General features: G+C 66.3%; 59 protein-coding genes, 4 tRNA genes, 1 pseudogene and 1 riboswitch (2 of these 65 cut by a window edge). Of the genes and pseudogenes, 19 read left to right on the forward strand and 45 right to left on the reverse strand.

The features are described from left to right. The 14 genes from rpoB to rplJ all read right to left on the reverse strand — a co-directional run. Positions 1–590: the 5' portion of a DNA-directed RNA polymerase subunit beta gene (rpoB, locus tag IDF66_RS05050; RefSeq protein WP_190265912.1), read on the reverse strand. 2899 nt of this gene lie to the left of the window's left edge; only the first 590 of its 3489 coding nucleotides appear in the window; its start codon is at positions 588–590; its stop codon lies off the left edge, out of view. Between the two features lie 354 nt (positions 591–944). Continuing rightward, positions 945–1874, reverse strand: a complete 930-nt coding sequence (locus IDF66_RS05055) for a hypothetical protein (RefSeq protein WP_190265913.1) — start codon at positions 1872–1874, stop codon at positions 945–947. Next, positions 1874–2536 (reverse strand): hypothetical protein, encoded by a 663-nt coding sequence (locus IDF66_RS05060; protein WP_190265914.1) that lies wholly within the window; start codon positions 2534–2536, stop codon positions 1874–1876. Before IDF66_RS05060 ends, IDF66_RS05055 begins: the two co-directional genes overlap by 1 nt. A gap of 76 nt (positions 2537–2612) precedes the next feature. Then, complete coding sequence (locus IDF66_RS05065; RefSeq protein WP_190265915.1) at positions 2613–3854, reverse strand: MCE family protein; 1242 nt, start codon at positions 3852–3854, stop codon at positions 2613–2615. 70 nt (positions 3855–3924) lie between these two features. Next, positions 3925–5310 carry an MCE family protein gene (locus IDF66_RS05070; RefSeq protein WP_190266320.1) on the reverse strand — a complete coding sequence of 462 codons (1386 nt, stop codon included), beginning with the start codon at positions 5308–5310 and terminating at the stop codon, positions 3925–3927. A gap of 2 nt (positions 5311–5312) precedes the next feature. Further along, the gene (locus tag IDF66_RS05075; RefSeq protein ID WP_190265916.1) at positions 5313–6650 is read right to left on the reverse strand and encodes an MCE family protein; all 1338 of its coding nucleotides are present in this window, start codon (positions 6648–6650) and stop codon (positions 5313–5315) included. Further along, complete coding sequence (locus tag IDF66_RS05080; protein WP_190266321.1) at positions 6650–7753, reverse strand: MCE family protein; 1104 nt, start codon at positions 7751–7753, stop codon at positions 6650–6652. Before IDF66_RS05080 ends, IDF66_RS05075 begins: the two co-directional genes overlap by 1 nt. 78 nt (positions 7754–7831) lie before the next feature. Then, complete coding sequence (locus tag IDF66_RS05085; RefSeq protein ID WP_164310992.1) at positions 7832–8914, reverse strand: MCE family protein; 1083 nt, start codon at positions 8912–8914, stop codon at positions 7832–7834. Continuing rightward, entirely contained in the window at positions 8911–10272 is a 1362-nt protein-coding gene (locus IDF66_RS05090; RefSeq protein WP_190265917.1) for an MCE family protein, read from the reverse strand. Before IDF66_RS05090 ends, IDF66_RS05085 begins: the two co-directional genes overlap by 4 nt. 3 nt (positions 10273–10275) lie before the next feature. Next, entirely contained in the window at positions 10276–11148 is an 873-nt protein-coding gene (locus IDF66_RS05095; RefSeq protein ID WP_164310990.1) for an MlaE family ABC transporter permease, read from the reverse strand. A 2-nt stretch (positions 11149–11150) separates the two neighbouring features. Beyond that, positions 11151–11957 (reverse strand): MlaE family ABC transporter permease, encoded by an 807-nt coding sequence (locus IDF66_RS05100; RefSeq protein ID WP_161061927.1) that lies wholly within the window; start codon positions 11955–11957, stop codon positions 11151–11153. A gap of 2 nt (positions 11958–11959) precedes the next feature. Beyond that, entirely contained in the window at positions 11960–13189 is a 1230-nt protein-coding gene (locus IDF66_RS05105; RefSeq protein WP_164310989.1) for an ABC transporter ATP-binding protein, read from the reverse strand. A 348-nt stretch (positions 13190–13537) separates the two neighbouring features. Then, the gene (gene rplL, locus IDF66_RS05110; protein ID WP_164310988.1) at positions 13538–13927 is read right to left on the reverse strand and encodes a 50S ribosomal protein L7/L12; all 390 of its coding nucleotides are present in this window, start codon (positions 13925–13927) and stop codon (positions 13538–13540) included. Positions 13928–14017: 90 nt separating this feature from the next. After that, a complete protein-coding gene (rplJ, locus tag IDF66_RS05115) occupies positions 14018–14542 on the reverse strand; it encodes a 50S ribosomal protein L10 (RefSeq protein ID WP_164310987.1) in 525 nt (174 codons plus the stop codon). Between the two features lie 304 nt (positions 14543–14846). Between rplJ and IDF66_RS05120 the strand changes: the two genes are divergently transcribed. Together IDF66_RS05120 and IDF66_RS05125 are read left to right on the forward strand one after the other, a co-directional pair. Continuing rightward, positions 14847–16031 (forward strand): glycoside hydrolase family 76 protein, encoded by a 1185-nt coding sequence (locus IDF66_RS05120; protein ID WP_317628592.1) that lies wholly within the window; start codon positions 14847–14849, stop codon positions 16029–16031. 172 nt (positions 16032–16203) lie between these two features. Next, complete coding sequence (locus IDF66_RS05125; RefSeq protein WP_190265919.1) at positions 16204–18228, forward strand: CocE/NonD family hydrolase; 2025 nt, start codon at positions 16204–16206, stop codon at positions 18226–18228. A 32-nt stretch (positions 18229–18260) separates the two neighbouring features. Here the strand turns inward: IDF66_RS05125 and IDF66_RS05130 are convergent, their stop codons facing one another. Beyond that, a complete protein-coding gene (locus IDF66_RS05130; RefSeq protein WP_164310984.1) occupies positions 18261–18767 on the reverse strand; it encodes a TIGR04338 family metallohydrolase in 507 nt (168 codons plus the stop codon). 98 nt (positions 18768–18865) lie between these two features. On the opposite strand from IDF66_RS05130, the gene IDF66_RS05135 reads away from it, so the two are divergent. Then, entirely contained in the window at positions 18866–19816 is a 951-nt protein-coding gene (locus IDF66_RS05135) for a YhjD/YihY/BrkB family envelope integrity protein (protein ID WP_190265920.1), read from the forward strand. 4 nt (positions 19817–19820) lie between these two features. Here the strand turns inward: IDF66_RS05135 and IDF66_RS05140 are convergent, their stop codons facing one another. The 5 genes from IDF66_RS05140 to IDF66_RS05160 all read right to left on the reverse strand — a co-directional run bounded on the left by IDF66_RS05140 (position 19821) and on the right by IDF66_RS05160 (position 22984). After that, positions 19821–20651 (reverse strand): DUF2786 domain-containing protein, encoded by an 831-nt coding sequence (locus IDF66_RS05140; protein ID WP_190265921.1) that lies wholly within the window; start codon positions 20649–20651, stop codon positions 19821–19823. A gap of 52 nt (positions 20652–20703) precedes the next feature. Continuing rightward, entirely contained in the window at positions 20704–21159 is a 456-nt protein-coding gene (locus tag IDF66_RS05145) for a VOC family protein (RefSeq protein ID WP_190265922.1), read from the reverse strand. Continuing rightward, positions 21156–21620 carry a helix-turn-helix domain-containing protein gene (locus IDF66_RS05150; RefSeq protein ID WP_190265923.1) on the reverse strand — a complete coding sequence of 155 codons (465 nt, stop codon included), beginning with the start codon at positions 21618–21620 and terminating at the stop codon, positions 21156–21158. Before IDF66_RS05150 ends, IDF66_RS05145 begins: the two co-directional genes overlap by 4 nt. A 38-nt stretch (positions 21621–21658) precedes the next feature. Beyond that, on the reverse strand, positions 21659–21928 hold the full coding sequence (locus IDF66_RS05155) for an excalibur calcium-binding domain-containing protein (protein ID WP_164311173.1): 270 nt from the start codon (positions 21926–21928) through the stop codon (positions 21659–21661). 102 nt (positions 21929–22030) lie between these two features. Next, on the reverse strand, positions 22031–22984 hold the full coding sequence (locus tag IDF66_RS05160; RefSeq protein ID WP_164310981.1) for an L-lactate dehydrogenase: 954 nt from the start codon (positions 22982–22984) through the stop codon (positions 22031–22033). Between the two features lie 153 nt (positions 22985–23137). On the opposite strand from IDF66_RS05160, the gene IDF66_RS05165 reads away from it, so the two are divergent. Then, a complete protein-coding gene (locus IDF66_RS05165; protein WP_190265924.1) occupies positions 23138–23602 on the forward strand; it encodes a hypothetical protein in 465 nt (154 codons plus the stop codon). After that, positions 23599–23907: a transcriptional regulator gene (locus IDF66_RS05170; protein WP_190265925.1), complete on the forward strand. Its 309-nt coding sequence runs from the start codon at positions 23599–23601 to the stop codon at positions 23905–23907. The genes IDF66_RS05165 and IDF66_RS05170 overlap by 4 nt, the downstream gene beginning before the upstream one ends. A 109-nt stretch (positions 23908–24016) precedes the next feature. Here the strand turns inward: IDF66_RS05170 and rplA are convergent, their stop codons facing one another. The 5 genes from rplA to IDF66_RS05195 all read right to left on the reverse strand — a co-directional run bounded on the left by rplA (position 24017) and on the right by IDF66_RS05195 (position 26882). Next, a complete protein-coding gene (gene rplA / locus IDF66_RS05175; RefSeq protein ID WP_164310978.1) occupies positions 24017–24733 on the reverse strand; it encodes a 50S ribosomal protein L1 in 717 nt (238 codons plus the stop codon). A 130-nt stretch (positions 24734–24863) separates the two neighbouring features. Continuing rightward, on the reverse strand, positions 24864–25298 hold the full coding sequence (gene rplK, locus IDF66_RS05180) for a 50S ribosomal protein L11 (protein ID WP_164310977.1): 435 nt from the start codon (positions 25296–25298) through the stop codon (positions 24864–24866). An 87-nt stretch (positions 25299–25385) separates the two neighbouring features. Next, positions 25386–26255 carry a transcription termination/antitermination protein NusG gene (gene nusG, locus IDF66_RS05185; RefSeq protein WP_164310976.1) on the reverse strand — a complete coding sequence of 290 codons (870 nt, stop codon included), beginning with the start codon at positions 26253–26255 and terminating at the stop codon, positions 25386–25388. 69 nt (positions 26256–26324) lie between these two features. Beyond that, positions 26325–26771: a preprotein translocase subunit SecE gene (gene secE, locus IDF66_RS24010; RefSeq protein WP_164310975.1), complete on the reverse strand. Its 447-nt coding sequence runs from the start codon at positions 26769–26771 to the stop codon at positions 26325–26327. A 38-nt stretch (positions 26772–26809) separates the two neighbouring features. Then, a tRNA-Trp gene (locus IDF66_RS05195) sits at positions 26810–26882 on the reverse strand. Positions 26883–27151: 269 nt separating this feature from the next. Between IDF66_RS05195 and IDF66_RS05200 the strand changes: the two genes are divergently transcribed. Then, positions 27152–28138, forward strand: coding sequence for a type IV toxin-antitoxin system AbiEi family antitoxin domain-containing protein (locus IDF66_RS05200; protein WP_190265926.1), 987 nt, complete (start codon positions 27152–27154; stop codon positions 28136–28138). On the opposite strand, the gene IDF66_RS05205 is transcribed toward IDF66_RS05200, so the two are convergent. After that, positions 28071–29471: an aminotransferase-like domain-containing protein gene (locus tag IDF66_RS05205; RefSeq protein WP_190265927.1), complete on the reverse strand. Its 1401-nt coding sequence runs from the start codon at positions 29469–29471 to the stop codon at positions 28071–28073. The two genes, IDF66_RS05200 and IDF66_RS05205, sit on opposite strands and share 68 nt — an antisense overlap. Here IDF66_RS05205 and IDF66_RS05210 point away from each other — a divergent pair. Further along, a complete protein-coding gene (locus IDF66_RS05210; protein WP_190265928.1) occupies positions 29470–30441 on the forward strand; it encodes a DMT family transporter in 972 nt (323 codons plus the stop codon). The two genes, IDF66_RS05205 and IDF66_RS05210, sit on opposite strands and share 2 nt — an antisense overlap. Positions 30442–30458: 17 nt before the next feature. Here IDF66_RS05210 and IDF66_RS05215 read toward each other — a convergent pair whose 3' ends face one another. The 5 genes from IDF66_RS05215 to IDF66_RS05235 all read right to left on the reverse strand — a co-directional run bounded on the left by IDF66_RS05215 (position 30459) and on the right by IDF66_RS05235 (position 32413). Continuing rightward, positions 30459–31541, reverse strand: a complete 1083-nt coding sequence (locus tag IDF66_RS05215; protein ID WP_164310971.1) for a fused (3R)-hydroxyacyl-ACP dehydratase subunits HadA/HadB — start codon at positions 31539–31541, stop codon at positions 30459–30461. Positions 31542–31789: 248 nt separating this feature from the next. Then, the gene (gene rpmG / locus IDF66_RS05220) at positions 31790–31957 is read right to left on the reverse strand and encodes a 50S ribosomal protein L33 (RefSeq protein WP_003929651.1); all 168 of its coding nucleotides are present in this window, start codon (positions 31955–31957) and stop codon (positions 31790–31792) included. Between the two features lie 82 nt (positions 31958–32039). Continuing rightward, a tRNA-Met gene (locus tag IDF66_RS05225) sits at positions 32040–32113 on the reverse strand. 21 nt (positions 32114–32134) lie between these two features. Beyond that, positions 32135–32207, reverse strand: a tRNA-Thr gene (locus IDF66_RS05230). A 125-nt stretch (positions 32208–32332) separates the two neighbouring features. After that, a tRNA-Tyr gene (locus IDF66_RS05235) sits at positions 32333–32413 on the reverse strand. A gap of 236 nt (positions 32414–32649) precedes the next feature. On the opposite strand from IDF66_RS05235, the gene IDF66_RS05240 reads away from it, so the two are divergent. Continuing rightward, a complete protein-coding gene (locus IDF66_RS05240; RefSeq protein ID WP_164310969.1) occupies positions 32650–33141 on the forward strand; it encodes a YajQ family cyclic di-GMP-binding protein in 492 nt (163 codons plus the stop codon). 261 nt (positions 33142–33402) lie between these two features. On the opposite strand, the gene IDF66_RS05245 is transcribed toward IDF66_RS05240, so the two are convergent. Continuing rightward, positions 33403–34062, reverse strand: a complete 660-nt coding sequence (locus tag IDF66_RS05245) for a response regulator transcription factor (protein WP_190265929.1) — start codon at positions 34060–34062, stop codon at positions 33403–33405. A gap of 97 nt (positions 34063–34159) precedes the next feature. On the opposite strand from IDF66_RS05245, the gene IDF66_RS05250 reads away from it, so the two are divergent. After that, complete coding sequence (locus IDF66_RS05250; RefSeq protein WP_190265930.1) at positions 34160–35089, forward strand: oxidoreductase; 930 nt, start codon at positions 34160–34162, stop codon at positions 35087–35089. 275 nt (positions 35090–35364) lie between these two features. Beyond that, positions 35365–36783: a stealth family protein gene (locus tag IDF66_RS05255; protein ID WP_190266322.1), complete on the forward strand. Its 1419-nt coding sequence runs from the start codon at positions 35365–35367 to the stop codon at positions 36781–36783. Here IDF66_RS05255 and IDF66_RS05260 read toward each other — a convergent pair. Further along, the gene (locus IDF66_RS05260; RefSeq protein ID WP_190265931.1) at positions 36747–37664 is read right to left on the reverse strand and encodes a phosphodiesterase; all 918 of its coding nucleotides are present in this window, start codon (positions 37662–37664) and stop codon (positions 36747–36749) included. The genes IDF66_RS05255 and IDF66_RS05260 overlap by 37 nt on opposite strands. 141 nt (positions 37665–37805) lie before the next feature. Further along, positions 37806–37898, forward strand: a riboswitch (TPP riboswitch). Here IDF66_RS05260 and IDF66_RS05265 point away from each other — a divergent pair. Further along, the gene (locus tag IDF66_RS05265) at positions 37889–38671 is read left to right on the forward strand and encodes a 3-oxoacyl-ACP reductase (protein WP_190265932.1); all 783 of its coding nucleotides are present in this window, start codon (positions 37889–37891) and stop codon (positions 38669–38671) included. It overlaps the preceding riboswitch by 10 nt. 39 nt (positions 38672–38710) lie before the next feature. On the opposite strand, the gene htpX is transcribed toward IDF66_RS05265, so the two are convergent. Further along, entirely contained in the window at positions 38711–39571 is an 861-nt protein-coding gene (htpX, locus tag IDF66_RS05270) for a zinc metalloprotease HtpX (protein WP_164310965.1), read from the reverse strand. An 89-nt stretch (positions 39572–39660) separates the two neighbouring features. Next, positions 39661–40680, reverse strand: a complete 1020-nt coding sequence (locus tag IDF66_RS05275) for a polyprenyl synthetase family protein (RefSeq protein WP_190265933.1) — start codon at positions 40678–40680, stop codon at positions 39661–39663. Between the two features lie 102 nt (positions 40681–40782). On the opposite strand from IDF66_RS05275, the gene IDF66_RS05280 reads away from it, so the two are divergent. After that, entirely contained in the window at positions 40783–42057 is a 1275-nt protein-coding gene (locus IDF66_RS05280) for a geranylgeranyl reductase family protein (protein ID WP_317628593.1), read from the forward strand. A 41-nt stretch (positions 42058–42098) separates the two neighbouring features. Continuing rightward, positions 42099–42317: pseudogene (locus IDF66_RS05285) on the forward strand (oxygenase MpaB family protein); the annotation flags it as partial. A 71-nt stretch (positions 42318–42388) separates the two neighbouring features. Here the strand turns inward: IDF66_RS05285 and IDF66_RS05290 are convergent. The 8 genes from IDF66_RS05290 to IDF66_RS05325 form a co-directional block, all read right to left on the reverse strand. Continuing rightward, complete coding sequence (locus tag IDF66_RS05290) at positions 42389–43087, reverse strand: demethylmenaquinone methyltransferase (protein WP_190265934.1); 699 nt, start codon at positions 43085–43087, stop codon at positions 42389–42391. Between the two features lie 129 nt (positions 43088–43216). Beyond that, a complete protein-coding gene (locus IDF66_RS05295) occupies positions 43217–44359 on the reverse strand; it encodes a glycosyltransferase family 4 protein (RefSeq protein ID WP_190265935.1) in 1143 nt (380 codons plus the stop codon). Between the two features lie 96 nt (positions 44360–44455). After that, complete coding sequence (locus IDF66_RS05300) at positions 44456–45613, reverse strand: phosphotransferase family protein (protein ID WP_190265936.1); 1158 nt, start codon at positions 45611–45613, stop codon at positions 44456–44458. 11 nt (positions 45614–45624) lie between these two features. Next, positions 45625–46116 (reverse strand): hypothetical protein, encoded by a 492-nt coding sequence (locus tag IDF66_RS05305; RefSeq protein ID WP_190265937.1) that lies wholly within the window; start codon positions 46114–46116, stop codon positions 45625–45627. A 40-nt stretch (positions 46117–46156) separates the two neighbouring features. Beyond that, positions 46157–46894 carry a hypothetical protein gene (locus tag IDF66_RS05310; protein WP_203588553.1) on the reverse strand — a complete coding sequence of 246 codons (738 nt, stop codon included), beginning with the start codon at positions 46892–46894 and terminating at the stop codon, positions 46157–46159. Between the two features lie 122 nt (positions 46895–47016). Next, positions 47017–47823, reverse strand: coding sequence for a CbbQ/NirQ/NorQ/GpvN family protein (locus tag IDF66_RS05315; protein ID WP_190265938.1), 807 nt, complete (start codon positions 47821–47823; stop codon positions 47017–47019). Further along, a complete protein-coding gene (locus IDF66_RS05320) occupies positions 47820–49352 on the reverse strand; it encodes a nitric oxide reductase activation protein NorD (protein ID WP_190265939.1) in 1533 nt (510 codons plus the stop codon). The genes IDF66_RS05315 and IDF66_RS05320 overlap by 4 nt, the downstream gene beginning before the upstream one ends. Positions 49353–49527: 175 nt before the next feature. Next, complete coding sequence (locus IDF66_RS05325) at positions 49528–50136, reverse strand: TetR family transcriptional regulator (RefSeq protein ID WP_223309114.1); 609 nt, start codon at positions 50134–50136, stop codon at positions 49528–49530. 159 nt (positions 50137–50295) lie between these two features. Between IDF66_RS05325 and IDF66_RS05330 the strand changes: the two genes are divergently transcribed. Further along, positions 50296–50913, forward strand: a complete 618-nt coding sequence (locus tag IDF66_RS05330; RefSeq protein ID WP_190265940.1) for a Type 1 glutamine amidotransferase-like domain-containing protein — start codon at positions 50296–50298, stop codon at positions 50911–50913. Here the strand turns inward: IDF66_RS05330 and IDF66_RS05335 are convergent. Continuing rightward, entirely contained in the window at positions 50865–51383 is a 519-nt protein-coding gene (locus IDF66_RS05335) for a DUF3592 domain-containing protein (RefSeq protein ID WP_190265941.1), read from the reverse strand. The two genes, IDF66_RS05330 and IDF66_RS05335, sit on opposite strands and share 49 nt — an antisense overlap. Before the next feature lie 64 nt (positions 51384–51447). Here IDF66_RS05335 and IDF66_RS05340 point away from each other — a divergent pair, with 64 nt between their 5' ends. Genes IDF66_RS05340 through IDF66_RS05350 form a run of 3 tightly spaced genes read left to right on the forward strand, consistent with a single transcriptional unit; the run spans position 51448 to position 52494 of the window. Further along, complete coding sequence (locus IDF66_RS05340) at positions 51448–51873, forward strand: hypothetical protein (protein ID WP_190265942.1); 426 nt, start codon at positions 51448–51450, stop codon at positions 51871–51873. After that, complete coding sequence (locus tag IDF66_RS05345; protein WP_190265943.1) at positions 51867–52280, forward strand: hypothetical protein; 414 nt, start codon at positions 51867–51869, stop codon at positions 52278–52280. The genes IDF66_RS05340 and IDF66_RS05345 overlap by 7 nt, the downstream gene beginning before the upstream one ends. Positions 52281–52308: 28 nt before the next feature. Then, positions 52309–52494 (forward strand): hypothetical protein, encoded by a 186-nt coding sequence (locus tag IDF66_RS05350; RefSeq protein WP_190265944.1) that lies wholly within the window; start codon positions 52309–52311, stop codon positions 52492–52494. Between the two features lie 31 nt (positions 52495–52525). Here the strand turns inward: IDF66_RS05350 and menD are convergent, their stop codons facing one another. Further along, positions 52526–54202: a 2-succinyl-5-enolpyruvyl-6-hydroxy-3-cyclohexene-1-carboxylic-acid synthase gene (menD, locus tag IDF66_RS05355; protein WP_190265945.1), complete on the reverse strand. Its 1677-nt coding sequence runs from the start codon at positions 54200–54202 to the stop codon at positions 52526–52528. An 86-nt stretch (positions 54203–54288) separates the two neighbouring features. Between menD and IDF66_RS05360 the strand changes: the two genes are divergently transcribed. Together IDF66_RS05360 and IDF66_RS05365 are read left to right on the forward strand one after the other, a co-directional pair. After that, the gene (locus IDF66_RS05360) at positions 54289–54906 is read left to right on the forward strand and encodes a class I SAM-dependent methyltransferase (protein ID WP_190265946.1); all 618 of its coding nucleotides are present in this window, start codon (positions 54289–54291) and stop codon (positions 54904–54906) included. 149 nt (positions 54907–55055) lie between these two features. Continuing rightward, positions 55056–55293 carry the start of an AbrB family transcriptional regulator gene (locus tag IDF66_RS05365; RefSeq protein ID WP_190265947.1) on the forward strand. It continues 860 nt past the right edge of the window, so only the first 238 of its 1098 coding nucleotides appear in the window; it begins with the start codon at positions 55056–55058; the stop codon falls past the right edge of the window.

The raw sequence follows: 55293 nt of genomic DNA on the forward strand, positions 1-55293 counted from the left end.
TTGTCGACGTCGAACTCGAGCCACGCGCCGCGGCCCGGGATGACCTTCACGGTGTGGAGGGTCTTCTCGGTGGTCTTGTCGATGTTGGAGTCGAAGTAGACGCCGGGGCTACGGACGAGCTGGCTCACCACGACACGCTCGGTGCCGTTGATGATGAAGCTGCCCTTGTCGGTCATGATCGGGAAGTCGCCCATGAAGACGGTCTGCGACTTGATCTCGCCGGTGTTGTTGTTGATGAACTCCGCGGTGACGAACAACGGCGCCGCGTAGGTCATGTCCTTGTCCTTGCACTCCTCGACCGAGGCCTTGACCTCGTCGAAGTGCGGATCGGTGAAGGACAGCGACATCGAACCGGAGAAGTCCTCGATCGGGGACAGTTCGTGAAGGATGTCCTCGAGGCCGCCGGTGGGGTTGTCGTCGCCGCGGGCGATCGCCTTGGCGCGCCACTCCGGCGAACCGACGAGCCACTCGAAGGAATCGAGCTGGAGGTCGAGGAGGCCGGGGACCTCCAGTGGCTCACTGATCTTTGCAAAGGATGCGCGCTTGGGCGCGCCCGGGATGGTTGAGGTGGACTGGCGGTCGAGTGCCAAGATCTGTCCTTCCAACACGAAGTGTTCTACCTAGCTCGGTGCTTGGCTTGATGGGCCGTTCGCTGGTGACACCCTGATTTCGGCGATCACCACGAGCACACACAGCAAAGGTGGCTTGAGGAAGGATCGAGAGGTGGACAGGAGGCAGCCAGCGCAACGTCCAACTGTAGCAGAAAATAGACGTACTTTGTCAAGCCACGCCTGGAAGCGAGTACGCGCTGATGGCTGCCTGCACGTCATTCACTGGTGACAGCCTGGCCCGACAACGCAATTTCGTCAAGCGCTACGCGCATCTTTTTGCCGAAGATTTGCCGACCGGGTGCACACGCACGCGAGACAGGCGGATGCCGCAGGTCAGAAGGCTTCCACTTGACTGATGAGCCAGTCGTCGCCGTGCTTGACCATGGAGAACTGATACCTCGGCGCGGCGCTCTGACCCGCGATGCCTGCTTGTTTCTGGCTGACGATCAGGTTCGCCACCACACGTGCGGTGGCTCCGTCGCCCCCGCCGGAGAGGTCCGCGACACCGACCGACTCGACCCGGCAATCCGCGACCTGCTTGGTCTGGTTGAGGATGTCGCGCTGCTGGGGCAGGTACTTGTCGAACTCGGTGCGGGCGCTGCCGGTGAGCACCGATCGCGCCTTGCCGGCCCATGCGTCGACGTCGAGCGTGTCGACGGTCAGCAAGCAGGCCTTGCTCTGCACCTGAGATGTCAGCTCGGTGGTGGCGGGCTGATCGACGAAGGCCTTGTTGGAACTGATCGACGCCCCCGGATGGAGTCCCGCGATCAGTGCGAAGATCCCGAGCACCACGGCGACACCGATCAGGATGCCGATGGCGCGGCGACCGAACGGGAACAGTCCCGACGACGTCGAGGACTTGGCCGCCGTCGTCGCGTTCTTGTCCGTCGTTGCGGCCCGGGTCGTCGAGGATGCGGAATCGCCGGTCCGCAGCGTGGAGACGCGCGCGACCGGTCGGGTCTTGCCGGCCGGCTTGGGCTTCTCGGCGGGATCCGTGGTGCCGTCGGCGGGATCGGTGGCGCTGTCAGCGGGATCGGTGGTGCCGTCGGCGGGATCGGTGGTGCCGTCGACGGGGTCGGTGGTGCCGTCGACGGGGTCCGAGGTGCTGTCGACCGGAATGGGGTTGCTGTCGACGGGATCGACTGCCTTCGAGTCGGTCTCCGGGACCGCATCGGTGGGACGCTGACCACTGCCTGCGACGCGCGGGGTGTAGGGCTTGCGTGCGGTCTTCTTACGCGGCGGACGCGGGTTCTGCGGCGCCATCAGTTACCTCCCCCTGGTGTGCCCGCTGGAGCCGTTCCCTGCCCGCCCGGGGCAGCGCCACCGGCCGAAGCGCCCGGATCCTGGTAGGCCAGCGACTCGAGTGGGGCGATGTCGTCCGCCTTCCACGTGCCGCCCTCCTCGGTCATCGAGACCGAGAAGCCCATCGTCTGGGTGACACCGGCTTCGTTCTCGCGCTTCGACGTCGCCGCGACGTAGACGAGCACCTTGGCCTTTCCGTCGTCCGCGTCGACCTCGGTCGGCGCGCTCCGGAGCAACCGTGAGGAGAGCGCCGCGGCCTGCGGACCCGCCTGCGTGATCATCGAGTTGAGGTTGCTGACGTCCTGGCTCGTGATCTGCTCACGCGCCTTGCCGGTCAGCGAACCGTCGACGCGCCGCTTCCATCCCGCGGTGTCCTTCGGATCCACGGTGGTCACGTTGATGATCGCCTGCTCGGCCCCATCGATGGCGCCGTCACGTGCATCCTGGATCGGCTTCTGCACGAAGTACGCCTGGTACCCCTGGTAGCCGAACCATGCCGCACATGCCGCCGCCGCGACCACGAGGAGCAGGGCCAGCACGCTGGCCACCGTCCGTCCGCGGTCACGGCCGCCGGTCGAGGCTGCGGAGCTGTCGCGGCTGGCTTGGGGTGTGTCGCTAGTCATCGGCCGTCACTGTAGTGGTTGGCACCTGAGAGGAGGCAAAGCGAGCTGCACCCGCCGGCCCCCTGACGTGGTGAGATCACTTCGGGTGGACCCCCATCAACGCCGCCAGCTGCTGCGCCAGCGGGTTGAGGTTCAACCGGTCCGGATCCTTCTTCGGGGTGTTGTCCCAGGGTTGCTTGTAGGCGGGATTCGCGAGCGCCGCACGACCGGCACTGCGCACCCCTGTCGGGTTGCCCACCGGCACCGAACACTTCGCATTCGTGTTGAACGGGAAATCGTCGTAATGGATGTCGAACGACGGATCCTTGCGCTTCATCTCCCGGATCATCGCGTCGGTGCCCTCATAACCCCGCGTACACGCGGCAGGGTTGTTCGTCTCCAACACCACTCCGAAATGGATCTGACCATCACCCGGCGCGGGCGAATGGCTGCCGGCCGAGAGCGCAGACAACATCGCGAAGGTGGTCGACGTCGCGAAACTGGTCGGCTCGATGGTCCGCAAGGTGCTCGACAGCTGCTTGACAACCGTCGAGATGTCACCGCCACTCTTCTGCAGCAACGCCGAGATCTGCGTCGCCGACGCCGTACCCGTCGTCAACAACCGCCGCAGATCCGGATCCGACGACGCCAACGTCGCCGTGATCAGATCCAGATTGTGCGACCACGACAAGATCGCATCCGACTGATCGGCCTGCGTCGCCAGCACCACATTCGAATTCTGGATCAACGAGATCGTCTGATCCAACGAGTCATAACCCGACCGCGACAACTTCGACAACGAATCCACCAACCGCGTCAGATTCTCACCCTGACCGTTGAACGCCTTACCCAACTCCGTGATCACCGTATGCAGATCATCCACCGGAATCGACGACGTGAAATCAATCGCCGACGACACCACATCCTCCAACGGCGGCGGCACCGACGACTTCGTGATCACCGACCCATCCGACAAAAACGGACCCGCCGACGACGTCGGCTGCAAATCCACGAACTGCTCACCGATCGCCGACCGATTCGCCACCACCGCCGTCGCCGACGCCGGAATCTCCGGACCCCCCGAATTCAACTCCAACGCCACATCCACACCCGACTTGGTCAACGTCAACTCCCCGACCCGACCCACCGGAACACCCTGATACGTCACCTCGGCATTGGTGAAAATCCCACCCGAATCCTTCATCGACGCCGTCACCGTGTACTGGCCGATGCCGGCGAGGCGGTCCAGCCGGGCGTACTTGGCGCCGACGTAGACGAGCGCCACCAGTCCGACGACGACGAACACGATCAGCTGAATCCGCGCAACCTTCGACAACATCACTGGGCTCCGATCCGGGACACCGAGGTGATCGGGAGCCCGGTTCCGACGAAACGTGCGGTGTGGTTCATCACTGGGCTCCGATCATGCTGAGCGGACCGTCGATGAACCGCTGTCCCGGCTGTGCCGGCGGCATCAACGTGTACTGCTGATCGTCGTCATGCTTCTTCTGCGTCTTCGCCGATGCCGGCGCCTTGGCGGAGCCGGATGCGGGATTCATCGGATAGGTGCCACCCGACGGTGGGGTGTTCGGCCCCGGCCGTGAGTTCGCCGACGGCGGGAGCAGGGTGATGGTCGGCCAGCCGTAGCGCGGGCCGTTGCCCCCGACATACGGGTTGCTCGGGTTGACCGGCACGCTGACGCGCTCCGGCGGCGAGTACTTCGGCGTCCCCTGACCGACGCCCAGAGCCTCGAGCTGATTGAGCGTCCGCAGGTCCAGCGTCATGAACAGGTTGGTCGCGTCGCCCTTCACACCCGGCAAGAGCCAGTCCGGGAACGGGACGGTCAGCATCAGCGGCGCAGCCGTGATGAGTTCCGGGGCGGCCTTGGAGAGCTGTGTGAGCACCGGACGCAACGCCTTGAGATCGGTGATCAACGCCGTCCGCGACTTGCCGAGGACGTCGGTCCCGACCTTGCCGAGACCGTCGAGCTTCTTGAGCAGGTCCACCAGTTGCGGACGCTGTTCCTCCAGGACCGCGACACCGGCAGGCAACTCCTTGAGGATCCGATCGATCTGCGTCTTCTGATTCGAGGCCCGTGTCGACAGGCGTGCGAGTCCGTCGATGGCGTTGACGATGTCGTCGCGCTGCCGGTTGAGACCGGTGATCAACGTCTGGCTCTGTTCGAGCAGGCTCCGGAACACCGGGCAGCTCTGTCCCTTGGGGGCCACGTCACACGGCTGGCTCGTCGATCCCGCCAACGCCTTGTTGAGTTCCGTCACGATCGGTTCGAGCTGGTTGATCCCGCCACCGTTGAGCAACATCGACAGCGCGCCGAGGACCTGCTCGATGTCGGTGGCCGTGCGGGTGCGATCCAGCGGGATCGGCTGCGCCGGGTTCTGTCGCGGCAACGACTCGCTGTCCTTCGGCTCGCTGAGCGCGACGAACTTCTCGCCGAGCAGCGACGTCTGCTGCACCGCCGCGATCGACTTGTCCGACAGGTCGATGTCGTTCTTCACCTTGATCTTGACCTGTGCGTACCACTCGTTGTCGGGCACCTCGACCGACTCGACGCGTCCGACCGGGATGCCGTCCTTCTTGACCATCGACTGCGGGACGAGGTCCAGGATGTCGGCGAACTGGATCTGGTAGGTCCGTGCGTTGTCGCCGGTGTCCACGCCGCCGGGCAACGGGATCGACTGGATCCCGTTCCCGCACCCGGACACCGCGAGCACGGCAGCCACCATCGCTGCGCCGAACACGGCGCGAATCGACTTACGCGACAGAAGTTCTCGCATCATCAATTCCCACCTGTCCCGGAACGTGCGGACGGTCGCGTCGTGGTCGGCGCGCTCGACGGCCTCTTCGGCGTCGACCCGGGGCCGGTCTCCAGATTCGGATCCGGGTTACCTGGATTGGTGCCCGGCGACGGATAGCGCTGCAGCTTGTTGTTGCTCATGATCCCGAAGGGCAACACGGGCAGCAGCGGATCGAGCACGCCCTTGGTGATCTGCTGGCCCAGGTTCTCGCACTGGCTGATCAGCGGACTCAGCGTGGTGCTGAACTGCTTCGCCGACGGGTTGCCGGGAAGCAGCTTGCCGAGGTCCAGCAAGCGACACTGCGCGCCGATCAGATCCTGCAGGTCCGGGATGGTCAGGCGCATGGCCAGGGTTCCCGACTCGGCGTCGTAGGCGTTGATCAGGTTGTTGATGGTCACCGGCAGGACCGTGAGGACCTCTTTCAGATGATCCTTGGTGTCCAGCAGCGCCTTGGTGGTCGGTTGCAGATCCTTCACCGTCTGCCCGAGTTTGTCCCGGTTGTCCTCGACGAAGGTCGCGACATCCCCCAGAGCGACGGACAGCTTGTTCAGCGAAGCGGACAGCTGGGTCCGCTCCCCCGCCAGGAACTTGTTGAACGACGCCATCTGCGTGTTGAACTGTCGGACCTGGGAGTCGTTCTCGCGCAACGCACCCACGAACACGTTGAGGTTCTTGACCGTGTCCACGATGTTGCCGCGCGAGTTGCTCAGCGTGGTCGACGCCTTGGAGAGTTGCTCGATGGCGTCGCCGAGCTTGGCGCCGTTGCCCTTCAGGTTGTCCGCGCCGGTCGCGATCACGTCGCTGACCGCGCCGTTCTTGTTCGCACCCTGGGGCCCGAGAGCCTCGGACAGCTTCTGCACGCTCGAGTAGATCTGGTCGACCTCCACCGGGACCATCGTCTGGTCCTGGGAGAGGGTGATGTCGTGAGGCGCCTTCTCGCCGCCCGTGTAGGCCGGTGTCAGCTGCACATACCGGTCCGCCACGACCGACGGGATGATCTGGACGGCGCGGACGTCGGCGGGCAGGTCGATCCCGCGATCAACCGTCATGGTCACCTTGACGGTCTTGCCCTCGGGGGTCACCGAGTCGACCTTGCCGACGGGCACGCCCAGCACGCGGACATCAGAACCCGAGTAGATGCCGACGCTGCGCGTGAAGGTGGCGGTGATCTTGGTGGTCCCCATGAGCGAGAACGCCCACCACAGGACTCCAGCGGCGATCAACGCGAGGATCAGACCGATCACCAGCATCACGATGTGACGCGGGGTGAACCACCGGCCGGGACCGGAGGTGCGACTGAGGTCGGGAGCTGTGGTCATCAGCCGGCCTCCGTTCCACCGTTGTTCTGGAGCTTCTGCTTGTTGGGCGGACGGGTGGTGTTCTGCTGCGGCAGACCAGGCGGCAGCAGGTTGGTCACCACGGACTCGAACCAGCGTCCGTTGCCCAGGACGTTGGCGTAGAGCCGATAGAAGGGCGCCATGTAGGTGATGGTCTTCCGCAGATTGTCGTTCTGGGAGATCAACAGCTTGTTGACGTCCTGGAGCGAGTCGAGGGCAGGACCGATCTGTGCCTGGTTGTCGCGCACGATCCCCGACAGCGAATCCGACAGGGTCGTGGTGGTGGACAGCAGCGTCGAGATCGCCTTCTGCCGATTGTTCAGCTCGTCGAGCAGCTGACCTGCGCCGGCGATGAGCCGGACGAACTCCTGGTTCCGGTCGGCCAGGATCTTCGACGTGTCCTTCGTCGCCTCGAGGAGATGCTGGACCTCCTGGTCGCGGCTGGCGATGGTCTGCGACAACCGCGACAAACCGTCCAGCGACGGACCGATGTCGCCCGCGGTACCGGAGAAGGCCTCCGACAACGTCTCCATCGAGTGGGCGAGCTGGTCGGTGTTGAGGTCATCGATCTGATCGGCCGCGTCGGAGAACGCCTCGATGACGTCGTAGGGCGAGACCGTGTCGATCAACGGGACGTCGGGGTCGGCGGGTTCGCTGCCGCGCGGGTTCAGGGCCAGGTACTTCTGCCCGAGGATCGTCTTGATCTGGATCGATGCCTGCGTCTGGTTTCCGATCCAGGTGTTGGTCACCCGGAACTTCACGTTCACGCGGTCGCCGTCGAGGGTCACACCGTCGACCTCGCCGACCTTGACGCCCGCCACGCGGACCTCGGCACCCGACTTGAGTCCGGCCGCCTCGGTGAACTTCGCCGTGTAGCGCGCGCCGGCACCGACCAGCGGCAGCTGATTGAGGTAGAACGCCGAGATCGCCATCATCAACAGCACCAGGATGCCGATGGCACCGATACTCACCGGGCTGCGGCGCCCACCGAATCGTCGATGGGAACTCTGCGGCGGCGGTGCGCCGCCGTCGTCGGTGCCGGCTTTGCCGTCCGCCGCGTCGGCCTGCGCGGCCGCGTGACGCACCTCGTCACTCGAGAACTGCTCGGTCCGGGCATCGTCGCCCTCGGGCTGAGCGTGCCGGTTCTGTTCGTCAGCCACAGATCAGCCCCCCGGCCTTTCGTCTTTCCAGCAACGGGTGGCCGCACTGGTGTACAGCACATGGTTGATGTCGGGCAGCGGGACCACCGGCTGCGTCAGCAACGGCGACTTGCCGTTGCCTGCGACGACATCGATACCGCAGAGATAGAACTGGAACCAGGAGCCGAAGGTCGCCGCCCGGCCGATCTTCTGCAACTTGACCGGCAGGTTGGTCAGAATCTGTTTCACATCCTCGTCGCGCGCGTTGATCTGGTCCGACAGCGACTTCAACCCGGCGATGTCACCTTGGATGGCGGGTCGGGTCGGCTGCAGGATCGACGCGGTCACCGCGGTCAGGTTCGACACCGAGCTGATCGCCGAACCAACCGAACCGCGTTGCGCGGCAAGGCCGGTGACAAGCTTCTCGGTGTTGTCCAGCAACGCCGTGAACTGCTCGTCGTTGCGATTGACCGTGTCCAGCACCGTGCTCAGGTTGGTGATCAGCTGCCCGATCACCTTGTCCTTGTCGGCGATCGCGTTGGTCAGGTCGGCGGTGCTGCTGATCAGCTGCGAGATCGTGCCGCTCTCCCCCTGGAAGACCTTGATGATCTGCTCCGACAGCTTGTTCACGTCGTCGGCGGACAGCTCCCGGAACAGCGGCTTGAAACCGTTGAAGAGTTCGGTGAGGTTCACCGCGGGATGGGTGTCCTGGTGCGTCGGATCGGTACCGAACGTGTGCCCGGTGTCGACGGTCTGGTCGGGATCGCCCGCGCCTTTCTCGAGCGCCAGATACCGCAGCCCGGTCAGGTTCCGGTAGCGGATGTAGATCTGCGTGCCCTCGGGCAGACGATCGCGGTTGACGTTGAACGAGACCAGCGCCTGGTTGCGGTCATGCACCTCGACGTCGGTGACCTGCCCGACGCGCACGCCCGCGATACGGACGTCGTCGCCCTTGTTGAGCAGGGCGGCGTCGGAGAACACGGCCTTGAAATCGCTGTCTCCGTCGCCACCTGCGTTGGCGATCGTCAACGCCAGCAAGCTGGTGGCGACCACGGTCACCACCGCGAAGACGATGAGTTTGATCAGTGGTCCGGTGATGGATTTCATCGGATGGTGACCTGCGCTCCCTGTAGCGATACGCCGCCGATCGTGGTGACCCAGGTCGGAACCTTCTCAGGGTCGGTGCCGTTGGCTCCGCCGTAGATGACCTTCAGTTGCTTCACGTAGTCGGGATCGTCGAACGGGTTCGCAGGGCGATTCCCCGTCGCTCCGCTCGCCCGGATGGTCCCCGCCGGAGTGGCGGAGAACTGCGGCTGCGGCAGCGTCGGCATCGTGCGCGGGCCCGGATTGCGCGACGGTGGCTGGTACGAGCCGTCGGCTAGACCCCCACCGGGGTACTGCGGGAACGGACGTCCGTTTGTCGGCGGGTCGTAGCAGACCGCAGGCGGATCGGTGTCGAGGAGACGCGGCTCGTCCTGATTGGGCAGGTAACGACCGCGCGGGTTGACGAACTGGAGGTTCACCCGCACGCCCGGATTCGCGGTGCCCTGGCCGACGATCTTGCGCGATTCGGGAATGAGGGTCGCGAAGTTGTGGGCAGTGCAGACGAATGTCGGCGACTGCTTGGCCAGGCCCACGAGGAACGGTTCCGAATCCACTGCGAGGTCGATCAGGTCGGCCCGGTTCTGCTGCAGGAACTTGGTGGTGTCCGTCGCCGCCACACCCAGAGTCGAGATGAGGGTGCGCAGATCGCCTTGACGCTCGACGATGGTCTTGTTCGTGGTCCGGAAGTTGTCGAGGGCGTCGATGACGTCCGGCAGCGCATCGGAATAGGTCTTGGAGAAGCTGGCGAGCCCACGCAGCGTGCCCTGGAGTTCGGGCATGTTGTCGTTGACGCGCGTGAAGATCTTGTTGAGCTCGTCGAACGTGACGCCGAGCTGTTGTCCCCGTCCGGCCAGCGCCTGCGACAGAGATGTCAGCGTGACGTTCAGGTCCTGCGGTGGGATCGCCTTGAGAACCGGGAGCAGCTTGTCGAAGAGGTCCTGGACCTCGCGTGCGTTGCCGCTCTGGTCGGTGTAGATGGTGTCGCCGTTGGCCAGAGTCGCGGCCGACGGATCGTCGGTCGGGACCTGCAGCGCCACATAGCGTTCACCGAACAATGTCTTCGGGAGGATGCGCGCGGTGGTGTTCTGCGGCAGTTGCGACGCCATGTCAGGCGTCAGTCCCAGGGTGACCGCGACGCTGCCGTCGGCGGCGGGTTCCACGTCGCGCACCTCGCCGACCACCACGCCGCGCGCCTTGACGTCGGCGTTGGTCGGCAGTGCATTACCGGTGGAGTCGGTCTTCAGGGTCACGTCGGTGAACGTCGTGAAGCCGTCGTTGAACTTCGTGACCGTGACGACGAAGAACAGCGCCACCACGACAAAGAACACCAGCCCGAGCAGCCGGCGACGTAGCGTCGACATCGGTCAGCCTCCCACTCGCACAGTCGTCGTGGTGCCCCAGATGGCGAGCCCCAGGAAGAAGTCCAACACCGCGATCAGCACGAGCGCAGCACGTACGGCATGTCCGACGGCCACACCGACGCCCGCCGGGCCGCCGGTCGCGTAGTAGCCGTAATAGCAGTGCACGAGAATGATCACGAAGGCGAAGACCAGCACCTTGCCGAACGACCACAACACGTCGCCGGGTGGCAGGAACAGATTGAAGTAATGGTCGTACGACCCGCCCGACTGCCCGTTGAAGACAGTGGTGATGACCCGCGACGCCAGATATGCCGAGAGCAGGCCGAGCACATAGAGCGGGATGACCGCGACGAAACCGGCGATCACGCGCGTGGAGACCAGGAACGGGATCGACGGCACCGCCATGGATTCGAGCGCGTCGATCTCCTCGGAGATGCGCATGGCACCGAGCTGCGCGGTGAATCCACATCCGACCGTGGCCGAGAGCGCGAGACCCGCCACCAGCGGCGCGACCTCACGGGTGTTCACATATGCCGAGAGGAAGCCGGTCAGCGCCTGCGAACCGATCTGGTCGAGCGCCGCATATCCCTGCAGCCCGACGACGACGCCGGTGAAGCCCGACATCAGCACCATCACGCCGATCGTGCCGCCGATGACCGCCAGCCCACCGGACCCGAAGGCGACCTCGGCCAGCAGCCGCAGCACCTCGCGGGTGTAGTGGACCAGCGTCTTGGGGATCCACCCGAGCGTGCGCCCATAGAACGACATCTGCTCGCCCGCGCCGTCGAGCAATTTGAGCGGCTTGCGCAGCTGCTTTCGGGCTTCGTACAGGTAGTACTCGGGCCGCGACTTGGAGATCGTCACACCACCGGCCATCGCTAGCTTCCCTTCGGCGGAACGATCTGCAGGTAGACCGCAGTGATGATCAGATTGGCGAGGAACAACAGGAGGAAGGTGATGACCACGCTCTGGTTGACCGCGTCACCGACACCCTTGGGCCCGCCCTTCGGGTTGAGTCCCTTGTAGGCGGCGACGACACCTGCGAGCACACCGAAGATGGCGGCCTTGAGCGTGGACACATAGAGGTCCGGGAGTTGCGCCAGCGCACCGAACGAGGCGAGGTAGGCGCCCGGAGTGCCGCCCTGGACGACGACGTTGAAGAAGTAGCCACCACCGATACCGACGACCGCGACCAATCCATTGAGCAACATCGCCACCAGCACCATCGCGATGACGCGCGGAACAACGAGGCGCTGGATCGGATTGATGCCGAGCACCTCCATCGCGTCGATCTCCTCGCGGATGGTGCGGGACCCGAGGTCGGCGGCCACCGCAGATCCCGCGGCGCCTGCGATCAACAGCGACGTCACCAATGGCGATCCCTGCTGGATCACCACGAGCACGCTGGCCGCACCCGTGTACGACTCGGCACCGAGCTGCTTGATCAGCGAACCGGTCTGCAGCGAGACGATCGCGCCGAACGGGATCGCGATCAGAGCGGTCGGCAGGATCGTCACACTCGCGATGAACCAGGCCTGCTGGATGAACTCACGCCACTGGAACGGACGCACGAAGGATTGACGCGCGACGTCGACGAAAAGCTGCACGATGTTGCCGGTCTGGGCGAGCGCGCCCGTTCCGGCCTGAGCTATCCGATCAACGCCACGCGTGGTGGCACTGGTCATCCTTACGAACTCCGACCGTCGTTGGGCTGCCGGAACTGGCCGGTTTCGATGGGCTGGGTGACGGTGTTGTCGTTGGCGTTCTGGCCAACCGGAGGTGTCGCCCAGCTCTGGGTGGGCGCGTCACTGCCCGCGTAGTCGCTGCCTGCGGCATGGGCCGGTGTCCACTCGCCCGCCGCGTGCGCGGCCCCGACCGGCACGTTCTCGGTGTCCTGATCGGCGGCATGCGCGTCGGCCTCCGAACGCATCCGGTCTTCCTCCTCCATGCTGCGACGAATGGCCTCCTGCGCATTCGGCGGCATCGTGTGCAGCATCTCGTGCACTCGCTGGCGGTGGCGAGCGACCGCCTTACGTTCGGGCATCCCCGGATTCGGCTGCACCTGCGGGATGATCTCGGAGAAGTCGTCCTTGGTACCACCACCACCGATACCGGCAGCCTGCATGGCCTCCTCGGCCTTCTGCACGCCCTCGTCCTTCTCCTCCGACATACCGATCGGCCCGAACCGATCACCGGAGAGGAACTGCTTGACCACCGGCTGCTCAGAGGTCAGCAACTGCTCACGCGGACCGAACATCACCAACTCCTTGCGGAACAACATCCCGATGTTGTCCGGAATCGTCCGCGCGATGTTGATGTTGTGGGTCACGATCAGGATCGTCGCATCGATCTGGGCGTTGATGTCGATCAGCAACTGGCTGATGTAGGCCGTACGCACCGGATCCAGACCGGAGTCCGGCTCATCACACAGAATGATCTGCGGATCCAACACCAACGCACGCGCCAGACCGGCACGCTTACGCATACCACCGGAGATCTCGCCGGGCAGCTTGTCCTCGGCACCGGTCAGACCGACCAGGTCGATCTTCTCCATCACGATGTCGCGGACCTCGTTCTCCTTCTTCTTCGTGTGCTCACGAAGCGGGAACGCCACATTGTCGAACAGACTCATCGAGCCGAACAGTGCGCCATCCTGGAACAACACCCCGAACAACTTGCGGATCTCATACAGTTCCTTGGCCGAACACTGGGTGATATCGGTGCCATCGATGACCACCGACCCCTGCTCGGGATGCAACAAGCCGATCAACGTCTTCAGGAACACCGACTTACCGGTACCCGACGGCCCCAACAACGCAGACACCTCACCGGACGGCAACGTCAACGTCACATCACGCCAGATGTTCTGCGATCCGAATGACTTGGTGAGCCCCTCAACACTGACCTCTACACCCACTGCATCCTCCCAGACATTCGCTGCCCCCTGCGGCGGTCAGGGCGACCACTCACGATCCGGTGGCATTGTGGTTGGGGTCACTGTAGCGGACGCCCGCTGATCCCCACACCCGCCCGCACCCCTCGATCCCCCAATCGAGACCAGGCGCGTGTCGGTTCCTTACCCACCGGTAACTTCCCTGCCGAATGAGCGTAGCCCATGCCACGCGGTTCGCAAAGTGCGCCGACCATCACAATCCAGGGACAACAGTGGCCCGTGGGGTATCTCACCCACGGGCCACTGTTTGCGTGCTCGCCGATCCCGACGGATCGGCACAACACGGCCGTACTTGCTCGGCCGGAGACCGTCTTACTTGACGGACACCGAAGCGCCGGCCTCTTCGAGCTTGGCCTTGGCAGCGTCGGCGGCTTCCTTGTCGACCTTCTCCAGGATCGGCTTCGGAGCACCCTCGACGAGGTCCTTGGCTTCCTTCAGGCCCAGGCCCGAGACGATCTCACGGACCACCTTGATGACCTGGATCTTCTTGTCGCCAGCGCCCTCGAGCACGACGTCGAACTCGTCCTGCTCGGCAGCGGCCTCGGCGCCACCGGCAGCCGGAGCACCGGCAGCGGCAACGGCGACCGGAGCGGCCGCGGTGACCTCGAAGACCTCTTCGAACTTCTTCACGAAATCGCTGAGCTCCAGCAGGGTCAGTTCCTTGAACTGATCGATGAGCTCGTCAGCGGTGAGCTTCGCCATGGTGGCGTCCTTCCTGTCAGTCCCCAGACGGGGCTTGGTTCATCCCGGCACGGATTCGCCCGCCCAAGGATTGGTGTGTTGCGGCGAGAATTACTCGCCGGCTTCGTTCTTCTTCTCCTGCAGGGCCGCGGCGAGGCGCGCCACCTGCGAAGCCGGCTGGTTGAACAGGCCGGCAGCCTTTGCCAAGTTGCCCTTCATGGCACCGGCGAGCTTGGCCAACAGAACCTCACGGGTCTCCAGGTCGGCGATCTGTTCGATCTCCGCCACGGACAGCGCACGGCCGTCCATGGTGCCGCCCTTGATGACCAGAGCCTTGTTGTCCTTGGCGAACGTCTTGATCGCCTTCGCGGCCACAACCGGCTCGCCTTCGATGAAGGCGATCGCGGTCGGACCGGTGAACAGCTCGTCGAGCCCTTCCACGCCCGCCTCGGCGGCGGCACGCTTCACCAGGGTGTTCTTGGCGACGGAGTAGGTTGCACCCTCACCGAGGGAACGACGCAGCTCGGAGATCTGCTTGACGGACAGGCCACGGTATTCCGTGACGACCGTTGCCGTGGATCCCTTGAACTGCTCGACGATCTCCGCGACTGCGGCGACCTTTTCGGACTTGGCCATACTTCGCCTCCTCTCTCATCACTAGAGTTGGGTCGGGCCCAACCTGAGCCGAGAGGGGCGAGGTGACGTCGAGAACGACTGCCATCCATACAAAAACGCCCCGGCACGCAGAAGGTCCGGGGCGTGAACAGGCGCACGAGCGCTCTGCCAATCCTCGTTCTCCCTGCGTGGGCCGCCGACCTCGTCATCGTCGATGACATCGATCGGACCTTCGGTCGGGATCTCTCCCGACGACCGACGGTCTCTGGTTGAACCGATACGGCACACGGTTGTGTGCCACACCAATCCGAAAGGTTACCCGACCGTGGCGGATGCAACCAAATCAGCGGCCGGCGGACCTGCACCGACGACGGCGAACGAGCGCGCCGCGGCGGCCGCCGCGGCGATCACCGACCGCCATCTGAGGCGGATGTTGTGGACGCCCGGCACCCGGCTTGCCGCGGTAGCGTGGCCGATCGGGGCGGTCGCGGGACATTTCGGCATGTGGCACTACTGGTGGCATGCCCACTTGGTGGACCTGCTGGTCGACGCGGCCATCCATCGCCCGGGCGATGGCACCGCCGACGTCGTCGGCCTGCTGCTGCGCGGTATCAACCTGCGCAACCTCGGCAAATGGACGAACAACTATTTCGACGACATGGCCTGGCTCGGCCTCGCCATCGAGCGCGCCGACCGTCATCTCGGGCTGAGCCACGACCGGGCGGTCCGCACGCTCTCCGGTCGCATGGTCGACGCCTGGGTACCCCATCTCGGTGGCGGAATCCCGTGGCGCACGATGGACCTCTTCTTCAACGCACCTGCGAACGGCCCCGCGGCAGTCCTGGTGGCGCGGACCGGTCACGTGGAGCGGGCGGCGGCCATGGCGGACTGGATCGACGCACACCTCGTCGACGCCGACTCGCACCTGATCATCGACGGCATCAAACCCGCCATCGCGCCTGGCGAGATGGAACGGGTCACCGCGATCTATACCTACTGCCAGGGCGTGGTGCTCGGTGCCGAGCTCGAACTCCTCAGGCTCACCCGGCGCGAGGTGCATGCCGAACGCATCGACCGGCTCCTGCATGCGGTGCAGACACGGATGTGTCACGACGGGGTGATCCCGGGAGCCGGCGGCGGAGACGGCGGACTGTTCGCTGGCATTCTCGCGCGCTACCTCGCGCTGGTCGCGACCGATCTGCCGCCGATCATTCAGGGGGCCGACGACATGTGCCGGCGAGCAGCGCACATCGTGACCACGAGCGCCGAGGCCGCCTGGCTCAATCGCACCGAGACCGAGGACGGCCCGGTCTTCGGTGCCGACTGGCGCAGACCTGCGGACAACCCGTCCGGTGGGGGCGCAAAAGCCCAGTTCGTCGAGGGTGCGGTGCAGTCGTCGCAGGTCCCGGAACGCGACCTCTCTGTCCAGCTCTCGGCGTGGATGGTGCTCGAGGCGGCAGCCGCCGTCGATCTGCGGTTACCGGAGCATGTCCAAAAAGAGGCTACCTAGTTAGCAATCCGATATCGGGCCTGAGATACCCTCGTCCGGCGAGGTGAGGAACGCCACATGTGTAACGTCCGTCACCTGGTGGCCGACACGAATGGTGTCGGGGAATCGAGTTTGGCGACGATGCCCTCGTGCATGACCTGAGCGGCACCGAGCCTGGGCAGGGTGATGCACCATGACGTACCAGTTGGACCAACCCGCGCAACCACGCCGCGGACGCACCACCGCACGACCGGTCGGAACCGGCAGCGCACCGCATTTCGGCTCGCTCCCGCTCGGCGACCCCACCGGCGGATCCGACGGCATCCGCTGGCGTGAGCAGGTCGACGGCAAGCAGCTGTATCCGCGGGTGGCGATCGACCGGGACGTCGTCCTCACGATGAGCGACGGTGTGCGATTGCGCGCGACCGTGGTCCGCCCGGCCAACCGATTCGGCCAGACCGTCCTCACCCCCTACCCCGCAATCCTCAACATCAACCCGTACAACCGGGTCGCGATCGACGCGCTCGACCACGCCCTGCACGCACCTGGGCTGGGCAAGGCGCTGCACACCGCCTCGGCGACCATGGACGGGACGGGTACGGGACTCGAAGGCCTGACCACTCTCACCAAGACCCTGTCCGGCGGTGTGTTCGACGTCTTCGGGATCAACCGGAACCTCGTCCGCAGCGGTTATGTGCAGATCATCGTCGACGTCCGGGGAACCGGCGCGAGCCAGGGCAAGTGGCAGATCCTCGGCGCCCGCGAGCAACAGGACTCGGTGGAGATCATCGATTGGGTTGCCGAGCAGGAGTGGTGCAACGGCGCCGTCGGCCTGGCCGGGTGGTCGTACTCGGCGATCAATTCGCTGCAGGCGGCCGACAAGCGTCTGCCCGCGGTCAAGGCCGTCTTCGCGGTCGAGGGCTGCGACGACATCGTCCGCGACATCTACATCACCGGTGGCATGCCGTCGGCGTTCATCCCGACCTGGCTGTCGGTGGTGAATCTGCTGAAATGGCTGCCGAATCCGTCGAGCCCGGTCCGCGACGTCTTCCGCGGGGACACCGCGCGCTGGCTGCGCGACCGATTGAAGTCGCCCGCCACCGAGATCACGTCGCTGCTGTGGGGATTCCTCACCGCCCGCGACGACCGCATCTTCGATGACCCCTACTTCGACGAGCGCGATCCCGTGGTCGACCGGATCACCGCCCCCACCTTCACCGTCGGCGCCTGGCACGACCTCTTCGGGCGCAGCGCGACCGGCGTTTACGAACGACTGCAGATGGAACCGGGCCGCAAGCAGATGGTGGTGGGCGACGGCTATCACGTCGACGTCGGTTCCGGATACGGCGGCAAGTTCGCGCCGCCCCGTCTCGACGTGCTCGAACGGGCCTGGTTCGACCGCTGGCTGAAAGGCCACCGCAACGGCGTCGAGTACTACGGCCCGGTCACCATGCTCCAGCAGGGCGGAGCGTGGACCTCCGGCCCGAGCTTCCCGCGACCCGGTGTGGTCCCGCAGCGGCTCTACCTGACCGACACCCCGTCGGGCACCGCCGATCACGCCACGCACGACGGCTCGCTGGCCATCACGCCCGTCGACGACCTGTCGTCACTCACCGTGCACCCGGATGCGCGGGGCGCCGTCTCCCGCGACATGACGCAGGTGACCGCGGGCGCCGCGATGATCTTCGGACGCTCGTTCACCGCCGACGCCCGCTTCCAGGAGCGAGGTGGGCTGTCGTTCACCACTGAACCGGTCACCGAGTCGACCACCATCAGCGGTCCGATGAACCTGCGGCTCAACGTGGCCACCACGGGTCACGAGGCGATCTGGGCGGTCACCGTCAACGACGTCGCGCCGGACGGGACGTCGACCGTGCTGACCAACGGCGCCCTGTCGGCGTCGAACCGGGCCCTCGATCCGTCCCAGTCGACCTATGCCTCCGACGGCAACCTGATCTCGGCCCACCACTACTTGTCGCGCAAGCGGAAGCTGCCGGTACCGGCGGACGAGCCGGTCCGCATCGACGTGGACCTGGTCCCCACCGACGCCGTACTCGAACCGGGACACCGGCTGCGCGTCGACGTCTATGCGGCCAGCTTCCCGCGCTACCTGACCGTCGTGCCCGATCTGATCAAGGCGCGCGGTCGTCGTCAGCGCCTGGTGCTCGATCCGCGTCATCCGAGTCATTTGACGTTCTGCTCGAGCGGGACCTGGTAGCGACGACGGCACACGTCGTCGTCGATCGGCGATCACACCACCCCGCTGTCGCCGAACACCACGCGATAGACGAAACCCGCCTCGGGCCCCAGCACCAGACCGACCAGATCGGTGAGCCCGACGGCGAATTCGCGGCCGTGCGCCGGGCCCGACGAGTCGTCGAGGTGATGGGCGATCTCATGGAGCACCACCAGTTCGCGCAGCGCCCACCGACCGTCCGCCGACGACGGGATCGCGATCTGCGGATCGGCATCACCGGAGCGCAGATACTCGGCCGACCGGTGACCACGACGCTCCCGAACCCGCACCGGCCGCGCGGCGCGGCGGAATCGGGCGCGGACCGACGGCATCGCGAGCACGCGGTCGACGTAGTCGCGTACGGAGGCCACCGACCCGAAGTGGGCCTCGACCGGCAGGGTGAGCTCGGTACCGGCGATCTGCACCGTGCGATTCGACGCGGCACGATCGAACATGTGGTGCACCAGGCGTTCTGCCTCGTAGAGCCGGGCGCGGCCGGAGTCCCGCGGACGCGTCGTCACACACCCACCCGCCAGACCACTCTCGACAACGGCACACGCATTACGATCTGACCGTCGGTCACCTGCCCCGGCAGGCCACCGGAAAGGAGACGTCGACTGTGAGTTCTCCGTCCCTGGGCGCTCGGGCCAAGGCCCGCGGCCTGGCGATCGCCGATCGTGCTCGACAGGTCCCCGGTGCGAGCCTGGTGCTGCGCATCCTGCGGGACCTCGCGGTCAACGATCTGACCGATCGTGCCATGACCCTCGCAGCCCAGGCCTTCACGTCGGTGCTGCCGATCGTCATCCTCCTCACTGCTCTCCCGAATCACACCTACCTCACCAAGGCCCTCGACGGCCTCGGCATCGATCCGAGCCGGGTCGACGTCGCGTCCACCAGCACCCCGGAATCGTTCACCGCCTTCGGCATCCTGGGCGCCCTGATGACCATCGGCGGTGCGACCTCGCTCTCGCGCGCCCTCGGACGCATGTACGTGTCGGTGTGGGAGGTGAATAAGCTCCCCATCTCCGGATGGTGGCGTTGGGTGGTGGTGATCTTCGCGATCCCGCTCGGCGTGGTCGCGCAGGGGCTGACCGCGTCGCTGCACGACGTGTCGGTCACCGGCATCACGATCGGCGGATACGGGGCGCTGGGTGTGGTGCTCGAGGTGGTGGCCACCTTCCTCATCTGGTCTGTCATGTGGACGACGTTGCCGCGCCTGCTGGTGAGTTCGCAGGTGCCGATGCGCCTGCTGGCGCTCAATGGCGCCGTGACCGGCATCTTCATCACCGTCCTGCTGGTGGGCAGTCGGCTCGCCCTGCCGACGATCATGGGTGAGACGACCCACCACTACGGCACGCTCGGCATGGTGTTCGTGGCGATCAGCTGGCTGTTCTTCTTCGCCGGCATCGTGGTGGTCTGTGCTGTCGTCATCCATTCGCTGATCTCTGACGAGGGGATCGTCGGGACGTGGATGCGTACTCATGTCGGGGCTCCCCGGCCCTCCCAGCGCGTCCAGCGCACGGACTTCTTCACCCTCGAATCGGCCGCCGACCAGTCGGCCGGCGGGTAGCTCGTCACCCCTCCAATTCGCCGCGGGCACCGCCGAATTCGCGATCCGCCCCGATTCGCGCCCGGCGTCCCGCGCGATCGCCGGCTCGCCGAGCCGCCTCGGAGTAACCCGCCGAGGCACTCGCCGGACGCCACGTCCCCCGCGCCTTCGACTCCGACCGATAGAAGTCGCTCACCTCGATCTCCTTGTCCCGCAACGCCAGCGCCGTCGACGACGGCTTCCGGTCGCCGTCCGGGTCGGCGCGCAGCGCCTCGGCGCGGGCCTCCTCACGGGCCTCGCTCAGTCGTTTGCCGATCCGCTCGGCGAACGCCGACTGGAAGTTGAGTCGTGCGGTGATCGGCGACAACGGTTTCGTCTCGACGACCCGTCGTGCCCGCCACCCGGTCCCCTGCGTGACGACCCGGGAGAACTCCTCACCCTTGTAGGCGCCCGACCTCAGGTAGGCATCGCTCGCCGCGACCATCTGCACCACCAGCGACGTGTAGAGCGTCTCGCAGGTGTCGATGTCGGAGCCGAATCCGTAGGCCATCACGAACGTCGAGTTGCCGGCCACGTCGACGGTCACGTCGTTGGCCTGTGCGATGGCAACGAACAGCTGGACATACGTGCGCAGACCCCGTTTGCCTGCGGTGCCGATGGAGATCTGCCTGGTGACCGGTGCGGTGTCGCGGCGGCCCGCCGGGTCGTGGGAGCGGGCCACCGCCAGATCGATCGATGCCGCGGTCGCCAACCGCTGTGCCGCCTGCATGAACGTCTCCGCCTCGTGCGGATTGTCGGTGCCCTCGGCCTGTCGTAGCAAGGCCGAGATGCGGGTGAGCAGCTTGTCGTCACGCATATGTATCAGACTATCGAGCGGCCCGATCGGTTCCACTCGACGCGAAATCGCTTCAGCTCCCGGGCGCCCATCGTGCGATGTCGTCGTCGGAGATCTCGCGGTCGTCGGTGCGCTGGGTCATCCGGATGTGGTTGCCGAAGGGGTCGCGGAACGCACAATCGATGCCGTACGGCTGGTCTTCGGGTTCCTGGGTGAACTCGACTCCCTTGGCCAGCAACTCGGCGTAGGTGCCGCGACAGTCGTCGGTGGCCAGGATCGTCGTCCCCAGCGCACCCTGGGTCAGCAGATCACGGACGGTCGCGGCCGCGTCGTCGGAGATCGCAGGCGGCCCGGGCAGCGACAGCAGGATCTCACGGTCGGGCTGATCGGGCGCGGCGATCGTCAGCCACCGCATGAATCCCATGTCGACGTCGGTGGTCACCACGAATCCGAGTCTGCCGACATAGAACTCGAGTGCGGCGTCCTGGTCGAGGACGTAGATGGAGTGGATGCTGATTCCGTTGATCATGCGCCCGACGATACGACGATCGGGCGTGGCCCGGCTTCTCCGAAACTGCTCGGATCCGGTCGGTTCGAATCCTGTCGGGGTCGGGTCCAGTCCTTCACGAAACACGACGGCACCGGCGCAGGCTCGGCGGTCCGACGGTACTCGGTGGGACTGCGCCCGATGATCGCAGAGAACGTGCGTCCGAACGTGCCGAGACTCGTGTATCCGACCGCGCAGGCCACCCCGGTCACCGGGAGTTCGGTGTTGCGTAGCAGCGCGCAGGCCCGTTCGATGCGTCTGCGCTGCAGGTAGCGATGCGGTGTCTCACCGAACACATCCCGGAATCGTCGGGTGAAATGCGCCGGGGAGATCAGCGCGATACGCGCGAGGGTCGCGACATCGAGCGGTTCGGCGAATGCGCGGTCGATGGCATCGCGCGCACGCAGTAGTCGCCGGTTCTCGTCCTCACGTGGGGTGAACACACCACTCAGTGTCGCTCACAGGTCAGTGAGCTCCCAGGTCAGTGTCGTTCGCAGGCGATGCCGTCCTTGTCCCGGTCGTGCGACGATTCCTGGCGGTAGACGTTGTCGTTCACCGTGAAGTTCGTGACCGGTGTCCCCGACGTCGAGTCCACGGCCCCGGACTGTCCGACGCCGTGCGGGTAGTCGGCGTTGAGGGCTTTGCAGTTGGCATATGCCGTTGCCTCCGCCGGCGCTGCCACTGCCAATGGCGCGACGACGAGTGTCGCCGCCGCCAGCATTCCGACGACGATCTTCCGTGAGCACTGCATGGCTGCCTCTTCCCACATTCTTCGATGAATGCGGTGACGGTAGCCCCGCCTGCGGTGTCCCGGATCCCGAATCGGACCGGGTTACTCCGAATGACTGAACGGCTAGAGACCGAACTTCGCCTGCATCCCCCGCAGGGTCTCCGCCGAACGCATCAGGCCGGACAGCTCGTCATCGGACATGGGCATCTCCAGACGGGTCTGGGCTCCCGCGCGGTCGACGATCGTCGGCAGCGAGAGGCAGACGTCGTCGAGGCCCTCGTAGCCCGTGGCGACCGTTGACACCGGCAGCACCCGATGCTCGTTGTTCAGCACCGCCTCGACGATTCGGGTCGCCGCCAGACCGATCGCGTAGTTGGTCGCGCCCTTGCCCTCGATGATCTTGTACGCGGCATGGACCACCTCGTGGTGGATTCGCTCGCGAGCCGCAGCATCGATGGCCTCGCCCGAGCCCAACGGCTTCCAATGCAGCAGTGGCACACCGCCGATGCTCGCCGAACTCCACAGCGGGATCTCACTGTCACCATGTTCGCCGACGATGTAGGCGTGCACGTTCTGCACCGCGACGTCGCAGTGCTGCGCGATCAGGAACCGCAGTCGCGACGAGTCGAGCACCGTTCCCGAACCGAACAGCTGATTGTTCGGCAGGCCACTGTATTTCAGCGCCGCATAGGTGACGATGTCGACCGGGTTGGTGACCATGATGTACACGGCGTTGGGGGCAACCTCGAGCACCCCGGGCATGATCTTCTTGGTCAAACCGATGGTGGCCTCGGCCAGTTCGAGTCGCGACTGCCCTGGCCGCTGCTTGGCCCCTGCGGTGAACACCACCACGTCAGCGTCGGCGCATACCGACACGTCGTCGTCGCCGATGATGTCGGCCCGCGGGACGAACTCCAGCCCATGCGACATGTCGAGGACCTCGGCGGTCACCTTCGCGGTGTTGATGTCCATCAGCGCGATCGTCCGTGCCACGCCCCGGATCAGCGACGCATACGCGACGGCGGTGCCGACCGCTCCCGCTCCGATGATCGCCAGCTTCGTCGGTCGTACGTCCATCAAGTCACCGCCTGGTCTCGTCGGCCCGCCCCTGTCGGCGATTATTCCTGCCTCGCCGGGTGGCCGCAGCGTTCTGCGTCGACGATTGACTTTCCCAGTGGGAAAGTGGACGATTACTTTCCAAGTAGGAAAGTCAAGCAGGAGGAGGACCTGATGACCGACATGACGCCCGAACAGGCGCGCGCCGCACTCGCCGCGGCCGATCGTGCCCGGCGCGACGTCGCCGAGGAGATCGGTCTGCCGCGGGGTTACTGGTGGGCCATGGCCGGCGGCTGGCTGGTGCTGGGTCTGCTGGGGCAGTTCGCCCCGTGGTGGGTTGTGACCGTGGCGACGGCGTTGTTCGGCGCAGGCCACGCCGCGGTGGCCTCTCGGCTGCTGGACGGCCGTCGTCGCAGTTCTCGACTCCAGGTCAGCCGCACGGTCGCCGATCGTCGTATCCCGTTGATCGTCGTCGGGATTCTGCTGACCGCGGTGGCGTTCACCATCGCACTCGCGTTCGCGCTGCAGGCCGACGGCGCCGGCCACCCGTCGTTGTGGGCGGCGGTGATCACCGCCCTCGTCGTCGGGTTCGGCGGTCCCGCAGTGTTCACGGTTGCGCGACGATGGATCGGTGCATGACCGCCGAAGCCGACGGCGCAGCCCGTTTCGACGAGCTGATCCACCCCAGCACCAGGCTCGCGCTGGTGGCCACGCTCGCCGCCGCAGATTGGGCGGAGTTCGCCTTTCTGAAGGAGCACCTGGCGCTCTCGGACTCGGCGTTGTCGAAACAGCTGTCCACGCTGGAGGAGGCCGGATACCTCAGCACCGAGCGCCGTCTCACCGGCAGGCGACGAACCGTCCGGGCCCGGCTCACCGCCGCCGGGCGCTCCGCATACACGGGCCACATCGCCGCGCTGCGCGCCATCATCGGCGACACGACCTGACCTACGACCGAACCGGGAAATGACGAAGCCCCCGACCACAATGTGGTCGGGGGCTTCGGGCTTGCGAGCGCTGCGCTCCGAGGAGTGAGCAGACGAGCGTCTCGAAAGGTCAGGCCTGCGGGGCCTCGGCGAAGTTACGGGTCACCAGCGGGTCGACCGGGATGCCCGGGCCCGTCGTGGTGGAGACGGTGACCTTCTTGACGTAACGTCCCTTGGCCGCCGACGGCTTCGCACGCATGATCTCGTCGTAGGCGGCGCCGTAGTTCTCCGCCAGCTTCTCGACGTCGAACGATGCCTTGCCGATGACGAAGTGCAGGTTGGCGGCCTTGTCGACGCGGAAGTTGATCTTGCCGCCCTTGATGTCGTTGACGGCCTTGGTGACGTCGGTGGTCACGGTGCCCGTCTTCGGGTTCGGCATCAGACCACGCGGGCCGAGCACACGCGCGATGCGTCCGACCTTGGCCATCTGGTCCGGGGTGGCGATCGCGGCGTCGAACTCCAGCCAGCCGCCCTGGATCTTTTCGATCAGGTCCTCGGCGCCGACCTCGTCGGCTCCGGCTGCGACGGCCTCGGCGGCCTTGTCGCCTGCGGCGAACACGATCACGCGGGCGGTCTTACCGGTGCCGTGCGGCAGGTTGACGGTGCCGCGGACCATCTGGTCGGCCTTGCGCGGGTCGACGCCCAGGCGGATGGCGACCTCGACGGTCGAGTCGGTGTTCTTCGACGACGTGTCCTTGGCGAGCTGCGCAGCTTCCAGCGGGCTGTACAGCTTGCTCTTGTCGACCTGCTCCGCGGCTGCGCGGTAGGCCTTGCTCTTCTGTGCCATTGCTCTGTTCTTTCTCCGTGAATGATGTTCGGGTTAGTGGTTGCTGGGCCGAGCCGGCCCTCCCACGCGGGTGATCTCGATACGCCCCGGTCTCGCTTTCGCTCGATCGTGGCTACTCGATCAACGAAAATCAGCCCTCGACGTTGATCCCCATCGACCGTGCAGTACCGGCGATGATCTTCGCGGCCTGGTCGATGTCGTTCGCGTTGAGGTCTTCCTGCTTGGTCTTCGCGATCTCACGGACCTGGTCCATGCTGACCTTGCCGACCTTGTTGGTGTGCGGCTCGCCGGAGCCCTTCTGCACACCGGCAGCCTTGAGCAGGAGCTTCGCGGCCGGCGGGGTCTTCAACTTGAAGTCGAACGAGCGATCTTCGTACACGAAGATCTCCACCGGGATGACGTTGCCGCGCTGCGACTCGGTCGCCGCGTTGTACGCCTTGCAGAACTCCATGATGTTCACGCCGTGCTGACCGAGCGCCGGACCCACGGGCGGAGCCGGGTTGGCCTGGCCTGCCTGGATCTGGAGCTTGATGATCCCGGCGAGCTTCTTCTTCTTGGGAGGCATCTAATGTTCCTTGTTTGTTTTCTTGCAGATCCACGTCCGCTGGAGACGTGAAAGTCCTTTGTCTGTGCGCCCTCGCGGACGCACTGGTCAGATCTTCTCGACCTGATTGAAGCCGAGTTCGACCGGGGTCTCGCGACCGAAGATCGACACCAGCACCTTGACCTTGCGCTGTTCCGCATTGACCTCGCTGATCGACGCGGGCAGGGTCGCGAACGGGCCGTCCATGACGGTGACCGACTCGCCGACCTCGAAGTCCACCTCGATGACCGCGGTCGCCGCAGCGGCAGCAGCCTCGACACCCTCGGCGCCGGCCTTGGTGGCAGCGGGCTTCTTGGCCTCGACGCGCGGCATCAGGAACTGCAGCACCTCGTCGAGCGACAACGGCGACGGCTTGGACGTCATCCCGACGAAACCGGTCACGCCGGGTGTGTTGCGCACCGCGCCCCACGAGTCGTCGTTGAGGTCCATGCGCACCAGGATGTAGCCCGGCAGCACCTTGCGGTTGACCTTCTTCGGCTGACCGTTCTTGATCTCGGTGACCTCTTCGGTCGGCACTTCGACCTGGAAGATGTAGTCGCCGACATCGAGGTTCTGCACACGGGTCTCGAGGTTGGCCTTCACCTTGTTCTCGTAACCGGCGTAGCTGTGGATCACGTACCAGTCACCGGGTGCACGGCGAAGCTGCTTGCGCAGTTCCTCGACCGGATCGGCGTCCTCTGCGGGCGCCTCTTCGGCAGCGACCTCGTCGGCCACGTCCACTTCGTCGGCGACGGCGTCCTCGATGGCTTCCTCGACGACGGCCTCGCCGCCCTCGACGGCTGCTGCGTCATCCTCGGCGGCCTCGACCTGTGCCTCGACACCGGGATCGTCGGTCTCGTCAGCGGTGTCCACCGCCGACGTGTCGACCTCACCGATCGACTCTGGGGTCGGTTCGATCTCGTTCTCCGGGGTGCTCACTGCAGCCCACGCTCCTCTATCGGTTCCGGTCGTCCTGGCCTGGCCTCTGCCCCACTGATGTGGTCGGCATCAGCCGAACAGCCAGAGAACTCCCTTGGCGAAGGCGAGGTCGAGGCCGGAGATGAAGGCGGTCATCACGATCACGAAAATCAGCACGACAATCGTGTAGGTGATCATCTCACGGCGGGTCGGCCAGATGACCTTCTTCAGTTCGGCGACGACCTGCTGCAGGAAAACCCAGATCCGAACGAACGGATTGCGGCTCTCGCCGGCAGGTGCCTTCTTCTTGCGTTCTTTGACCGCGACCGCGGATCCGGTGTCGGAGTCCGCGCCGCCGTCGGTGCTGGAGGCACTTGTCGATGAACGACGACCCCTCGACGAGCGCTTGCCCGACGGACGCAGTTCACCTGACTCCGCGCCGTCGACGTCTTCGCGACCTTCGAGCTCCTCCACCGACTCGGCGGAGGTGTCCTCCGCGGCGTCTTTGGCGCGGGCAGCTCGATCTCGCTTGCTCACCTTCGAGGTCCTCTCGTCTACGTGTGCCCTCACCAGGGCAGGGGCGACAGGACTTGAACCTGCAACCTGCGGTTTTGGAGACCGCTGCTCTGCCAGTTGAGCTACGCCCCTTTGCGACTGTGCGTGGCTGATAGCCACGGTACAGCTGCCTTCTCGACTTCCTCAGATCGGAGAACTCCCGACAAAACCAACGCGCCACCCTATGGGCAGCGCGCAAGTCTGAGTCAATCCAGACACTTCAGTGTAGATCACTGCCCAGGACAAACCCAAAACGGGTTCCCGCCACCACCGCAGATGTTGCCCATGGACGCGGTGGGCGCACCCATCGGCAACCTTCACCTGGTCGGAACCGTAGGCCGGAGAACACCGTCCAATTCTGCATGGGTGTCAACGATGCGATCTGGCAGCACCTGGCGAATCACGACGGCGTGATCACCATGGCAGAGGCGTGTTCGCGCGGATCGAGCAGGCACAGCGTCGCGCGACGCGTCACCTCCGACGAATGGGTCCGGGAGGCCAAGGGCGTGTATCGAGGGGCGGATCACCCGAAGACGCTGCGTGCGCGGGTCAGGATCGCGGTTGCATCGGTGGGCCCCACGGCCGTCCTGAGCGGGCCGGCAGCTGCCTGGTGGCTCGACCTCGCCTCCGCCTTCCCGCCGACGATCACCGTGATCGCGCGGGCGAAGGGACGCCATCGCAACGCCCGGCCCGGCGTGGCGGTCACGCATCGAAGACTCGCCGACACCGATGTCGAGGCATCGGACGAACTCGAGGTCACGTCCGTCGCCCTGACGGTCCTGGATACCGCCGCCGAGATGGGTCCGCAGGTCGTCGACAATGCACTGCTCCTCGATCGCGTGACCGTCGAACAACTGGCCGAGGCCCATGCTCGCTATCCGTCCCGCACCGGCGCAGGTCGGACGCGATTGATCCTCGGCTCCCTGGCGTCCGGCGCCCGATCCGAGGCGGAGCGCGTCACGGTCGGCATCTATCGCGATCACGGGATCACCGGCTGGTCCGCGAACCGAATGGTGGAAGGCCATCTGGTCGATTTCGTCTTCGCAGAATCGATGGTCATCATCGAGATCGACGGATTTGCCTTTCATCGCGACGCGGCCACCTTCCAGCGCGATCGGACCAAGCGCAACAAGCTGATCGCATCCGGCTGGACCGTGCTCAACTTCACCTGGGACGACATCACCCGACGACCCGGCGACGTCGCCGCCCAGGTCCGCAGCGCCACCACAGATGTTGCCGATGGACGCGGTGGGCGCACCCATCGGCAACCTTCACCTGCGACTACAGCGCTCCCGCCAGGATCTCCACCGCTTCCGCGTATCGGTCCGGTGATGCGGCGGCGAAGTTGAGTCGGATGAACGGACCGGTCGGCTCGGTCGGAAACCATTCCCCGCCTGCCGAGATGGACAGCCCGCGGGCGAGCGTGCGGGCTGCGACGAGCTCCGCGTCGGTCGGTGTCCCATCGGAGCCCGCCGCGGGCAGAGCGGCCCACAGATTCAGTCCGCCGCGCGGCACGCGTTCCACCTCGATCATCGGCGCGCCGGCAGCGAGTGCCCCGACCAGCGCGTCGCGACGTGCCTGCAGCGCTAGACGTAGACGCAGCAGATGAGTGCGCCACGCGGGCCTCGACACCACATCGAGCGCAACAGACTGCAGGACGGGCGCGACATACAGATCCGACACGGTCAACGCGTTCTCGATCCGTGTCCGGGCGGGCCCGCGCGCAAGCAGCGCGGCGACCCGAACCGTCAGCGACAGACTCTTGGTCAGCGATCGGATGTAGACGACGTGCCCTTCGGTGTCGGAGCAGACCAGTGGCCTGGGCGTGGTCTCCATCGCGAAGTCGTGCGCCCAGTCGTCCTCGACGACGAATGCGCGGTGCGCACGGACCACGGCCAGGACATCGTCGCGCTGGGCCGCCGTCCACACGTCACCGGTCGGGTTGGCAAACGTCGGCTGCACATACCCGAGGCGCGCTCCCGATGTCGCGAACGCCTCGTCGAGATCGGCGGCCGCCGGCGCCCCGTCGGTGCGTGGCACGGGGACGATGATCAGCCCGGCCTGACGTGCCGCTGCTATCGCGCCCCAGTAGGTCGGCGACTCCATCACGATGGGATCGCCCGGTACGGCCAGAGCGCGGAACGTCGCCGCGAGCGCTGCCTGACCGCCGGAAGCGATGACCGCATCCGTGTCCCGCCAGCCCTCCGCATCGAGCTCGTCGACGAACCAGCGACGCAGGTCGGGCAGCCCGGCCGTCGGTGGGCGATGAAAGCTCTCCTCGCGCCGCGCGACGCGAGCGAAAGCACTGCGGACCTCACGGACGGGCAGGAGGTCGATGTCGGGGTAGCCGCTGTGCATCGCAATGGTGTCGTGCGGGATCTGGCGCATCGTCGAACCGATCGGCGACGAACCCGCACGTTCCGGTCCGAGCGCCGCGGTCTGCCACGTGACGTCCGCCCGGTCCGGGACGACGGATCGTGACCGCACGAATGTCCCGGAGCCGGATCGGGTTTCGACGACACCTTCGGCCACGAGCTGCGCGAGGGCGCGCTGCACCGTCACCGGCCCCGCGCCGAAACGCGATGCCAGCTCACGCGTCGAGGGCAGTCGGGCACCTGCCTCGGCGGTCGCGGCGACAGAACGGAGATGTTGCGCGATCCGATGACTGCTATCGTCAGACATGAAACTGGATAGTAGCGCTATCGCACTGGCCGTGCCGGTGCTATCGCGGCCGGGGACGGCGTGGGGTCTCCTCGGCGTCGTCGCCTTCTCCTTCACCGTGCCGTTCACCCGGGTCGCCGTTGCCGGCCTCGACCCGCTGTTCATCGGGTGTGGTCGGGCCGTGGTCGCCGCCGGGCTGGCAGCAGTCGCCCTGTCGATGGGACGCGCCCGAATCCCGACGACCCGGCAGCTCATGAGGCTCGTGCCGGTGTCGATCGGCGTGGTGGCAGGCTTCCCCATCCTCACGTCGCTCGCGCTCCGCGATGCGGGGGCCGGGCACTCGGCGGTGGTCATCGGTGTGCTTCCGGCCGCCACCGCGGTCGTCGTGGTGATGCGCACCCGGGAACGACCCAGCCGTCGGTTCTGGGTGGGCGCCACGCTGGGCGTGGCGACCACCGCCGTGTTCACCCTCGTCGGGCACGGCGATCTCGGCGCCGCAGGCATCAGCGATCTGTATCTGTTCGGTGCAGTCGTGCTCGCGGCGATCGGCTATGCCCAGGGCGGCCTGATGTCGCGCGAACTCGGGGCGTGGCAGACGATCTGCTGGGCGCTGCTGCTGGCGTTGCCGGTCGTGCTGGTCGCCGCGCTCATCGTGACCGAGGGGCGACTGCCGCACGCCACCACCGGCCAGTGGGCGGCGTTCGCGTACCTCAGCGCGGTGAGTATGTTTCTCGGCTTCTTCGCCTGGTACCGGGGTCTGGCCATCGGCCCGATGACCACGGTCAGTCAGATCCAGCTCGTCCAGCCGGTGCTGACCGTCGCGTGGGCGGTACTGCTGCTCGGCGAACAGCTGACCGTCTCGCTGGTGATCGGCGGTGCCGCCGTGATCGGTTGCGCCGCGTTCACCGTGCGGAGCCGGGTCGTCGCGCCCTCAGCCGACACGACAGCGCGGCACGAGGCGGATGATCCGTCTCGTGCCGCGCTGCGGTGATGTCTGGTGTCGGTCCGTCAGTTGAACTGAACGTGCGCCTGCGCGCGGCCGAAGATCTTGCGGTCACCCTGCTTGGCGACCATCGCGATCACGCCGCGGCGGGTCTCCGGGTCGAGCGACTTGATCTTGCCGGTGAAGTCGACCTGCGCGTAGCCCTCGGCGGGCACGTACACCGGGCTGGTGAACCGCACGTTGTACTCGAAGATCGCGGCCGGGTCGCCGACGAAGCTGCTGATGAAGCTGGCACCCAGCCCCATCGACTGCATGCCGTGCGCGACGACGGTCTCGAGGCCGATGACCTTCGCGACCTCGTCGGAGAAGTGGATCGGGTTCGGGTCGCCCGCTACACCGGCGTAGTTGACCAGGTTGCCGCGCGTCAGAGTCTTGGTGACCGGCGGCAACTCCTGACCGACACTCAGGTCGTCGAAGTCGATCGCCGAGTACGCCTTCGGCTCGACCTCGGGATCGGGGAGGTCGTAGCGGTCGAACGGGCCGTGCACGGTGTGCGGCATGACCGGCTCACGGTCGACCTTCATCATCACGTGTTCGAGCTTGTCGAGGACCTCGGGATCGGCCTCGACCGCGGGCCGGGCCACGAGGCTCGTCCAGGTCGTCATGACCGGTTCGTCGCGCTGGTTCCAGATGATGTTCTTGGTGATCAGCACGTCGGTACCGGCCATCTGGCGGAACGAGTCGAGCGAGACGTCGCAGATGAGCTGGTCGCCGACCTTGATCGGCTGGTGGAACACCAGGCGCTGGTCGGTCTGCATGATCTGCCACAGGTCGTATCCGGTGACGACGTCCTCGAACAGACGACGCTGGGCGATGATCCCGAGCACCGATACGAACGTGGGCGCGGCGATCAGGGTCTCGTGCCCCATGTCCTGCGCGGCCTTCTCGTTCCAGTGGACCGGGTGGTCGTCCTGCACGGCGCGGGCGTGCTTGCGGACTTCCTCACGGCCGACCTCGTAGTAGTCGTCGACCGTGTAGTTGAAGCCCACCATCTCCTGGGTGTGGGCGGCGATCTCCGCAGGGGTGAGCTTCACGCCCTTCTTCAACGCGTCGATCCGTTCCTGCACCTCGGCCTCGCTGACTGACATCGGATGCCGCTCCTTTGCTCGGCCACTGCGCGCATGGCCAGGATCTCGTGGACGGTCCCTCGTCGGACGAGGGTCGGGCGTGGTCCACGGCGGTAGGCGTCGCGTGAAGGACAACTCCTGCTACCGCTGGTTGTGTGATGCTGTTCGTTCTCTTACCGGGTCCGGTGACGGAGTCCCCTTGCCACGGTAATGGCTGCGGGCCACCTCATCAGAGGTAGCCCGCGTATTTGCCATACTTTGCTGATCGCTCAGCGCGATTCCTTGTGCGCCTGATGCTTGCCGCAGTTCGGGCAGAACTTCTTGATCTCGAGGCGATCGGGATCGTTGCGACGGTTCTTCTTGGTGATGTAGTTGCGGTGCTTGCACACCTCGCACGCCAAGGTGATCTTGGGGCGAACATCTGTTGAGGAGGCCACTTCGTTGCCTTCTTTCGGGTGGTACGTGGCGGGCTCGGCATGCCCTTTGCGTGTCGGCTCCGAGCTGGTCGGCACCGATGTGTAGCGGTGGAGGGACTCGATCCCTCGACCTCACGATTATGAGTCGTGCGCTCTAACCAGCTGAGCTACACCGCCATGTGGACTGGAGGTCCAGCGAGCCCCCTGACGGAATCGAACCGTCGACCTTTTCCTTACCATGGAAACGCTCTGCCGACTGAGCTAAGGGGGCGTGCCCGAACGAACCCGTGAGCCGTTCGAGAGCCTTAACGAGGTTACACACGAACCCAGGCGCTCACCAAATCGCTGGTCAGCGACCGGTGGCGAGCGCCATGAGTTCAGCGTGAGACCACGTTGTGGCAGGTATAGGATTCGAACCTATGTAGCTTGCGCGACGGATTTACAGTCCGCTCCCTTTGGCCGCTCGGGCAACCTGCCGTGCCGTCCGTCGGACCGGTGACCGGCCGTAAGAACAACGCCGTGAAGAATACAACGAACTCTCGGTGTCGACGCAAACCGGCTGCTCAGCGCCGTCTCCTGGTCCCGGCCCGGACTCCTTCGTAGCGACGCGGGCGCAATTGCGCCGACGGTGCGCAGTCGTGTGCCGAGCGTGCGCAGCCGTTCGGCCACCGCACCCGGAAGCACCACACCGCGGGGCCGATAGGGTGTGACCCATGGCAGATTCATCGTTCGACGTGGTGAGCAAGGTCGACCGCCAAGAGGTCGACAACGCCCTCAATCAGGCGGCCAAGGAGCTGTCGCAGCGCTACGACTTCCGCGGCACCAACACCGGAATCGAGTGGTCCGGCGAAGAGAACATCGTGATCACCTCCGACGCCGAGGAGCGGGCTCAGGCCGGCCTCGAGGTCTTCAAGGAGAAGCTCATCCGCCGCGACATCTCGCTCAAGGCGTTCGACGCCGGCGAGCCCGCCGCATCGGGCAAGACCTTCAAGATCAGCGGCAAGATCGTCGAGGGCATCGACTCCGAGCACGCCAAGAAGATCTCCAAGAAGATCCGCGACGAGGGCCCCAAGGGTGTCAAAGCCCAGATCCAGGGCGAAGAACTCCGGGTCTCGAGCAAGAAGCGCGACGACCTGCAAGCCGTGATCTCGCTACTCAAGGGTGAGGACTTCGGGATCGCTTTGCAGTTCGTGAACTACCGGTAGCGGCGACCAAGCAACCGCACCCCCTCGCGACAAAGCAACCACACCCCCCTCGCCGATCGAGTAGCCGCGACGAAGGAACCCGCCCTTCTCGCCGATCGAGTAGCGGCGACCAAGCAACCGCACTCCTCTCGCCGATCGAGTAGCGGCGACCAAGCAACCGCACCCCCCCCTCGCCGACCGAGTAGCGGCCACCAAGCAACCGCACTCCTCTCGCCGATCGAGTAGCGGCGACGAAGGAGCCGCGTATCGAGATCGCCTCCCCTACACGATGCCCAACTCGCGCGCCCGCACACCGGCCTGGAACCTCGACTGCGCACCGAGCGCCGACATCAGGTCCGCGACCCGTCGCCGATAGGTACGCACACCGAGGCCGAGGCTGCGCGCGGCCGATTCGTCCTTGACGCCTCGGGAGAGCAGGTCGAGCACCTGCGGTGCCAGCCGACGGATGTCCGCGATCCGCGCGTCGTAGGTGGCGAGCTCCGTCGCCGACCGCCAGGCCGCCTCGAACAGCGACGACACCCCCTGCACGGTGGCGGCCTGCGTGATGACGCTGTAACTGCGCCCGCCTGCGGTCCGATCGCCTGCGAGGATCACCAGGCGACGGTCGAGGATGATCGTCTCGTTGATCTCGTCGGTGGTGACTCGGATCTCCGCGCCGAACTGGTCCCGGCGTTTGGCCAACTCGTGCGCCGCCACGGGGTCGAGCAGTGTCCCGGCCTGGTAGATCTTGCGAACGCGCTGATCGGGCCTGCGCTGCTGCGCGGCCGTGTCCGCGAGTTCCCCCGCGCCGTGTGACCAGGCGAAGGTCCACAGGTCGTTGGCCGCACACGCCACCTCGACGGCCGACGCGAACAGGTGCGCGGTCCGCGCGAACAGTTCCTCCTCGCCACGCACCACGGTGGCGGAATCAGTGCTGTGCATGGCCTCAATTGTGCGCCGGACAGGCCTGACAGCGCAGCCATGGCAGCTTGTTGCCATCGCCTGCGCGGTCGACGACGACAGAGCAATGCTGGTTTCCATGACAACTGAACCGACCACCTCAGCCACCATCACCACTGCCGACGCCGCAGGCACCTGGCAGCTCGGCGACCGCACCGTCAACCGCATCGGCCTCGGCGCCATGCGCCTGGGCGGTATGCCATGGGAAGCGCCCCGGAGCCGCGCCGACGCACTCGCCGTTCTCCGTCGGGCCATCGAGCTCGGCGTGAACCACATCGACACCGCCGCGTTCTACTTCACACCGACCCGCTCTTCCAACGAGCTGATCAGTACGGCCTTGCAGCCCTACCCGGAGCATCTCGTGATCACCACCAAGGTCGGACCGAGTCAATCCCGGGACGGCGAGTTCGAGCCGATGGGACGTCCCGAGCAGTTGCGCAGTCAGGTCGAGGAGAACATCCGTCAACTGGGCCTCGACCAGCTCGATGTGGTCAATCTGCGTTGGGGAACGTCGATGGACAAGATGGAGGGGTCACTGGCCGACCACCTCGGGGCGCTGGCCGAACTGCGCGATGCGGGTCTGCTGCGCAACATCGGCATCTCCAACATCACGGCCGACCAGCTGACCGAGGCGATCACCATCACGCCGGTGGTCAGCGTGCAGAACCGATACGGCCTCACCGACCGCGATGACGACGCCCTGCTCGAACTGTGCCGCGAACACGGCATCGCATTCGTGCCGTTCTTCGCCGTGGCCACCTCGACCTGGGCCTCCCCTGAGGGACCTGACGACACCGGGGAGGCCGAGATCGCCGCCGTCGCCGAGGCACACGGCGCCACCCCGGCGCAGGTCCGACTGGCGTGGACCCTGCATCGCGGGCCGCATGTACTCGCGATTCCCGGCACCGGAAATCCAGCCCACCTGGAACAGAACATCGCGGCAGGCGGACTCCGATTGACCGCCGACGAGGTCGCCGCACTCGATCGCATCGCCGACGCGGGGGCGTAGGAGCCGCGCGGGCCGGTCGCCCCTTGACCTGGGACTACACTGGACTTGTCGCGATTGCGGCGAGTATCCGGAAGGTCACCATCACCAATTCCCCCGCCCCGATCGATGTGTACCTCGTCGAACCCGAGCACGACTGCCCCCGCACCGAATCACTGCGTGCCGACCCCCTTCGCACCAAGGTGCGCCGATCGGCCCCGACCGGACGAACGTCCGATGTCGTCCGATCCAAGGGCCGTCTCGCGTTGATCAACACAAGCACCACGCCCCACCAGGCCATGATCGAGGATCTCCTCTTCGTGCGCGACGCTCTCGACAAGGCAGGCATCGCCTACCTGCTGGTTCGGGGGAACGACGAACGTCCGGTCCTGGCGATCGACTGGGCGCAGCGCAAGCACCTTCGATCGGCGTTGGCCGCCGCATGCACCGACCTTCCGTTCTACGCCAAGGCGGTTGGCGCCAAGCACGGCCGACCCGCTCTGGTCGCCGACGGCGCATTGTCGGCGCACCGCAAGGCGCGCGTCTTCCGTCTGTTCCGACCGCGCGTCCACCTGGACAGTGGCATGATGTACGGGGCATCGACCGGTGTGCAGATCGAGCTGTGGTCGAAGGCAGGCGACGATCTGCTGTTACCCGTGGCGAATTCGTTGACGCGGCGCACGGTTCCATCACAGGAAGCGATACGCAGCGAGGTCGAGAGGTTCGGCCGGACGTGGCCGACGTTCGAGAAGATGTTCGCCCACCAGGCCTCCGACATCACCTTCGACATCGATCTGGTGTTCTCCTGGGTAGACGGGTCGTCGAAGGAGTGGCAGGCCCAGCGCGCCGAGAGAATGCAGGGTTATGTGGTCGGCGAGGGCGACGATTCCGAAGCCCGCTTCCGCCAGATCGACGAGCTGCGGTATGCGTTGCGCAGCGTGCACATGTACGCCCCGTGGATCAGGCGGATCTTCGTCGCGACCGATTCGCCAAAGCCGGCATGGCTTTCCGACGATCCGAGGGTGACGTTCGTCCGCAGTGAGCAGTTCTTCGCAGACCCGTCGGTGCTTCCCACCCACAATTCACAAGCCGTCGAGTCCCAGCTGCATCGCATTCCCGGTCTCGCCGAACACTTCCTGTATTCCAACGACGACATGTTCTTCGGCCGTTCGGTGAGCCCGCAGATGTTCTTCTCGCCCGGCGGGGTGAGCATGTTCATCGAGGCGCCCATCCGAATCGGGTTGGGCTCCAACAACGATCAGCGCAGCGGATTCGAGAACTCCGCACGGGTGAACCGCGGGCTGCTCAGGGATCGGTTCGGCCTGGTGACCACCCGCCATCTCGAGCATGCTGCGACTCCCCTGCGCAAGAGCGTGATGGCGGAGATGGAGGACCTGTTCCCGGCCGAGTTCGCAGCCACCGCGGCCAGTACCTTTCGGGCCGAGACCAACATCTCGGTCACCAACTCGCTGTATCACTACTTCGCACTCATGAGCGGACGAGCTGTGGTGCAACGCTCTGCCAAGGTGAAGTACGTGGATACCACGAGGGCATCCGGTTTCCGCCAGATGGATTCGCTCTTGAAGAAGCGGTCGATGGACTTCTTCTGCCTCAACGACGGCAGCACTCCCGAGGTCGATCTGAACGTACGCGCCACCAAGGTCACCCAGTTCCTGCAGAACTACTTCCCGATCCCCGCACCCTGGGAAGCCGTCTGAGTGGTTACCTCGGGGCCCGGTATGCGGACCTCCGCCTCGATGAGTCGCCGCTCGGTCTCCGCCGACGTCACATATTCGCCGACCGTGTCGTAGTCGCCCACCGGAGCCACCGAGTGGACGACCGTTTCCGGATAGACATGCACCAGATTGAAGCCCTGGGCGCCGTTGCGACCACGCAATGCACCCGCCGGACCGGTGAGATCCTGCGTGTAGCAGGTGGCCGAGGCGACCGAGACGGGGATGCCTGCGAACATCGCGGTCGTCGAGTAGTGCAGGTGCCCGGCGAGGATGGATCGCACATCACTGCCCCGGAGAACGTCGGCCAGCCGACGCTGGTCGCGCAGCTCCACGATCACCGCTAGGTCGAGAACGCACGGCACGGGCGGATGGTGCATGGCCAGGATGGTGCCGTGTGGTGCGGGCACAGACAGTTCGGTCGCCAGCCATTCCAGCTGCTCGTCACCGATCTCGCCATGGTGGCGCCCCGGCACCGAGGTGTCGAGCGTGACGATACGCAAACCGTTGACGTCGTGGACATGGTCAACAGGCGCCGCCGTGGGCGCCTCGTCAAGCAGCTCCGCCCGGAACCGGGCACGATCATCGTGATTTCCGATGGCCCAGATGACCTCCGCGCCAATGGAATCGGCGACCGAATCGACGATCGACCGTAGCTTCCGGTACGCGGCCGTCTCTCCTCTGTCGGCCAGGTCGCCGGTGAACAACAGGGCGTTGGGGCGCACGTGCGAAGCCTCGACCTCGGCGAGGATCTGTCGCAGCGTCACATCACTGTCGACCGCACCGTACAGCGGGCCGTCATCGCCGACCAGATGCGTGTCACTCAGGTGCAGGATCAGGTGCGACGGATGGGGGTACTCCGACATCCGAATACCGTCTGGACCCCAATTGCTCATCGGTCTCCTGCTTCCGCCCGCCCGATGTGCAGAGCCCGATTGGGCGCCTGCCTGCCTCAAGCGTAGACGCGTTCGCCGGCTTCACGTGTTCGCGCGGCGCATGATGTGATTAATCACGACACGGGGTGCCGCACCGGCGGCTGAGACCACACCCGCCGAACCTGTCCAGTTAGCACTGGCGAAGGGATGTCCACATGAATGCGCTCGCTCCTGCACTCTCCGAGCAGATCGTCCTGGTCACCGGTGGCGCCCGGGGTCTCGGCGCCGCGATCAACAAGGCTTTTGCCGCACAAGGAGCCCGGCTGGTCATCAATTTTCACCGCAGCGCCTCGGCCGCGGCCGCGCTCGTCGATGAACTCGGTGGCGCCGGGCGGGCCGTGGCCCTGGGCGCCGATGTGACCGACCGCGACGCGGTGTTCGACCTCGTGGCACGGGCCCACGAACACTTCGGCGCGCCGGTCTGCACCGTGGTCAACAATGCGCTGGCCGACTTCTCGTTCAACGGTGATGATCGCGCCAAGCCCGACACCATCGATTGGCCTGCCTTCGACGCCCAGTTCCGGGGAACCGTCGCGGCCGCGCTCAACACCACGCAGGCGGTCCTCGGCGACATGCGGTCGGCCCGATTCGGCCGCATCGTCAACATCGGCACCAACCTGGTGCAGAATCCCGTCGTCCCCTATCACGACTACACCGCCGCGAAAGCCGCGCTTCTCGCGCTGACCCGAACGCTCGCCGCGGACCTGGGTCCCGACGGCATCGCCGTCAACATGGTGTCCGGCGGACTCCTGCGCACCACCGATGCCAGCGCCGCCACCCCGCCTGCGGTCTTCGACGCCATCGCCGCGGGCACGCCCCTGCGAGCCGTCACGACACCAGACGAATTTGCCGATGCCGTACTGTTTTTCGCGTCGCCGTGGTCGCGGGCGGTCACCGGTCAGAACCTTGTCGTCGACGGCGGGTTGGTCATGGACTAGAAACCAGGGCTGATCAGAACCAGGGCGACGGGACGCCGGTCACCCTCGACCCGAACGCCTCGCCATCTCCTGCAACCGTGCGATGCGGTCGGGTGTCGGCGGGTGGGACGAGAACATCTTCGCGACGTTCCCGCCTCGGAACGGGTTGGCGATCATCATGTGCGACTGCGACTCGATCTTCGGGTCCGGTGGCAGCGGCGCCTGATCGATCCCGCCGCTGATCTTTGCCAATGCCGAGGCCAGGGCCAGCGGATCGCCGGTGAGCTCCGCGCCCGACTCGTCGGCCTGGTACTCACGCGACCGGGACACCGACATCTTGATCAACGAGGCCGCCAGCGGTCCAAGCAGACTGATCATCAGCACGCCGAGGATGCCGGGGCCGTTCCCGTCGCGGTTACCGCCGCCGAAGAAGAACGCGAAGTTCGCCAGGCCGGTGATGACCGACGCCATCGCACCGGCCACCGACGAGATCAGGATGTCGCGGTTGTAGACGTGCGACAGTTCGTGGCCGAGCACCGCGCGCAGCTCCCGCTCGTCGAGCAGACGCATGATGCCCGCGGTGCAGCAGACGGCGGCGTTCTTGGGATTGCGGCCGGTGGCGAACGCATTCGGCGACTCGGTCGGGCTGATGTAGAGCGCAGGCATCGGCTGGCGGGCCGTCGTCGCGAGCTCGCGGACGATCCGGTACAGCACCGGCGCCTCGACCTCGGTCACCGGCTGCGCGTGCATCGAGCGCAGCGCGAGCTTTGCCGAGTTGAAATAGACGTAGGCATTCATGCCGACTGCCGCCAGCACCGCCAGCAGCAAGATGGTCGGGCTGCGGAAGAGCGCCCCGATCCCGACGATGATCGCCGACATCAGCCCCATCAGGGCCGCCGTCTTCAGGCCATTGAAGTGCATCTGTCCCTCGTTCTGAGCATCCGACCCGGCGCCCGTCGCCAGGTCCTTCACGTACCGAACGAACAGATGCGCGCCTGAGGTTCCCCGGTCTACCCGGTCCGGTCGATCGTGTACCGCACCAGCGACGACAACGCCGTGTGCGCGGGCCCCTCGGGCAACTGCGCGAGCTCGGCCTCCGCCTCGTCGGCGTAGGCGCGCAGACGGTCGTGTGCGGCCACCATGCCCGACGACGCGTTGAGCACCTCGATGGCCTCGGTGACCACCGCGTCATCGGTCACCGGACGGGCCGCCCCGGTCTGCGGATCGCAGAGTAGTTCGCGCAGCCGCGTGGATGCCGCATCGTCGGCGCGCAGGGCATAGAGAACGGGCAGCGTGTGCACGCCCTCACGCAGATCGGTGCCCGGGGTCTTGCCGGAGTCACCGGTTGCCGAACTGATGTCGATGATGTCGTCGGACACCTGGAAAGCGGTGCCGATGATGTCGCCGAGCCGCGACAGCCGCTCGATGCGGTCGGGCGCCGCATCCGAGGCCATGGCACCGAAGCGGCCGGCCGCCGCGATGAGCGAACCGGTCTTCTCCCACACCACCTGCAGATAGTGATCGATGGGATCGCCACCCTCGCGGACCCCGACGGTCTCGCGCATCTGACCGGTGACCAGTTCGGCGAATGTCTCCGCGATGATCCGCACGGCATCCGGGCCGAGTGTCGACACCAGTCGCGATGCGCGAGCGAACAGGAAGTCGCCGGAGAGGATCGCCACGCTGTTGGTCCAACGGGCATTGGCGCTGGGTGCACCGCGCCGCAACTGCGCCTCGTCCATCACGTCGTCGTGATACAGCGTCGCCAGATGGATCATCTCGACGACGGTGGCCGAGGTGATCACCTCCGACGCCCCGGGTCGTTCGCCGAACTGCGAGGCCAGGATCGCGAACATCGGGCGGAACCGCTTGCCCCCGGCCTTGGCCAGATGGGTGGCCGCCTCGGTCATGATCTCGTCGCCTGACGACAATTCGGTCAGTAGCAGGTCCTCGACCTGGGCCAACGATGCGCGCACGGTGTCGGCGAACTCGTCGGTGCCCAGGTCCAGCCCGGCGAATGTGGACTTCACGCGTTCCACCGCTCCATCTCGTCGTCGGTCTCGAGGGCCGCCGGTCGCTCTCGGGGCCTGCTGCCGAGCCTAGTCGCTGAGCGGGGCCGACATACTGGTCGGGTGAGTAGCGACATACCCCCACCCCGGATCCCGCAGCGCGCCGAGGTCCTCGTCGTGGGTGCCGGGCCGGGAGGATCCGCCGCGGCCGCACACGCTGCGACGGCGGGGCACGATGTGGTCCTGCTGGATGCGGCCACGTTCCCCCGCGACAAGACCTGCGGAGACGGACTGACCCCGCGCGCGGTCGCCGAGCTCGATCACCTCGGCCTCGGACGCTTTCTCGACGACCGGCCGCGCCTCGACGGCCTCACCCTGCACGGCTGGGGCGCCTCGCAGCAGATCCGGTGGCCGTCGGGTCGCTTCCCGTCCTTCGGCAGCGCCGTCTCCCGTGTCGAGCTCGACGAGGAGATCCGCGCACTCGCGGTGGCGCGGGGCGCACACATGGTCCAGGGAGCAAAAGCGGTCGACGTCACGATGCGCGACGGACGGATCGCCGACGTGGTCGTCGACACCGCCGAGGGCGCCCGGACGATCGCGGTGCGCGACGTGATCGTCGCCGACGGCGTGCGATCCGGACTCGGGAAGGCCCTGGGGCGCGAATGGCATCGCGACACCGCGTACGGGGTGGCCGCGCGCGCCTACGTGAGGTCGGGGCGCGCCGACGACAACTGGATGGGCTCACACCTCGAACTCCGCGGCCCCGACGGCGCACTCCTGCCCGGCTACGGTTGGGTGTTCCCCCTCGGCGGCGCGGGAGACAACCTGCTCAACGTGGGCGTCGGCGCCCTCGCCACCGCGAAACGCCCGGCGCACATGGCGTTACGGCCCGTTCTCGAGCATTACGCACACATGGTCGGCGAGGAGTGGGCCATCGAGGGCCCACCGCAGCGCCTCACGTCGGCACTCCTCCCGATGGGGGGCGCGGTCTCCGGCGTCGCCGGACCCAACTGGATGCTCATCGGCGATGCCGCGGCCCTGGTCAACCCGCTCAACGGCGAGGGCATCGACTACGCGCTGGAGGCCGGTCGCCTCGCCGTCGAACTGCTCGACGACACCGCCCGCTCCCCCGACCACACCACTCGCTGGCGTGATGTCCTGATCGGCCAGTACGGCCTGGCGTTCTCTGCAGCCCGACGGCTGGCCGGGCTGCTGACGGTCCCACAGGCCGTGCCCACCCTCGGCCGCCCCGGCATCCGCTCGGCACACCTGATGTCGATGGTCGTCCGTGTGATGGGCAACCTGATCACCCCCGACGACGCCGATCTGGTCGCCCGTGCATGGCGCACAGCCGGGCGACTGTCGTCGCAGATCGACCAACGCCCACCGTTCCGATGACACATTTTCGGTGATATGTTTCAACGATGAGTGCAGCCAGCCTTGCCACCCGCGGGCTGAAATTGCGCGGCCTCGCCATCCGGCTCGTCGCACGGCCCCGTGCAGAACCGCTCTACGGCCGTCAGACCAACCAGGTCCGCGGCTATCCGCGCGGCTACCGGCTCGAGGAACTCGGCACGTTCACCCCGGGCTGCCCGGTGCCACACCACCGCGCCGCCCCCGCCGACAGCAACCAGGATTCCGCCGACAGCACCACATAACCGACCCGCGGCCGCTACCCGCCGGTCGAGTAGCCGGCAAGGCGGCGGCCAAGCAGGCGTCCGAGTCCTCCTCAGCGCACCGCGGAATGAATCGCCGCGATTCCGCCGGTCAGGTTCTGCCAGGTGACATCCGAGAATCCGGCCGTCCGGAGCAGCGCCGCCAGGTGGGCCTGGTCTGGCCACGCGCGGATCGATTCCGCGAGATACACATACGCGGCCGGATTGCTCGACACCTTGGTCGCCACCGCAGGCAGCGCCCGCATCAGGTACTCCATGTAGACGGTTCGGAACGCGCGGATCGTCGGGGTGGAGAACTCACAGATCACCAGGCGCCCATTAGGTTTCAGAACCCGTCGCAATTCTGCGAGCCCTTTCGGCGCATCGTGCACGTTACGCAACCCGAACGAAATGGTCGCAGCATCAAAGGATTCGTCCGCGAACGGCAGGGCGAGCGCGTCGGCCGCCACCTTGGGCACGTCCCGGTGTGCGCCCGCCTTGAGCATCCCCAGCGAGAAGTCCGCGGCGATGCAGTGCGCGCCCGACGTCGCGAGCTCCACCGTCGACACCGCGGTACCGGCCGCCAAGTCCAGCACGACGTCGCCGGGACGCAGATCGAGGGCCTTGCGGGTCTTGCGTCGCCAGCCACGATCCTGCCCGAACGACAGCACCGTGTTGGTCCGGTCGTAGCGCTTGGCCACACCGTCGAACATGGCCGCGACCTCGGCCGGATCCTTGTCGAGCGTTGCGCGTTCCTGCGGCCCGGTTCCCATGTCGACTACGCTACCGGCCCCCGGGCGAGCAACGAGAACCGATATGAATGCAGTCTCAGCGAGAGCCCACGACAATAATCTCCTCGTCGGCGCGCTCACACCGCATCCGTATCCCGATCGCCGACGCACTCAGCCCGCGAGTGGGCGAATCGCCAGGTCACCATCGATGACGGCGAGGTAATGCCCGAGCAGCTCGTCGCAGGTCACCGGCCACGTACGCGCTCGGACCGCCGACAGCGCGGCACGACCCATCTCCGCCCGGAGCGCGTCGTCACGCAGCACCGCGACCACCGCGGGCAACCGGTCGGCATACTCCGACGGAGGCAGCAGGTAGCCCGTCCGGCAGTGGCTGACCAGGTCACGCGGGCCGCCGGCATCCGGACCGACGACCGGCAATCCGCTGGCCATCGCCTCCTGGATCGTCTGACAGAACGTCTCGTGCTCACCGGCGTGCGCGAACACGTCGAAGCTGGCGTAGGCCCGCGCCAGAGCGGCACCGCGGAGCTCCCCGGTGAACACCGCCCGCGGCATCAGGGCTTCGAGCCGAGCGCGTTCAGGCCCGTCGCCGACGATGACGAGTTGCACCGACGGATCGTCAGCCACCGAGGCCAGCCGCTCCACGTGCTTCTCGGGCGCCAGCCGGCCCACGAAGCCGACGATCAATCGGCCCCGGCCCCAATCGGAACGCAGTCCCGCATCCGCGTTCGCCGGGTCGAACTGTTCGAGATCGACACCCCGGCCCCAGTGATGCACTCGCGGAACACCCTGCGCGGCGAGCATTCTCATCGTGTCCGTCGAGGGCGCGAGGGTACGGTCGCACATCTCGTGCAACCGCCGCGTGTAGCGCCACGCCAGTCGCGACGTGACCGCGAGCCCGTAGCTGGCGGCAAATCCCGCGACATCGGTCTGGAACACCGCGACGGACGGCAGATCGAGGCGCCGGGCCGCGGCGGCGCCTGCCGCACCGACGACGAACGGCGAGGCCAGATGGACGACGTCGGGTCTCATGTCGCGCAATGTGCGATACAGGGTCGGCGTCGGCACTCCGATCGGCAACGACGTCACCTTGGGGACCATCACCGACGGCACCAGGTGCACCGGGGTCCGACGTCCGATCAGTCGTGGTGCCGCGTCCTCACCTCGCGGTGTGTCCGGAGCGATCACCAGGGCCTCGTGGCCGGTGCGTTCGAGGTGCTCGACGACCCGCAGGACGGAATTGACCACTCCATTGCACTGCGGCAGGAAACTCTCGGCGACGATCGCGACCCGCATGGCCCCATGGTGCCTCGACCGCCTGTCGGATCCGGTCGGCCGCGGTGAGTGCCGCCCGAACAATCGGTGAACTCTCTCCGATGTGCGCCCAGACGTTCAACGGTCCCGGTCGATCAGTTCCTCCAACACCGCGAAGCTGTCATGTGCGGTCACCCCCGCGACAGCACGCTCGACCCCCACCCGCGACACCTCGAACGGCTGCATGCGTTCACCGGCCTCTGCCGTGCACACCGCGGCCAGGAACATCTCGGTGATCACGGCGCGGTACAACGTCCACATGCGTTCCGGGTCGGCGTGCACACCCTTCGCGGCGAGGCGTCCGACGTAGCGTTCGACCAGGTCTCTCTCGATGACCCGCAGCAACTCCGGCTCCACCGACGCTGTGGCGAAGTACGCGACGTCGCGGATGCCCACCCCCGCAGATGCGATCTGCCAGTCGAGAAACCCCGGTCCATCTGCCTCGAAAAAGAAATTGCCCAGGTGCGGATCGCCGTGGATGAGTGTCCGGGGTTGCGCCGCCCAGAACGCGTCGATGTCGCCGCTGCGTTCGTAGAAGATGCGACACCGCCGCTTGGTGTCGTCGGGGATCAGATCCGCAGTGTGCCCGCTGATGTCGGCGATGAACCGGCGTCGGATGAGATCGGCGACACGGATCTCCGACGACGACCGATGCGCGAGCGGGTACAGGTCGCCGTCGAAACGCGCAGTGTCCCAATAGGTGCCGTGCAGATCCGCCATCGCGTCGACGACGGCCTCGGCCTCGGCCCGGTTCACCGAGTCGACGCAGGTCCGGAATTCGGCGGTGCCCGAGAGATCCTCCAATACCAGGGCACTGCGCCGCCGGAGCCGGTCGGCCTGCGCCACGTGACACCGCGGCACCCGGATCGGGGGGTTGTCGCCGAGCGCACGGTACGCGACCACCTCACGAGCGCCCAGTCGGAAGACATTCATGAGCACGTGCTGTAAGTAGTTGCGCGGCGGCAACTTCACGAAGAGCGTCTCGGGCAGGTCGGTGTCGGACTTGACCGCCACCCGCGCACGCGCGGCGGTGCCGGAATCCTGATCGAGTACATCCAGGGACGTGATCGCGCCGGGCGGCAGACCGAGAGCGCCTGCCAGCCATTGCGAGGTGACGTCGTCGATGCGCAATGGGATGCCTGCGCGCGCGGAGATGCTGCGATCGAGTCCGGCGCGGGCTGCCTCGGTGACCGCCAGGCCGACGCCCAGGACCGTGCCCAACGTCTGTGATGCCATCTGATCCCTCGTCAGTTCTGCGGACCGCCGGCCGGAACCTCCGGTGCAGGCGCCCGCTCCTGCGCAGCGGCCTGCGCCTGGGCCTTCTGACGTGCCTCACGTTCCTCCTTGTGGCGGACGAGTTCCCGGAATCCGATCCGGTCGAGGCCCGACTTGGGCTGGACTCCCCAATCGTCCTTCGCGGTGTCCCTGCCCGCGCCTTCGGGCGCTCCGCCGAAGGGCGGGCCCTTGATCGGGTACGGGCTGTCACATTCGGCGTTGTCGTCGGCCCAGCGCACCTTCATGAACTCGTCGCAGATCTGGGTCAGTGAGAGGGTGGGCCAGCCGTAGTAGATGGCCAGCGCAGGCACGGTCATCGACCCTTCGATGACGAGGACGACGAGGCAGGTGACGATGCCGCGCTTCAGCCACTTGTGCATCCGCGAGAACTGTCGGGTGGTACCGAGTGGCAGATCCTCCTCGGCGTCGGTGCCGGACTGGGCCGATGGCGTGGTCTTGGTCATGATGTTCTCCTCGGAGAGAAGGCGATGGTGGGCGGACAGTTCAATCCGAGAAGATCTCGCGGTTGACCGTGTGTAAGTACGGGATCGCCAGGAACGGCGTTATGTAGAAGATGTCGTAGAGCCACCAGCCGATGACGGGCAGCACGGTGCCCTGGAACCTGATGTCGCCGTACATCGTCATGTTGACGATGTAGCCGACCCAGATGACCACGCCGAACCAACAGGTCACGGTCAGCCACTGGTGTCCCCAGCGCTTCATCTGCAAGAACGCGATCGCGGCGGCGATGCGCATCGGGAAGACGACGAAGATGCAGGCGATCTCCCAGCCCTTCTCGCCAGGGGCACTGGACCCGCCGATCCACAGCTCGTTGTAGTGCCAGAAGTAGCCGTTGTCGACGAGATTGCCCCACGCGGTGAAGAACACCCGGTCGATGAGGGTGTGGTTGGCGAGGACGTCCATCACCCAGCCGATGCTGTTGAGGAAGGCGTCGAGGATCACCAGATATCCGATCAGGGTGACCATGATCGGGCGCACCGACAGGCCCTCCTGCTGCGCTCGCCGCTGAAGGTACAGGCCACGAAGGAAGATCGGGAGTCCGATCAGACCCAGGACGAAGGTGCCCATCAGCGCCGTGCCGACGATGAGCCAGTAGTCGGCCCGCCGCTGTGCGCGGCGACTGTCCTCGTCGTGCTCGTCGTAGGTCAACCCGGTCGTGGGCGATGCCTTCACCGCGGCGCCACCGGAGTCGTTCTTGCGATTGATCGTCGGAAAATTCACGTCGGCCTACCAATCCCTGGTCAAGGACATGTTCAGCTGAATCAGGAACATGCACAGCAGGAATCCGTACATGACGATCTGGAACACGATGAGTGCTCGCCTGCGCCTGCGGTCCTGTTCGTTCACGGTGTTCTCCTCGAGATGTCGGAAGACGTGGAAAGGTGTGCCGCCGCGATCTCGCGAAGGCCTTCGTGGATCGCGCCGTCGCTGCTCAGCGGCGCGAGGATGCATGCCTCGACGGCTTCCATCTCGCCGGCGCCGGCAGCGATGAAACGTGCCGCCGCGACGAGCACACGCGTCGACGGCGGCTCGAAGTGGAACACGTCGTCGGCGGACCGAATGGTGCCGGCGCACTCGACCAGTCGCTCCGCGACAGCACGGTCGACCTGCGCCTCGGCCAACAGCACCTCGACCTCGCGTTCAGCAGGTAGGTAGTCCATCGGCACGGTCACGAAGCGTTGACGGAACGAGGGTTTCAGCTCCTTGAGTGAACTCCGATAGGCCGGGTTGTAGGAGCAGACGAGCATGAAACCCTCGGGAGCCTTGATGGTTTCGTTCGCACGGTCGAGATACAGCGTGCGCCGATGGTCGGTGAGCGAGTGCAGGATCGCCAGCGAATCGTGACGTGCCTCGACGACCTCGTCGAGATAGCAGATCGCCCCGCTCTTGACCGCCATGGTCAGCGGGCCGTCGGTCCAGATGACGTCGCCGCCCGTGACCATGAAGCGACCGACCAGATCGGCACTGGTGAGATCGTCGTGACAACTGATCGTGATCACCGGGCGGGACAGCAGATGTCCCATGTGCTCGACGAATCGGGTCTTCCCGCAACCGGTCGGACCGGTGAGCATGACCGGCATGTGCTGGGCGAAAGCCCATTCGAACAGCTGCACCTCGTTGCCGTTGGAGAAATAGAGATCGTCGTTCATTGCGCAACCAACTCTCGGTGGATGTGGGCCAGGACCTCGGGGAGGTCGTCGGGACGCCGGATACGGCGAGACCGCCTCTCTCCGAACACCTCCGGCAGCGGATCGACGCGGACGGACCCGATGCCGATGTAGTACACCGAGACGCCCGCCTCTGCGGCCTCGAGGAGGGCATGCGCCACATCGGCCCACGCGTATCGGCCCTCGTACCCCTCGTCCGACATCAGTCCGTCGCCGATGATGATCAGCAGCCGCCGCTCGGACGGCTGATCCAGCAGTCGTCGGGTGAGGTGACGGATCGGTGCACCGAGGCGCGTGTAACCACCGGTGTGCAACCCCAGGCTGCTCGGGTCCGCGAAATGCGGATCGGCGAAGTCCTTGAGGCAGTTGACCTCCACTCGGTGCCGGGTATTGCCGGAGAACACGAAGATGCCGTGCTTCTCTCGGGAGAGCGTCATGGCCCGCGACAATGCGTCGGCGCACGCCAGTTCGGTACGGAAGGCACGTCCGCCGTTCGAGCTGAGCGACGAACTGCCGTCGAGCAGCAACGCCGTGCTGACGTCACGCGCGCTCGGCAGCAGCTCGCGGAACACCCGTGGCTGTCCTGCCTCACCCGTGAGCGTGTCGATGTAGTGGCTCACGTACCGGTCCACGTCGATGTCGGAGCCGTCCTCGAGACCGCCGCGCATGGCTCGGTGCGTGTGCTCGGCGAACCACCTCCGGATGTCCGGTGAGACCGGCGCGACGGAGCTGTTGCGAGCCGGCTGTCTGCGTTCGAGCACCGCGACGTGATCGATCAGGAACTCGTCGCGCCACATGTTCCACTCGGGGTACGGAATCCCGGCTCGCTGGTCGGCACGTATCTCGATCTCGTCGCTCTCGGGTTTGCTCGGCGGTGGCAGATTGGAGTTGCGTGCACCACCGTCGCCGCCCACCGGCACCGACATCAGCCGCTTCGCGTCGGTTCGCGACGACGTCCACGGCATCCGCCCATAGGCACGCCGGACCGTGGATGAGAGCGCGCCTCGCGCGGGCGCACGCAGCGGGAGATCCCCGAGCACGGGGTGACCGTCAAGTCGAGTCCGCGAGCGTGCGAGTGACAGGGCCCTTTCGATGATCTCCGCACCGTCGAGATCGTGATCACTGATCTCGAGATGCGGTATCCGGCGCCGGATCTCGGGCAGGAGACCCGGGAGTCGGTCGGCGATCCAGCCCGCCGCCACACTGCCCTCGACCAGCGACAGCGCGCCACGCTGCCGGGCATCGAGCTCGTGGAGTTCGTACTGGGCAATGCGATCCTTGGACGGGGAACACTGCAGTGCGACACCACAGGTGAGCGTCGAACGCCCCCAGTCCGGGCTCAACGGAGGGTACGGGACGTGCACGATGGTGCGGCCCGGATTCAAGCCGAATCCCCGACGCGATCCCGTCATCAGCCGAACGCCCTCACGACGTCGTTCGGAGAAGGCGACGGCCGTGAGTCCACAGCTACGTTCGACCGTCATCGCGTGCGTTTCCTCTCGGACGGTCATCGCACGCTCACCGCGACGGGTACCGACCGGGCACCGGGGCGCACATCGGTCAGAACGTTCCGATGTTGCTCATGATCCAGTACCAGAACGCGATGACCCCGATGATCAGGCCCCACGCAAAACCGAGTCGTACGATTTCCTGCCACATGTTCGGCTCCATCTCTGTCGGTTCGGTTCATCGAGGCTCCAGGCCGCGGATCGCGGTGGTCAGATAGTTCTCTATCGCCAAGTCGCGCAACGGCTTCGCATCCGAGGTGACCGCCAGCATCGCGTAGAGACCCAGGAGGAAGAAGACCGCGCTGTGGTATGGGTCCACGACGACCTCGGCTTCGCCGGCGTCGCGGGCCCGTTCGATCATGCCGACCACCAGTACGATCACCCGGTGTCCGCGCCATTCGTCGGTCAGCGGCCTCGTGGGCGAGAAGTGCACCGCGAGAACGTCCTTGAAGAGGCTCCTACCCAGCCTGCCCTCCATCGCAAGGATCAGGCGCACGGTCTCGGTCAGCGAGGTCCGGAGGTCCCGCGGTCTCGCGAGGAACCGATTCAACTCCCGGGCGATCCGGGCCTCTTCGCGTTCCTCGAGTTCGAGAAGTACGTGCTCCTTGGTCGGGAAGTGGAAATAGAAGGTTCCGCGCGCCACGCCGGCCGTTGTCGCGATGGCACCCAGATCGGCATCCGCCATCCCCCGCTCCCGGTATTCCGCGACCGCCGCGTCGAGCAGACGTTCACGCGTCTGCAGCCGCTGAGCTTCACGGCCCCTTGGCATTTCCCGCTCGATGCTCATGTTCCGCTCGTCACGTCCTCGTCGACAACCAGCAGCAACGGTAGGCACTGGTGTGCATCCCGTAAGCCCAACTGGAGTGATATTGACAGATGTCAGTGACAGGCGTCAACGAAATTGCGAAATCAGTTGTTTCCCATCCGGCGTGGCAGGCTGGTCGGCATGGCCGAGATGCTGCTGTTGAGTCGATGGCTGGGAGCGGTTCCCGCCTTCCTCTCCGCTCACGCTGTGGCCCCGAATGCGCGTATCGGCTTCGTGCCGACGGCATCGTCGATCTATTCCGACCGGGCCTGGATCGATCTGGATCGCAGCACGCTACGGCACCAGGGGTTCACCACCGTCGAGCTCGACATCGAGACGATGCCGACAACGGATCTGGCCGTCGCACTCGACGGCCTCGACGCGGTCTTCGTCTCCGGCGGCAACGTCTTCCACCTGCTGGCTGCGCTGCGCCGGACCGGGTTCGCCGAGATCCTCACCGAGCATGTCCGCGCAGGCCTCCCCTACCTCGGTGCGAGCGCGGGGGCCTGCGTCGTCGGACCCGACATCGAGCCGCTCGGCATGCTCGACGACCCGGCCGAGGCGACCGGCCTGCACACCACGACCGGACTCGGTTGGATCGATGAGGTGGTGGTGCCGCACGCCGACGGCATCGTCAGCGGAACGGCCGTGGTCGACGAGCTACGCGCCCGCTTCGCCGATCGGTTCGCGTTGCGATTCCTCGACGACGATCAGGCGTTGCTGGTCTCCGGTGACTCGGTCTCGGTGGTTGCGTCCTGATCCGGGTCGTCGGTGATGTCCTGGTGGGTGTTGTCGTGCGATGACGAGCGGGACAGCATCCGACGATTGATCTCGGACAGCGCGATCATCACCGCACCGACGACGAGCCACCCGACCACCGCGATCGACAGCGCCGGGATGATCGCCAGTGTCCAGCTACGGCCGGCCGGTCGCGCCAGGTCCGGGTTGGTGACGTCGTACTCGACACTGATCCGCTGGCCCTGGGTCAGCTCCGTCGGATAGAGAAGGCCGAGCCGAGGGCTGTGGAACTGTCCGTCGGGGGTCTGGAAGTTGACCGCGGCATGGAGCCGATCCGCCGACACGACGTCGGCCATGACCATCGCACGGTTCTCATCGATCTGCCGGTCATTCCGGTGACACCCCGCAACGAGGACCAAGCCCATCGTCGTGACCACCATGCCGAGTACGAGCAGCACGATCTGTACACGGCGCAGGATGGTCGGGTTCATGAATGACAGGATAGGACCTTCGGCGACCAGGGCCGTAAGCTGCTCGAGTAGTGGATTCCGTTCCGTGGGGGACATGGTTACCTTTGCCGATCTGAGAGACGCCCGACCGGCGCTGTGGGAAGCCGCCGCGGACGACATTCTGAACGTCAGCAAGCAGGCTGAACGCACCGCCGACAACATCCATGCCAACGGGGTGGCACCCCTGATGGACGATTGGCCCGACCATACGGGCGCCCAAGCACCGGGGACCCTCACGCAGTGCGCCATGCCGGGCGACGTCGTCTACTTCAACTATGCGCAACCGCACGCGTCCGGGGATGTCAGCCACCACACCGCGGTGGTCACGGGCGTATTGCCGGATGGCCAGATCCTGTACACCCAACACACACCTGGGGCGGCCAACTTGAGTGTGCAGGATCGTCTTCCGATGATCGAACAGAGCGAGGGACAACAATCGATCACCATCGTCCGACCATCGGAGACATGGTGAACGACTCCGGGGTGCGAACGCACCGCAACCAGAGCTGGTCGGCGTGCGCGATCGGCGTCGTGGCCCTTCTCGTCTCGGTCGCGAGCCCGGCGATCCTTCAGATGCGCAACGACGCGTGGGTCGACGACGCACTCCGGACACGGTGCCGAGATCTCGCGGAGCTTCCCCCGGCGACACTGTTCGGCGCACTTCAGATCACGTTCGCCGTGATCGCCGCGATCGCGTTCGTCGTGTCGTGGCGGCGCGCCCGACCCGCCGGTGCCCCGACCCTGCTGATCGCGATCGCGGCGGTCCTGTTCGTCGTCGCCGTGCTCGTCATGGTCTACGGTGCGCTCATCGTCGTCGATGCCCCCACCTCGCCATTCGAGGGCGTCGACGGCAGCGGCGTGCCCTGCGGTAGTGGATGACTCGAAACGCGAACACACGAGGTCAGCAATGAACGACAGAATCACCATCGATCCGACGGCAGTGCGCAGCGCAGGCGGCGCGGTGGACATCGAGGCCGGTGAGGCGACCGCCGCGCTGAAGGCGCTGTTCGATTCCGCTCAACCCGCCGAGGGCATCAGCCGGATCGCCACTGCGCTCAACGATCTCGGCAACGACCCGTTGGCAGGTCAGTAGGGCGAAGCGAGGGTCGGCCAGAACCGCACCCCTACTCCAACCTCGCCGCGATCGCCGCGTGCACGTCACGCAATGCCGCACGATCGGTGGTCACCTCGACCACCTCGACGCCACCCGCAGGCGCAGGCTCGCCCAGCACCGACGACAGCTCGCCGAGCGCGACCCGACGATGCGGGATATGGAAACCGGCACACAGCGACGCGAGGTCGGCGCGGTGCGGCGTCCCGAAGATCCGTTCGTAGGCGCCCGCGTAGGGACCGCTGTTGAATCGCGGATCGCCCTGCTCCAGCAATCCGAAGATGCCGCCGCCGTCATCGTTGGCCACGACGATCCGCAGCGACGACGGGCGCGGCTCACCCGGGCCCACCACCAGCCCGGTGACGTCATGGATGAAGGTCAGATCGCCCATCAGGGCGATGGTGTGCGCCCCGGGGTCGGACCGATCCAGCGCCAGCGCCGCTCCGATCACCGTCGAGTTGGTGCCGTCGATCCCCGCGACACCGCGATTGGAGAGCACTCGGACGCCCTCGGTGACCCGTCCGGCCAGCGCGACGTCGCGGATCGGGTTGCTCGCCCCGACCACCAGCTGGTCGCCCGGTCGCATCGCGGCGCTCACGACGCGGGCGACGTGAAGTCCGGTGGCGGCATCCGGATCGTCGAGCAGCAGGCTGTCGAGCTCGGCGTCCACGGCGCCCAGCACCCGCTGCTGCGCCGCCGCGCACTCCTTGAGCCACTCCTCGCGGGCCTCCCCGATCGGTTCGACGCGCGTGCCGGTGGCGTACACGTTGCCGGACACATCCGGCCAGCGCGGACCGGTGGTCAGCGCATAGACACGCACCTCCGGGTCGGCCAGCAGCTGCGAGACGCCGCGGTGCAGCGTCGGACGACCGCAGATGATCGCCTGCTTGGGCCGCAACGACCCGAGCGCCAACGGATGCAGCGGCGTATGCGCTTGCGGCGCAGTCGGTTCTGCCACCGTCGGGATACCGGCGAGCGCGGGATGGATCCCCGCCCCATGCCCCGAGACGACGACGGTGTCGAGCGACAGGTCGATCGGGATCGGCACGTCGAGCTTGCCGACCGGGGCCTGCGTCCACGGAAGTCCGTCGGGGCGGCCGGCGAAACTCCCGAGATCGTCGTCGGGTCCGGCGCTCGCATCGGGCACCAGCGGCTCGCGCAACGGGATGTCGAACTGGACCGGTCCGGCGTTGCCGGTCCGGGCACCGCGGGCGGCCGCCAGCACGCGACCGACCGCCGACCGCCACTGGCTGTTCGTGTCGAGGTCCTGTTCGGCCAGGCCGAGGCTGATCGTCGCGCGCACCTGGGTGCCGAAGATGCCGAACTGTTCGACGGTCTGGTTGGCTCCCGATCCCAGGAGCTCGTACGGCCGGTTCGCGCTGACCACCACCAACGGCACCCGCGCATAGTTTGCCTCGAACACCGCCGGGCTCATGTTCGCCACCGCGGTACCGCTGGTCATCACGATCGGTACCGGCTGTCGCGACGCCACCGCCAGCCCGAGGGCGAGGTAGCCTGCCGACCGCTCGTCGATCCGCACGTGCAGCCGAAGCCGGCCCGCCGTGTCAGCCGCATGCAGTGCGAACGCGAGGGGCGCGTTGCGCGACCCCGGGCACAGGACCGCCTCGGTCACGCCGCCGCGGATCATCTCGTCGACGATGACCCGGGCCTGCAGAGTCGAGGGATTCATTCCATCAGCGTAGGACTGCTTCCGGTTGTCATCCGAACGGCCTGACGACAGTGGTGCCCGTCACATGGTTGCGGCAGGATCGAGGCATGGGCTTCTACGACGATCGCGTCCTTCCGCACCTGATCAACCTGACCTGCGGGATGTCGGCGCTGACGCCGTTGCGCAGGCGCACCTGCGAAGGGCTGTCCGGAGACGTCGTCGAGCTGGGATTCGGCTCCGGCCTCAACGTCGACGTCTATCCCGACACCGTGACCCGCGTGTACGCGATCGAACCCTCCGACGGTGGGTGGGCAATCGCCGCCGACCGCGTCGCGTCGTCGCGCGTCCCCATCGAACGAGCCGGCCTCGATGGCCAGCGTCTCCCTTTCGACGACGACACCTTCGACGCCGCGCTCACCACGTTCACGATGTGCACCATCCCCGACCTGCCCGCCGCGCTGTCGGAGGTCGCGCGGGTGGTGAAGGGCGGTGGCACAGTGCACTTCCTCGAGCACGGCAACGCGCCCGACGCCGCGGTGCGTCGCTGGCAGCACCGGCTGGAGCCGATCCAGCGCCGGGTGGCCGGAGGCTGTCATCTGACCCGCGACATCCCCGGCGCACTCGCCGACGCGGGCCTCACCGTCACGGCTGTCGACCGCTTCTATCAGCCGGGCACCCCGAAATCGTTCGCCGCGATGAATCTCGGCGTCGCGCGGGTCCCGTGATCTCGATACACCCGCTCGCCGTCTACTCGATCAGCAGCTGACGCATCCCGGCAGTCGAGTGTCGACGCGCGAGCATCCCGAGCTCGTCGCGTACCGAAACCGAACCCGAGACCCAGGCCACACCCACCCCACCACCTACTCTCGACCGAGTGCGTCGCTGGATCGTGTTGGCCCTCCTCACCGCGATCGCGACCTACCTTCTCGAACTCCTCGAAGTGGACGCGGCCGCGTTGTTCGCCGGACTCGTCGTCGCAGGCACGCTGGCCATCGCCGGTGTCGCCCCGCGCCGACGGACGCCACCGCGTGCGGCTGCCGAGGGCGATCCCGCCGACGACTCCGCCCCGCCCGCCATCCCGCGGCCGGCGATGCTCGCAGCCCAGGGCGTGC

The organism is Gordonia hankookensis, from assembly GCF_014673215.1.
GTDB lineage: Bacteria > Actinomycetota > Actinomycetes > Mycobacteriales > Mycobacteriaceae > Gordonia > Gordonia hankookensis.

Excerpts from the sequence above, each read along its gene's own strand:
- IDF66_RS05055 (WP_190265913.1), bottom strand. The coding sequence starts at position 1,874 with ATGGCGCCGCAGAACCCGCGTCCGCCGCGTAAGAAGACCGCACGCAAG.
- IDF66_RS05060 (WP_190265914.1), bottom strand. The coding sequence starts at position 2,536 with ATGACTAGCGACACACCCCAAGCCAGCCGCGACAGCTCCGCAGCCTCG.
- IDF66_RS05065 (WP_190265915.1), bottom strand. The coding sequence starts at position 3,854 with ATGTTGTCGAAGGTTGCGCGGATTCAGCTGATCGTGTTCGTCGTCGTC.
- IDF66_RS05070 (WP_190266320.1), bottom strand. The coding sequence starts at position 5,310 with ATGCGAGAACTTCTGTCGCGTAAGTCGATTCGCGCCGTGTTCGGCGCA.
- IDF66_RS05075 (WP_190265916.1), bottom strand. The coding sequence starts at position 6,650 with ATGACCACAGCTCCCGACCTCAGTCGCACCTCCGGTCCCGGCCGGTGG.
- IDF66_RS05085 (WP_164310992.1), bottom strand. The coding sequence starts at position 8,914 with ATGAAATCCATCACCGGACCACTGATCAAACTCATCGTCTTCGCGGTG.
- IDF66_RS05090 (WP_190265917.1), bottom strand. The coding sequence starts at position 10,272 with ATGTCGACGCTACGTCGCCGGCTGCTCGGGCTGGTGTTCTTTGTCGTG.
- IDF66_RS05095 (WP_164310990.1), bottom strand. The coding sequence starts at position 11,148 with ATGGCCGGTGGTGTGACGATCTCCAAGTCGCGGCCCGAGTACTACCTG.
- IDF66_RS05100 (WP_161061927.1), bottom strand. The coding sequence starts at position 11,957 with ATGACCAGTGCCACCACGCGTGGCGTTGATCGGATAGCTCAGGCCGGA.
- rplL (WP_164310988.1), bottom strand. The coding sequence starts at position 13,927 with ATGGCGAAGCTCACCGCTGACGAGCTCATCGATCAGTTCAAGGAACTG.
- rplJ (WP_164310987.1), bottom strand. The coding sequence starts at position 14,542 with ATGGCCAAGTCCGAAAAGGTCGCCGCAGTCGCGGAGATCGTCGAGCAG.
- IDF66_RS05125 (WP_190265919.1), top strand. The coding sequence starts at position 16,204 with ATGACGTACCAGTTGGACCAACCCGCGCAACCACGCCGCGGACGCACC.
- IDF66_RS05140 (WP_190265921.1), bottom strand. The coding sequence starts at position 20,651 with ATGCGTGACGACAAGCTGCTCACCCGCATCTCGGCCTTGCTACGACAG.
- IDF66_RS05145 (WP_190265922.1), bottom strand. The coding sequence starts at position 21,159 with ATGATCAACGGAATCAGCATCCACTCCATCTACGTCCTCGACCAGGAC.
- IDF66_RS05155 (WP_164311173.1), bottom strand. The coding sequence starts at position 21,928 with ATGCAGTGCTCACGGAAGATCGTCGTCGGAATGCTGGCGGCGGCGACA.
- IDF66_RS05160 (WP_164310981.1), bottom strand. The coding sequence starts at position 22,984 with ATGGACGTACGACCGACGAAGCTGGCGATCATCGGAGCGGGAGCGGTC.
- IDF66_RS05165 (WP_190265924.1), top strand. The coding sequence starts at position 23,138 with ATGACCGACATGACGCCCGAACAGGCGCGCGCCGCACTCGCCGCGGCC.
- IDF66_RS05170 (WP_190265925.1), top strand. The coding sequence starts at position 23,599 with ATGACCGCCGAAGCCGACGGCGCAGCCCGTTTCGACGAGCTGATCCAC.
- rplA (WP_164310978.1), bottom strand. The coding sequence starts at position 24,733 with ATGGCACAGAAGAGCAAGGCCTACCGCGCAGCCGCGGAGCAGGTCGAC.
- rplK (WP_164310977.1), bottom strand. The coding sequence starts at position 25,298 with ATGCCTCCCAAGAAGAAGAAGCTCGCCGGGATCATCAAGCTCCAGATC.
- IDF66_RS05200 (WP_190265926.1), top strand. The coding sequence starts at position 27,152 with ATGGGTGTCAACGATGCGATCTGGCAGCACCTGGCGAATCACGACGGC.
- IDF66_RS05210 (WP_190265928.1), top strand. The coding sequence starts at position 29,470 with ATGAAACTGGATAGTAGCGCTATCGCACTGGCCGTGCCGGTGCTATCG.
- IDF66_RS05205 (WP_190265927.1), bottom strand. The coding sequence starts at position 29,471 with ATGTCTGACGATAGCAGTCATCGGATCGCGCAACATCTCCGTTCTGTC.
- IDF66_RS05215 (WP_164310971.1), bottom strand. The coding sequence starts at position 31,541 with ATGTCAGTCAGCGAGGCCGAGGTGCAGGAACGGATCGACGCGTTGAAG.
- IDF66_RS05240 (WP_164310969.1), top strand. The coding sequence starts at position 32,650 with ATGGCAGATTCATCGTTCGACGTGGTGAGCAAGGTCGACCGCCAAGAG.
- IDF66_RS05245 (WP_190265929.1), bottom strand. The coding sequence starts at position 34,062 with ATGCACAGCACTGATTCCGCCACCGTGGTGCGTGGCGAGGAGGAACTG.
- IDF66_RS05250 (WP_190265930.1), top strand. The coding sequence starts at position 34,160 with ATGACAACTGAACCGACCACCTCAGCCACCATCACCACTGCCGACGCC.
- IDF66_RS05255 (WP_190266322.1), top strand. The coding sequence starts at position 35,365 with ATGATCGAGGATCTCCTCTTCGTGCGCGACGCTCTCGACAAGGCAGGC.
- IDF66_RS05260 (WP_190265931.1), bottom strand. The coding sequence starts at position 37,664 with ATGTCGGAGTACCCCCATCCGTCGCACCTGATCCTGCACCTGAGTGAC.
- IDF66_RS05265 (WP_190265932.1), top strand. The coding sequence starts at position 37,889 with ATGAATGCGCTCGCTCCTGCACTCTCCGAGCAGATCGTCCTGGTCACC.
- htpX (WP_164310965.1), bottom strand. The coding sequence starts at position 39,571 with ATGCACTTCAATGGCCTGAAGACGGCGGCCCTGATGGGGCTGATGTCG.
- IDF66_RS05290 (WP_190265934.1), bottom strand. The coding sequence starts at position 43,087 with ATGGGAACCGGGCCGCAGGAACGCGCAACGCTCGACAAGGATCCGGCC.
- IDF66_RS05295 (WP_190265935.1), bottom strand. The coding sequence starts at position 44,359 with ATGCGGGTCGCGATCGTCGCCGAGAGTTTCCTGCCGCAGTGCAATGGA.
- IDF66_RS05300 (WP_190265936.1), bottom strand. The coding sequence starts at position 45,613 with ATGGCATCACAGACGTTGGGCACGGTCCTGGGCGTCGGCCTGGCGGTC.
- IDF66_RS05305 (WP_190265937.1), bottom strand. The coding sequence starts at position 46,116 with ATGACCAAGACCACGCCATCGGCCCAGTCCGGCACCGACGCCGAGGAG.
- IDF66_RS05315 (WP_190265938.1), bottom strand. The coding sequence starts at position 47,823 with ATGAACGACGATCTCTATTTCTCCAACGGCAACGAGGTGCAGCTGTTC.
- IDF66_RS05320 (WP_190265939.1), bottom strand. The coding sequence starts at position 49,352 with ATGACCGTCCGAGAGGAAACGCACGCGATGACGGTCGAACGTAGCTGT.
- IDF66_RS05325 (WP_223309114.1), bottom strand. The coding sequence starts at position 50,136 with ATGAGCATCGAGCGGGAAATGCCAAGGGGCCGTGAAGCTCAGCGGCTG.
- IDF66_RS05330 (WP_190265940.1), top strand. The coding sequence starts at position 50,296 with ATGGCCGAGATGCTGCTGTTGAGTCGATGGCTGGGAGCGGTTCCCGCC.
- IDF66_RS05335 (WP_190265941.1), bottom strand. The coding sequence starts at position 51,383 with ATGAACCCGACCATCCTGCGCCGTGTACAGATCGTGCTGCTCGTACTC.
- IDF66_RS05345 (WP_190265943.1), top strand. The coding sequence starts at position 51,867 with ATGGTGAACGACTCCGGGGTGCGAACGCACCGCAACCAGAGCTGGTCG.
- IDF66_RS05350 (WP_190265944.1), top strand. The coding sequence starts at position 52,309 with ATGAACGACAGAATCACCATCGATCCGACGGCAGTGCGCAGCGCAGGC.
- menD (WP_190265945.1), bottom strand. The coding sequence starts at position 54,202 with ATGAATCCCTCGACTCTGCAGGCCCGGGTCATCGTCGACGAGATGATC.
- IDF66_RS05360 (WP_190265946.1), top strand. The coding sequence starts at position 54,289 with ATGGGCTTCTACGACGATCGCGTCCTTCCGCACCTGATCAACCTGACC.